The organism is Streptomyces sp. NPDC051740, from assembly GCF_044453165.1.
In the GTDB taxonomy this organism is placed as follows: Bacteria; Actinomycetota; Actinomycetes; order Streptomycetales; family Streptomycetaceae; genus Streptomyces; species Streptomyces atrovirens.
The window spans coordinates 1-55,016 of record NZ_JBITCL010000008.1 but is presented as its reverse complement, the minus strand read 5'-3'; the positions used below and the strand labels follow the sequence as shown (position 1 = coordinate 55,016).

The 55,016-nt window shown below is 71.1% G+C and carries 54 protein-coding genes (1 of these 54 running past the window's edge); 19 read left to right on the top strand and 35 right to left on the bottom strand.

Annotated elements, in window-relative coordinates; translation table 11 throughout:
* Positions 1–682: the 5' portion of a PHP domain-containing protein gene (locus ACIA6T_RS15500; RefSeq protein WP_399447019.1), read on the bottom strand. Its footprint begins 176 nt before the window's first position; the window shows 682 of its 858 coding nt (coding positions 1–682); it begins with the start codon at positions 680–682; the stop codon falls past the left edge of the window.
* A 232-nt stretch (positions 683–914) separates the two neighbouring features.
* A complete protein-coding gene (locus tag ACIA6T_RS15495) occupies positions 915–1,556 on the bottom strand; it encodes a DUF6758 family protein (protein WP_399447018.1) in 642 nt (213 codons plus the stop codon).
* Between the two features lie 163 nt (positions 1,557–1,719).
* Between ACIA6T_RS15495 and ACIA6T_RS15490 the strand changes: the two genes are divergently transcribed.
* Complete coding sequence (locus ACIA6T_RS15490; protein WP_399447017.1) at positions 1,720–2,997, top strand: MFS transporter; 1,278 nt, start codon at positions 1,720–1,722, stop codon at positions 2,995–2,997.
* Positions 2,998–3,027: 30 nt separating this feature from the next.
* On the opposite strand, the gene ACIA6T_RS15485 is transcribed toward ACIA6T_RS15490, so the two are convergent.
* Positions 3,028–3,612 (bottom strand): suppressor of fused domain protein, encoded by a 585-nt coding sequence (locus tag ACIA6T_RS15485; protein WP_399447016.1) that lies wholly within the window; start codon positions 3,610–3,612, stop codon positions 3,028–3,030.
* A 495-nt stretch (positions 3,613–4,107) separates the two neighbouring features.
* On the opposite strand from ACIA6T_RS15485, the gene ACIA6T_RS15480 reads away from it, so the two are divergent.
* The gene (locus tag ACIA6T_RS15480) at positions 4,108–5,229 is read left to right on the top strand and encodes a magnesium and cobalt transport protein CorA (RefSeq protein WP_399447015.1); all 1,122 of its coding nucleotides are present in this window, start codon (positions 4,108–4,110) and stop codon (positions 5,227–5,229) included.
* A gap of 32 nt (positions 5,230–5,261) precedes the next feature.
* On the top strand, positions 5,262–5,783 hold the full coding sequence (locus tag ACIA6T_RS15475; protein WP_399447014.1) for a hypothetical protein: 522 nt from the start codon (positions 5,262–5,264) through the stop codon (positions 5,781–5,783).
* Here ACIA6T_RS15475 and ACIA6T_RS15470 read toward each other — a convergent pair.
* Entirely contained in the window at positions 5,780–6,535 is a 756-nt protein-coding gene (locus ACIA6T_RS15470; RefSeq protein WP_399447013.1) for a hypothetical protein, read from the bottom strand. The two genes, ACIA6T_RS15475 and ACIA6T_RS15470, sit on opposite strands and share 4 nt — an antisense overlap.
* A gap of 215 nt (positions 6,536–6,750) precedes the next feature.
* Between ACIA6T_RS15470 and ACIA6T_RS15465 the strand changes: the two genes are divergently transcribed.
* From ACIA6T_RS15465 to ACIA6T_RS15455, 3 genes are read left to right on the top strand one after another with little or no spacing between them, the layout of a single operon-like run.
* On the top strand, positions 6,751–8,046 hold the full coding sequence (locus ACIA6T_RS15465; protein ID WP_399447012.1) for a magnesium transporter MgtE N-terminal domain-containing protein: 1,296 nt from the start codon (positions 6,751–6,753) through the stop codon (positions 8,044–8,046).
* Complete coding sequence (locus tag ACIA6T_RS15460; protein WP_073932326.1) at positions 8,036–8,644, top strand: DUF1003 domain-containing protein; 609 nt, start codon at positions 8,036–8,038, stop codon at positions 8,642–8,644. The genes ACIA6T_RS15465 and ACIA6T_RS15460 overlap by 11 nt, the downstream gene beginning before the upstream one ends.
* 43 nt (positions 8,645–8,687) lie before the next feature.
* A complete protein-coding gene (locus ACIA6T_RS15455) occupies positions 8,688–9,821 on the top strand; it encodes an Mrp/NBP35 family ATP-binding protein (protein WP_399447011.1) in 1,134 nt (377 codons plus the stop codon).
* Between the two features lie 62 nt (positions 9,822–9,883).
* Here ACIA6T_RS15455 and ACIA6T_RS15450 read toward each other — a convergent pair whose 3' ends face one another.
* The 5 genes from ACIA6T_RS15450 to sigE all read right to left on the bottom strand — a co-directional run bounded on the left by ACIA6T_RS15450 (position 9,884) and on the right by sigE (position 15,209).
* Positions 9,884–10,558, bottom strand: coding sequence for a hypothetical protein (locus ACIA6T_RS15450; protein ID WP_399447010.1), 675 nt, complete (start codon positions 10,556–10,558; stop codon positions 9,884–9,886).
* Between the two features lie 226 nt (positions 10,559–10,784).
* On the bottom strand, positions 10,785–11,222 hold the full coding sequence (locus ACIA6T_RS15445) for a sec-independent translocase (RefSeq protein ID WP_399447009.1): 438 nt from the start codon (positions 11,220–11,222) through the stop codon (positions 10,785–10,787).
* A 126-nt stretch (positions 11,223–11,348) separates the two neighbouring features.
* Positions 11,349–13,466, bottom strand: coding sequence for a trypsin-like peptidase domain-containing protein (locus ACIA6T_RS15440; protein ID WP_399447008.1), 2,118 nt, complete (start codon positions 13,464–13,466; stop codon positions 11,349–11,351).
* Between the two features lie 130 nt (positions 13,467–13,596).
* Positions 13,597–14,553, bottom strand: coding sequence for an anti-sigma factor family protein (locus ACIA6T_RS15435; protein ID WP_399447007.1), 957 nt, complete (start codon positions 14,551–14,553; stop codon positions 13,597–13,599).
* Positions 14,550–15,209: an RNA polymerase sigma factor SigE gene (gene sigE / locus ACIA6T_RS15430; protein ID WP_073932592.1), complete on the bottom strand. Its 660-nt coding sequence runs from the start codon at positions 15,207–15,209 to the stop codon at positions 14,550–14,552. Before sigE ends, ACIA6T_RS15435 begins: the two co-directional genes overlap by 4 nt.
* Before the next feature lie 277 nt (positions 15,210–15,486).
* On the opposite strand from sigE, the gene ACIA6T_RS15425 reads away from it, so the two are divergent.
* Entirely contained in the window at positions 15,487–16,185 is a 699-nt protein-coding gene (locus ACIA6T_RS15425; protein WP_399447230.1) for an O-methyltransferase, read from the top strand.
* Positions 16,186–16,287: 102 nt separating this feature from the next.
* Here the strand turns inward: ACIA6T_RS15425 and ACIA6T_RS15420 are convergent, their stop codons facing one another.
* Entirely contained in the window at positions 16,288–16,455 is a 168-nt protein-coding gene (locus ACIA6T_RS15420) for a DUF3117 domain-containing protein (RefSeq protein ID WP_003966491.1), read from the bottom strand.
* Positions 16,456–16,835: 380 nt separating this feature from the next.
* On the opposite strand from ACIA6T_RS15420, the gene ACIA6T_RS15415 reads away from it, so the two are divergent.
* Positions 16,836–17,639, top strand: coding sequence for an enoyl-CoA hydratase/isomerase family protein (locus tag ACIA6T_RS15415; protein WP_399447006.1), 804 nt, complete (start codon positions 16,836–16,838; stop codon positions 17,637–17,639).
* An 80-nt stretch (positions 17,640–17,719) separates the two neighbouring features.
* Here the strand turns inward: ACIA6T_RS15415 and ACIA6T_RS15410 are convergent, their stop codons facing one another.
* Both ACIA6T_RS15410 and ACIA6T_RS15405 read right to left on the bottom strand, forming a co-directional pair.
* Positions 17,720–18,319, bottom strand: coding sequence for a DNA-3-methyladenine glycosylase I (locus tag ACIA6T_RS15410; protein ID WP_399447005.1), 600 nt, complete (start codon positions 18,317–18,319; stop codon positions 17,720–17,722).
* Positions 18,316–18,678, bottom strand: a complete 363-nt coding sequence (locus tag ACIA6T_RS15405) for a DivIVA domain-containing protein (RefSeq protein ID WP_399447004.1) — start codon at positions 18,676–18,678, stop codon at positions 18,316–18,318. The genes ACIA6T_RS15410 and ACIA6T_RS15405 overlap by 4 nt, the downstream gene beginning before the upstream one ends.
* 137 nt (positions 18,679–18,815) lie before the next feature.
* Between ACIA6T_RS15405 and folP the strand changes: the two genes are divergently transcribed.
* Positions 18,816–19,676: a dihydropteroate synthase gene (gene folP / locus ACIA6T_RS15400; protein WP_399447003.1), complete on the top strand. Its 861-nt coding sequence runs from the start codon at positions 18,816–18,818 to the stop codon at positions 19,674–19,676.
* Between the two features lie 148 nt (positions 19,677–19,824).
* Here the strand turns inward: folP and ACIA6T_RS15395 are convergent, their stop codons facing one another.
* On the bottom strand, positions 19,825–20,583 hold the full coding sequence (locus ACIA6T_RS15395; RefSeq protein ID WP_399447002.1) for a TIGR00730 family Rossman fold protein: 759 nt from the start codon (positions 20,581–20,583) through the stop codon (positions 19,825–19,827).
* A 109-nt stretch (positions 20,584–20,692) separates the two neighbouring features.
* On the bottom strand, positions 20,693–21,772 hold the full coding sequence (gene dapE / locus ACIA6T_RS15390) for a succinyl-diaminopimelate desuccinylase (RefSeq protein ID WP_399447001.1): 1,080 nt from the start codon (positions 21,770–21,772) through the stop codon (positions 20,693–20,695).
* Positions 21,773–21,856: 84 nt separating this feature from the next.
* Here dapE and ACIA6T_RS15385 point away from each other — a divergent pair, with 84 nt between their 5' ends.
* Entirely contained in the window at positions 21,857–22,843 is a 987-nt protein-coding gene (locus ACIA6T_RS15385; RefSeq protein WP_399447000.1) for a heavy metal transporter, read from the top strand.
* 172 nt (positions 22,844–23,015) lie between these two features.
* Entirely contained in the window at positions 23,016–23,318 is a 303-nt protein-coding gene (locus ACIA6T_RS15380) for an ATP-binding protein (protein ID WP_399446999.1), read from the top strand.
* Positions 23,319–23,639: 321 nt separating this feature from the next.
* Here ACIA6T_RS15380 and ACIA6T_RS15375 read toward each other — a convergent pair whose 3' ends face one another.
* Both ACIA6T_RS15375 and fdxA read right to left on the bottom strand, forming a co-directional pair.
* Positions 23,640–24,737, bottom strand: coding sequence for a bifunctional succinyldiaminopimelate transaminase/glutamate-prephenate aminotransferase (locus ACIA6T_RS15375; protein ID WP_399446997.1), 1,098 nt, complete (start codon positions 24,735–24,737; stop codon positions 23,640–23,642).
* A gap of 117 nt (positions 24,738–24,854) precedes the next feature.
* Positions 24,855–25,172 carry a ferredoxin gene (fdxA, locus tag ACIA6T_RS15370; RefSeq protein WP_004926152.1) on the bottom strand — a complete coding sequence of 106 codons (318 nt, stop codon included), beginning with the start codon at positions 25,170–25,172 and terminating at the stop codon, positions 24,855–24,857.
* A gap of 140 nt (positions 25,173–25,312) precedes the next feature.
* Here fdxA and ACIA6T_RS15365 point away from each other — a divergent pair, with 140 nt between their 5' ends.
* Genes ACIA6T_RS15365 through ACIA6T_RS15355 form a run of 3 tightly spaced genes read left to right on the top strand, consistent with a single transcriptional unit; the run spans position 25,313 to position 27,376 of the window.
* Positions 25,313–26,335 carry a GNAT family N-acetyltransferase gene (locus tag ACIA6T_RS15365; protein ID WP_399446995.1) on the top strand — a complete coding sequence of 341 codons (1,023 nt, stop codon included), beginning with the start codon at positions 25,313–25,315 and terminating at the stop codon, positions 26,333–26,335.
* A gap of 17 nt (positions 26,336–26,352) precedes the next feature.
* Positions 26,353–27,204, top strand: coding sequence for a tetratricopeptide repeat protein (locus ACIA6T_RS15360; RefSeq protein WP_399446994.1), 852 nt, complete (start codon positions 26,353–26,355; stop codon positions 27,202–27,204).
* Between the two features lie 37 nt (positions 27,205–27,241).
* The gene (locus ACIA6T_RS15355; protein WP_399446993.1) at positions 27,242–27,376 is read left to right on the top strand and encodes a hypothetical protein; all 135 of its coding nucleotides are present in this window, start codon (positions 27,242–27,244) and stop codon (positions 27,374–27,376) included.
* Between the two features lie 30 nt (positions 27,377–27,406).
* Here the strand turns inward: ACIA6T_RS15355 and ACIA6T_RS15350 are convergent, their stop codons facing one another.
* The 4 genes from ACIA6T_RS15350 to ACIA6T_RS15335 form a co-directional block, all read right to left on the bottom strand.
* Entirely contained in the window at positions 27,407–29,656 is a 2,250-nt protein-coding gene (locus ACIA6T_RS15350; protein WP_399446992.1) for a hypothetical protein, read from the bottom strand.
* A 194-nt stretch (positions 29,657–29,850) separates the two neighbouring features.
* A complete protein-coding gene (locus ACIA6T_RS15345) occupies positions 29,851–30,264 on the bottom strand; it encodes a DUF6113 family protein (RefSeq protein WP_399446991.1) in 414 nt (137 codons plus the stop codon).
* Entirely contained in the window at positions 30,261–31,118 is an 858-nt protein-coding gene (gene mshB / locus ACIA6T_RS15340; RefSeq protein WP_399446990.1) for an N-acetyl-1-D-myo-inositol-2-amino-2-deoxy-alpha-D-glucopyranoside deacetylase, read from the bottom strand. Before mshB ends, ACIA6T_RS15345 begins: the two co-directional genes overlap by 4 nt.
* A 10-nt stretch (positions 31,119–31,128) precedes the next feature.
* Entirely contained in the window at positions 31,129–31,326 is a 198-nt protein-coding gene (locus tag ACIA6T_RS15335; RefSeq protein ID WP_399446989.1) for a hypothetical protein, read from the bottom strand.
* A 102-nt stretch (positions 31,327–31,428) separates the two neighbouring features.
* Between ACIA6T_RS15335 and ACIA6T_RS15330 the strand changes: the two genes are divergently transcribed.
* Positions 31,429–32,427 (top strand): intradiol ring-cleavage dioxygenase, encoded by a 999-nt coding sequence (locus tag ACIA6T_RS15330; protein ID WP_399446988.1) that lies wholly within the window; start codon positions 31,429–31,431, stop codon positions 32,425–32,427.
* 77 nt (positions 32,428–32,504) lie between these two features.
* On the opposite strand, the gene ACIA6T_RS15325 is transcribed toward ACIA6T_RS15330, so the two are convergent.
* From ACIA6T_RS15325 to ACIA6T_RS15315, 3 genes are all read right to left on the bottom strand, one after another.
* A complete protein-coding gene (locus tag ACIA6T_RS15325) occupies positions 32,505–33,137 on the bottom strand; it encodes a Uma2 family endonuclease (protein WP_399446987.1) in 633 nt (210 codons plus the stop codon).
* Between the two features lie 52 nt (positions 33,138–33,189).
* Positions 33,190–34,101: a helix-turn-helix domain-containing protein gene (locus ACIA6T_RS15320; protein WP_399446986.1), complete on the bottom strand. Its 912-nt coding sequence runs from the start codon at positions 34,099–34,101 to the stop codon at positions 33,190–33,192.
* Positions 34,102–34,328: 227 nt separating this feature from the next.
* Positions 34,329–34,811, bottom strand: a complete 483-nt coding sequence (locus ACIA6T_RS15315) for an ATP-binding protein (protein WP_399446985.1) — start codon at positions 34,809–34,811, stop codon at positions 34,329–34,331.
* A gap of 154 nt (positions 34,812–34,965) precedes the next feature.
* On the opposite strand from ACIA6T_RS15315, the gene ACIA6T_RS15310 reads away from it, so the two are divergent.
* Together ACIA6T_RS15310 and ACIA6T_RS15305 are read left to right on the top strand one after the other, a co-directional pair.
* Positions 34,966–35,850, top strand: a complete 885-nt coding sequence (locus ACIA6T_RS15310) for a helix-turn-helix domain-containing protein (RefSeq protein WP_399446984.1) — start codon at positions 34,966–34,968, stop codon at positions 35,848–35,850.
* Positions 35,847–36,116 carry a DUF397 domain-containing protein gene (locus ACIA6T_RS15305; RefSeq protein ID WP_399446982.1) on the top strand — a complete coding sequence of 90 codons (270 nt, stop codon included), beginning with the start codon at positions 35,847–35,849 and terminating at the stop codon, positions 36,114–36,116. Before ACIA6T_RS15310 ends, ACIA6T_RS15305 begins: the two co-directional genes overlap by 4 nt.
* A 272-nt stretch (positions 36,117–36,388) precedes the next feature.
* Here ACIA6T_RS15305 and ACIA6T_RS15300 read toward each other — a convergent pair whose 3' ends face one another.
* Positions 36,389–37,810, bottom strand: coding sequence for an amidase (locus tag ACIA6T_RS15300; RefSeq protein ID WP_399446981.1), 1,422 nt, complete (start codon positions 37,808–37,810; stop codon positions 36,389–36,391).
* Positions 37,811–37,889: 79 nt separating this feature from the next.
* Positions 37,890–38,084 carry a hypothetical protein gene (locus ACIA6T_RS15295; RefSeq protein ID WP_030145837.1) on the bottom strand — a complete coding sequence of 65 codons (195 nt, stop codon included), beginning with the start codon at positions 38,082–38,084 and terminating at the stop codon, positions 37,890–37,892.
* A 185-nt stretch (positions 38,085–38,269) separates the two neighbouring features.
* Between ACIA6T_RS15295 and ACIA6T_RS15290 the strand changes: the two genes are divergently transcribed.
* Positions 38,270–40,408: a prolyl oligopeptidase family serine peptidase gene (locus ACIA6T_RS15290; RefSeq protein WP_399446980.1), complete on the top strand. Its 2,139-nt coding sequence runs from the start codon at positions 38,270–38,272 to the stop codon at positions 40,406–40,408.
* A gap of 100 nt (positions 40,409–40,508) precedes the next feature.
* Here the strand turns inward: ACIA6T_RS15290 and ACIA6T_RS15285 are convergent, their stop codons facing one another.
* From ACIA6T_RS15285 to ACIA6T_RS15240, 10 genes are all read right to left on the bottom strand, one after another.
* Entirely contained in the window at positions 40,509–41,558 is a 1,050-nt protein-coding gene (locus ACIA6T_RS15285; RefSeq protein ID WP_399446979.1) for an ABC transporter ATP-binding protein, read from the bottom strand.
* Positions 41,551–42,525: an ABC transporter ATP-binding protein gene (locus ACIA6T_RS15280; RefSeq protein WP_399446978.1), complete on the bottom strand. Its 975-nt coding sequence runs from the start codon at positions 42,523–42,525 to the stop codon at positions 41,551–41,553. Before ACIA6T_RS15280 ends, ACIA6T_RS15285 begins: the two co-directional genes overlap by 8 nt.
* 6 nt (positions 42,526–42,531) lie before the next feature.
* Positions 42,532–43,512 (bottom strand): ABC transporter permease, encoded by a 981-nt coding sequence (locus ACIA6T_RS15275; protein WP_399446977.1) that lies wholly within the window; start codon positions 43,510–43,512, stop codon positions 42,532–42,534.
* On the bottom strand, positions 43,505–44,428 hold the full coding sequence (locus ACIA6T_RS15270) for an ABC transporter permease (protein ID WP_399446976.1): 924 nt from the start codon (positions 44,426–44,428) through the stop codon (positions 43,505–43,507). The genes ACIA6T_RS15275 and ACIA6T_RS15270 overlap by 8 nt, the downstream gene beginning before the upstream one ends.
* Positions 44,429–44,434: 6 nt before the next feature.
* Positions 44,435–46,060 carry an ABC transporter substrate-binding protein gene (locus ACIA6T_RS15265; RefSeq protein ID WP_399446975.1) on the bottom strand — a complete coding sequence of 542 codons (1,626 nt, stop codon included), beginning with the start codon at positions 46,058–46,060 and terminating at the stop codon, positions 44,435–44,437.
* A 207-nt stretch (positions 46,061–46,267) separates the two neighbouring features.
* A complete protein-coding gene (locus ACIA6T_RS15260; protein ID WP_399446974.1) occupies positions 46,268–47,398 on the bottom strand; it encodes an ABC transporter ATP-binding protein in 1,131 nt (376 codons plus the stop codon).
* Between the two features lie 27 nt (positions 47,399–47,425).
* On the bottom strand, positions 47,426–48,487 hold the full coding sequence (locus ACIA6T_RS15255; protein WP_399446973.1) for an ABC transporter ATP-binding protein: 1,062 nt from the start codon (positions 48,485–48,487) through the stop codon (positions 47,426–47,428).
* A gap of 10 nt (positions 48,488–48,497) precedes the next feature.
* Positions 48,498–49,475 (bottom strand): ABC transporter permease, encoded by a 978-nt coding sequence (locus ACIA6T_RS15250; protein WP_399446972.1) that lies wholly within the window; start codon positions 49,473–49,475, stop codon positions 48,498–48,500.
* 113 nt (positions 49,476–49,588) lie between these two features.
* Positions 49,589–51,388: an ABC transporter substrate-binding protein gene (locus ACIA6T_RS15245; protein WP_399446971.1), complete on the bottom strand. Its 1,800-nt coding sequence runs from the start codon at positions 51,386–51,388 to the stop codon at positions 49,589–49,591.
* 114 nt (positions 51,389–51,502) lie between these two features.
* Positions 51,503–52,543 carry an ABC transporter permease gene (locus ACIA6T_RS15240; protein WP_399446970.1) on the bottom strand — a complete coding sequence of 347 codons (1,041 nt, stop codon included), beginning with the start codon at positions 52,541–52,543 and terminating at the stop codon, positions 51,503–51,505.
* Positions 52,544–52,984: 441 nt separating this feature from the next.
* On the opposite strand from ACIA6T_RS15240, the gene typA reads away from it, so the two are divergent.
* Positions 52,985–54,892 (top strand): translational GTPase TypA, encoded by a 1,908-nt coding sequence (gene typA, locus ACIA6T_RS15235; protein WP_399446969.1) that lies wholly within the window; start codon positions 52,985–52,987, stop codon positions 54,890–54,892.
* The last annotated feature ends 124 nt before the right edge of the window (positions 54,893–55,016 follow it).

The window sequence follows — 55,016 nt, the reverse complement described above, 5'->3', positions numbered from 1 at the left end:
CCCGGGTCTCCGGGTCGTGGTCCATGTGGTCGACCTCGATGCCGTCGAGGCCTGCCTCGGCCAGCTCGGCGATCGCGGACTCCGGCACGGTCCTGCCCCGCTTGCTCGCGGCGGGGTGCGCGAAGACGGCGACCCCGCCCGCGTTCTTGACCAGCCGCAGGGCCTCGAAGGGGTCGGTCTCGTGCTTCTCCATGTGGGCCCGGCCGCCGTCGGCCAGCCACTCCTGGGTGAACGCGTCGCTCACGGTCGGCACGACACCCAGCTCGACGAGCGCGCTGGCCAGGTGCGGGCGGCCCACCGAGCCGTCGCCGGCGATCCGCGCCACCTGCTCCCAGGTGACCGGCACGCCCAGCGCGTTCAGCTTGGCGATCATGCCCTGGGCCCGCGGCACCCGGTCGTCCCGGACCAGCTCGCGCTCGGCGAGCAGTGCGGGCTCCTCGGGGTCGAAGAGGTAGGCCAGCATGTGCATGCTGACGCCGTCGAGCCGGCAGGAGAGTTCCGCTCCGGGGACCAGCGTGAGCCCCGCCGGGAGCACGGAGAGCGCCTCCGCGTGCCCGCGGGTGGTGTCGTGGTCGGTCAGCGCGATGACGTCGAGACCGGCGGCGGCCGCCTTGCGGACCAGCTCGGCCGGCGTGTCCGTACCGTCGGACGCGGTGGAGTGGGTGTGCAGATCGATACGCACGACGCATTACTCCAAGCGGTGGCGGACGGACGGGGACGCTCCAGGATAACCGGATTTTCGCACGCCCCTGTCACACCCGAACCCACTGTGCGCCCCCTACCGGCCCGCTGTGTGGCATCCATACCCCCAGGCATCCACGCCCCCCAGGCATCCACGCCTCCAGGCGTCCACACCCCCAGGCATCCACGCCTCCAGGCGTCCACACCTCCAGGCCATCCATGCCTCCAGGCGTCTACGCCTCCAGCAAGCGCGGCGACAGCGCACCGCAGGGCACCAGCTCCACCTCGGCTCCCGCGTCCCGCAGATCGGCGAGGACCAGTTCGTCGTACATCAGCAGCCCGGACTGCTCCGGCCACACCACCGCCCACAGCCACATCCCGAGCGCCTCGCCCGCGAAGACGGCGCGGTCGTCCGGTGTCTTGGCGACGTGCCAGAGCGGGGTCGGGCGGCCGGCGGCCAGCACCTTGGCCTGGGGCGGCTTCTCGACGTTCATGTACGGCCCCGGGTCCGGACCCTCGACGCCCGCGTACCGCGCGCCGAGGCCCACGCCGAGCTCCTCGGCGACCAGGATGAGCTCACCCATACCGCCGAGCGGCCCTGGACCGGTGCACGCGACGGCGGTCGCCCGGCCCCCGCCGCGGTCGTCGCCCGCGCTGGCCACGCCCGTGAACAGCCAGCCCACCGGCAGCGGCCACGGCATCCACACCGGCACCTTCGCGCGGCGCACGGCGACTTCGAGAGCCTCGACGCTCGGCGGTATCACGGGCTGCAGCGGGTGCACGGCACCGTGCACAGCGCACTGCCAGGCATCCGAGAAGAGGCCGGGAGCCCTGACCCGGCCACCGCACTTCGGGCAACTGGGTTCGCCCCTCATAGGGCCCCACGGTCCTACCCCGGCCGCGCCACGTCAAGGACGATCACCCGTCCGGGCGGAACCGGCCACGCGAGGAATTAGATGTACATTGCATTAATTAGCCTAGCTAATCTATCGTGTGGACAAGTCAGCCAACCGCCCCGTGTCCGGGATTGGAGCACCCATGGACGACCCCCACGACCCCTTCGACACGGGGTCGGGCGGCATCCTCCGCCAGCCGAAGTCCGTGTGGGCGACGGCCGGCGCGTCCGTCGTCGCCTTCATGGGGATCGGGCTCGTCGACCCGATCCTGCCCTCCATCGCCAAGGGCCTCGACGCCACCGCCGGGCAGGTCTCCCTGCTCTTCACCTCGTACTTCCTCATCACCGCGCTCGCGATGCTGGTGACCGGCTTCGTCTCCAGCCGCATCGGCGGGCGGAAGACCCTGCTGCTCGGACTCGCGCTCGTCGTGGTCTTCGCCGGACTGTCCGGCACCTCGGGATCGGTCGGCGAGTTGGTCGGCTTCCGGGCGGGCTGGGGCCTCGGCAACGCGCTGTTCGTCTCCACGGCCCTCGCGGTCATCGTCGGCGCGGCGGCCGGGGGCAGCGCGGCGGCCATCCTGCTGTACGAGTCCGCCCTCGGCCTCGGCATGGCCTGCGGGCCGCTGGCGGGCGCGCTGCTCGGCGACGCGAGCTGGCGCTACCCGTTCTTCGGTACGGCCGCCCTGATGGCGGTCGGCTTCCTGTGCATCGCGGTGTTCCTGAGGGAGCAGCCGAAGCCGGCCCGCAAGACCTCGCTGCTCGACCCGCTCAGGGCGCTCGGGCACGGCGGACTGGCGTCCGCGGCGGTCTCGGCGTTCTTCTACAATTACACGTTCTTCACCGTGCTGGCCTTCACGCCGTTCGTGCTGGACATGTCCCCGTACCGGTCGGGCGCGGTGTTCTTCGCCTGGGGCGTGCTGCTCGCCGTCTTCTCGGTGCTCGTGGCACCCCGGCTGCAGAAGCGGTTCGGCTCGCTGAAGGTGCTGGGCGGCTCGCTGGTGCTGCTCGCGGTGGACGTGCTCGTCCTCGGCTACGGCGACCACACCACGGCCGTCGTCTGCACCGTCCTGTCCGGCGCGCTCATCGGTGTGAACAACACGGTCTACACCGAGCTGGCGCTCGGGGTGTCGGACGCGCCCCGGCCGGTGGCGAGCGCCGGCTACAACTTCGTGCGCTGGTTCGCGGCGGCCGCCGCGCCCTTCTTCGCGCCGAAGATCGAGGAGTGGACCGACGTCCACGTCCCGTTCGTGGTCGCGGCGGTCACGGCGGCGCTGGGCGCGCTGGTGGTCGTCGTACGGCGCCGGGCGCTCAGCCTCCCCCACTCTCGGCTCCGCTCGAGCGGGGGGACCCCCACCGCCGGGGAACCGCGCCCGCGCCCGCGCCACGCCACCGAGGACGGCGTCACCGTCTTCGCCAACTGACCGGCTCCCGACGGCCGTCGGTGACCTCACTCACTCCAGCGGCACGGACCTGCGGGACGGATCCCGAAGGTCCGTGCCCTGGTTCAGCCAGCGCTCCTGGAGGGCCTGGGCGCCGTGCACCCGCTTCCAGGCGGCCTCGTTCGGGGTCATCGGCAGCAGCGGCAGGAACCGTACGGGGTCCAGGGGCCCGTCGAGCTCCAGGTCCTCCACCAGGCCGCCCGGCTCGGCGACCAGCACCGAGGTGAACGGGGCGCCGGGCCACAGCGGTTCCCCCACGTCCAGCGAGGCGCCGGGGGCCACGACCACACCCTCGACCTGCGGGGACGCGGCGAGCACGGCGAGCGGGCGGAGCACCTTGTCGGTGTCGGCGACACCGCCCCGGACGGACAGCACCAGCTCGACGCGCGGCCCCTTGACCGGGTCCGCGATCACCGCCGTGGGGTCGGTCATGGGCTGCGCGGACATGCCGAGGGTGGCGTAGCGCACGAGGTCGCCCTCGTGGAAGCGCAGCACCTCGATACGGTCCGTGCCCAGGAAGGTGACCGCCGCGCGGGCGTCCGGTTCGCCCAGCGTCGTACGCAACCGGGCCTCGACCAGAGGAAGAACATCAGCCATGCGGCGAGCATAGAACTCGTCAGTACCGGGCAAAGCAGAGCCTTGACATGGCAGTCGGCTGATACGCTTGGCCGGTGGTTCGGGCAGCACGCAGAAGCGTCCGATCGTCCCGAACGCCTTGACGCTCCCCATTCAGAGGGGGGAATCCCCCAAGGGGATCGTGGATCGTCCCTCACGGGGGACCGGCCGGAGGAGGTGGGGCTGGCATGGACCGAAGTCGACCGTGCAGTAGCACCCGCTCTTCCGCCCGCTGATGTAGCTGCTCCTGTCTGGCTCCCGCCTTTCGTCCGCGCGTCTTCACCGGAAGAGCACTTTGTTTCGTTCTGCCTGATCTGCCCCAGTAGCTGTATCAGCGACGAAGCCCGCCACCGCGACGGTGCGGTGCTCCCCGCTTTGTGGACGCGCCAAACATCCGCAGTCCAGGACGTCCTCATTCCGGGTTGTTCCACCCGTCGTTCCGGCGCCTCTCGTTGCCTGCCCGCGAAGGAGCCCGCCATGTCGATGATCCGCGACCTGCGCGCCGTGGTCCGTCCCTCCTCCCGCATCTCGCTGCGCAAGGAGAGCGGCCCGTACGACGCCACCCGTGACCCCGCGACGACCACCGCCGTCGTCGACTGCGCCGTCTACCGCGACGGCCGCCGCCTCACCACCGAGGGCGGCCCGCTCACCCCGCACGAGGCGATGCGGCTGGTGCGCCGCGACGGAGGCTTCGTGTGGATCGGCCTGCACGAGCCGAACGAGGCCGAATTCGCCGGGATCGCGCGGGAGTTCGGGCTGCACCCGCTGGCCGTGGAGGACGCCGTCCAGGCCCACCAGCGGCCCAAGCTGGAGCGCTACGACGACTCCCTGTTCACGGTCTTCAAGACCGTCCACTACATCGACCACGACGAGCTCTCCGCCAGCAGCGAGGTCGTCGAGACCGGCGAGGTGATGTGCTTCACCGGCCGGGACTTCTTCATCACCGTCCGGCACGGCGGGCAGGGCTCCCTGCGGGCCCTCAGGCACCGCCTCCAGGACGACCCCGAACTGCTGGCCAAGGGCCCCTCGGCGGTGCTGCACGCCATCGCCGACCACGTGGTGGACGGCTACATCGCGGTGGCCGACGCGGTGCAGGACGACATCGACGAGGTCGAGACGGAGGTGTTCTCGCCGGGCCGCAAGGGCACCCCGCGCGGCACCGACGCCGGGCGGATCTACCAACTCAAGCGTGAGGTACTGGAGTTCAAGCGGGCCGTGTCGCCGCTGCTGCGGCCGATGCAACTGCTGAGCGAGCGGCCGATGCGGCTGGTCGACCCGGACATCCAGAAGTACTTCCGGGACGTGGCCGACCACCTGGCCCGGGTGCAGGAGCAGGTCATCGGCTTCGACGAACTGCTGAACTCCATCCTCCAGGCCAACCTCGCCCAGGCGTCCGTGGCGCAGAACGAGGACATGCGGAAGATCACCTCGTGGGCCGCGATCGTCGCCGTACCGACGATGGTGTGCGGGGTGTACGGGATGAACTTCGACTACATGCCGGAGACCCACTGGAGGTACGGCTATCCGGCGGTCCTCAGTGTCACGGTGGCCATCTGTCTGGGCATCCACCGCACGCTGAAGCGCAACGGCTGGCTCTGAGCGCTCCGGGAGCGCCTGGATAGGCTGGCCCCATGAGAAGTGCGCTGCTCGACCGGGCCCTCATCGAGGAGGCCACGAAGAAGTCCGGCCTCGTCTGGGTCGAGGCGCCCGGCGCCGCGGCCCGCGCGCTGTGGCACGTGTGGCACGAGGGCGCCGCGTGCCTGGTCGGCGACGGGCCCGGGGAGCAGCCGCTGCCGGGACTGACCGACGGCGCCTCCGCCGAGGTGACGGTCCGCAGCAAGGACAAGGGCGGCCGGCTGGTCTCCTGGACGGCGACGGTCGTGGAACTGCCGTCGGGTTCCGAGGAGTGGGAGGCGGCGGTCGCCGAGCTCAAGGGCAAGCGGCTCAACGCGCCCGACGGCGAGGCGATGACCGGACGCTGGGCCCGCGAGTGCCGCGTCCTGCGCCTGGAGCCGACCGGGGCGACGGCCCCGCTCCCCGACGGCTCCCTGGCCGGGACCCCCCTGCCGACACCGGCGACGACCCGGCACCCCGTCCCGGCGGGACTCCCCCGGCTGCTGCTCAAGAACAAGAAGAAGAAGCGGCGGACCTAGGACGTCGGAAGCTGTTTGCCGTAGTCGAGGGTTTCGTCCTTGGCCGGTTTCCTCAGGTCGAAGTCGGTGCCCCAGGACGAGAAGGTGAGGGTGCCCGCCTTGCCGGCGCGTACCAGGCGCACCGGGTACGGCTTGCCCTCCAGTGAGACGTCCAGGGTGCCGCCGGAGCCCTCGTCGCCGGTGACGCGGATGGTGCGTACGCCCGACTGCTCGTGGTGGCCGTCCGTGGCCAGTTCGCCGTGCAGGGTCAGCAGACCGTCGAGGAGGACGTTCTTGTCCGTGAAGCCGATGAACTTCTTGTACGACGGATCGTCCTGCGGCACCTTCACATACTTCTCGGCGAGCTTGCCGGCCGCCGCCGCGTCCGCCTTGCCGTCGTCCTCCTCGCCGTCCTCGTGACCCCAGAACTCGGCACCGGCCTTCAGGTACAGCTCGTCGTCGACCCGCAGCAGGCGAAACGTCTCCCCCTCGGTGGTGACCGAGCCGACGCCGCCCTCCTCCTTCAGCCGCATGTCCAGCGTGTACGTGTGTCCGCTGGTGACCACGGTGCCGTGCAGCCGTACGGCGGTGACCGACTCGGCGGCCTTCTGGGATCTGCTCCGGATCTGGTCGGCGGAGAGTCTGCCGACACCGTTGGTGCCCTCGTTCGGATCCTCGGAGCATCCCGTGAGCGCCGTCCCCGTCACGAGCAGCGCGCACACGGCGCCGGCCAGCACGGCCCTGCGGGAACGGCCCCGGTAGATCGGAATCACAGGTGGGCTGCCTCTCTGACGGGGGACCTGAACGGCGTACCGCAGAGTACCGGGGCCGGACGGGCCGGACGGAGCCAGTCCGTCCGGACCGGTCGCCGGCGCACGGATGATCGGTACGGGCTAGCCTGAAGCCCGTCCGAGCGGGCAATCCGGATAACAGACGCAGCAGGCAGTACACGGCAACGAAAGACCCCGCACGGGAAGGAGTGGCGGCCATGGCAGGGGGCGCCCCCCGGTTCTTCGTCTCGCACGTCTCCGGTGTCGCCGTCTTCGATCCGGCCGGCGACCAGGTGGGACGCGTGCGCGATCTGGTCGTCATCCTGCGGCCCGGCCGGCGTCCGCCGAGACTGCTCGGCCTGGTGGTCGAACTCTCCACCCGCCGCCGCATCTTCCTGCCCATGAACCGGGTGACCGCCGTGCAGTCCGGCCAGGTCATCACGACCGGGGTGCTCAACGTGCGGCGCTTCGAGCAGCGGCCCACCGAGCGGCTCGTCTTCGGTGAGCTGCTCGACCGGCGGGTGACGCTCGTGGAGAGCGGCGAGGAGGTCACCGTCCTCGACCTGTCGGTGCACCAGCTCCCGGCCCGCCGCGAGTGGGAGATCGACCGGGTCTTCGTGCGCAAGGGGAAGAAGGGCGGCGCGTTCCGGCGCGGCAAGGGCGAGGCGCTGACCGTCGAGTGGTCGGCCGTCACCGGGTTCTCCCTGGAGGAGCAGGGGCAGGGCGCCGAGAACCTGCTCGCCACCTTCGAACAGCTCCGCCCCGCCGACCTCGCCAACGTCCTGCACCACCTCTCCCCCAAACGGCGCGCGGAGGTGGCCGCCGCCCTCGACGACGACCGGCTCGCCGACGTACTGGAGGAGCTGCCCGAGGACGACCAGATCGAGATCCTCGGCAAGCTGAAGGAGGAGCGCGCCGCCGACGTCCTGGAGGCCATGGACCCCGACGACGCGGCCGACCTGCTGGGCGAGCTGCCCGAGGCGGACAAGGAGCGGCTGCTGAGCCTGATGCAGCCCTCCGACGCGGCCGACATGCGGCGCCTGATGTCGTACGAGGAGCACACGGCGGGCGGTCTGATGACGACCGAGCCGATCGTGCTGCGGCCCGACGCGACCGTCGCGGACGCCCTCGCCCGCATCCGCGAGCCGGACCTCTCCCCCGCGCACGCCGCGCAGGTCTACGTCTGCCGCCCGCCCGAGGAGACGCCCACCGGCAAGTACCTGGGCACGGTCCACTTCCAGCGCCTGCTGCGCGACCCCCCGTACACGCTGGTCGGCTCGATCCTCGACGACGACCTCCAGCCCCTGGACCCGGACGCGGCGCTGCCCGTGGTCGCCGGGTTCTTCGCCACGTACGACATGGTGGCGGCGCCCGTGGTCGACGAGGCGGGGTCGCTGCTGGGCGCGGTGACGGTGGACGACGTACTGGACCACATGCTGCCCGACGACTGGCGGGAGACCGAGTTCCACCTCGACGAGGACGAGGACGAGGGGGTGGTGACCGATGGCTCCTGAGCGCGACGGCGTGCGCGAGCGCGTGCCGGCGGGCGCCACGGCCGCCGGACGGCCGCGCACGCCCCGTCTGGACCAGCCGCGCCCTCCCAGGCGCCGCATCCTGCCCGAGTGGGACCCGGAGGCCTTCGGGCGGCTCTCGGAGAGCGTCGCGCGGTTCCTGGGCACCGGGCGGTTCATCGTCTGGATGACGTTCGTCATCATCCTGTGGGTGGTGTGGAACGTGTCCGCGCCGAAGGAGCTGCGCTTCGACGAGTACCCGTTCATCTTCCTGACCCTGATGCTGTCGCTCCAGGCCTCCTACGCGGCTCCGCTGATCCTGCTCGCGCAGAACAGGCAGGACGACCGGGACCGCGTCAACCTGGAGCAGGACCGCAAGCAGAACGAGCGGTCGATCGCGGACACCGAGTACCTGACCCGGGAGATCGCCGCCCTGCGGATCGGGCTCGGGGAGGTGGCCACGCGGGACTGGATCCGCTCGGAGCTCCAGGACATGGTCAAGGAACTGGAGGGACGGCAGAACGGGCACAAGGACCATCAGGGTTCTTTCCCGGCGATGCGGGCGGAACACCCGCCCGGACGTGACGCAGACGACCACTGACGTACTTACCGGCGGGTGTACCCGGCGCCGTACCATCGTCCGTATGGCTACGGAAGACGCGGTGCGCGAGGCACTGGCGACGGTGAACGACCCCGAGATCAACCGGCCCATCACCGAACTCGGCATGGTCAAATCGGTGGAGATCGGCGCGGACGGGGCGGTCGCGGTCACCGTGTACCTGACGGTCTCCGGCTGCCCCATGCGGGACACGATCACGCAGCGCGTGACGGACGCGGTCTCCCGGGTCGAGGGCGTCACCCGGGTCGACGTGACGCTGGACGTCATGAGCGACGAGCAGCGCAAGGAGCTGGCGACCGCGCTGCGCGGCGGCCAGACCGAGCGCGAGGTGCCCTTCGCCAAGCCGGGCAGCCTGACCCGGGTCTACGCGGTCGCGTCCGGCAAGGGCGGCGTCGGCAAGTCGTCGGTGACGGTGAACCTGGCGGCGGCGATGGCGGCCGACGGGCTGAAGGTCGGTGTCGTGGACGCCGACATCTACGGCCACTCGGTGCCGCGCATGCTGGGTGCGGACGGGCGTCCCACCCAGGTCGAGAACATGATCATGCCGCCGTCGGCGAACGGCGTGAAGGTCATCTCCATCGGCATGTTCACCCCGGGCAACGCCCCGGTCGTGTGGCGCGGCCCGATGCTGCACCGCGCGCTCCAGCAGTTCCTGGCGGACGTGTACTGGGGCGACCTGGACGTGCTGCTCCTGGACCTGCCGCCCGGCACCGGTGACATCGCGATCTCCGTCGCCCAGCTGGTGCCGAACGCCGAGATCCTCGTCGTCACCACGCCCCAGCAGGCGGCGGCCGAGGTGGCCGAGCGGGCGGGCTCCATCGCCGTGCAGACGCACCAGAAGATCGTCGGCGTGGTCGAGAACATGTCCGGCCTGCCCTGCCCGCACTGCGGTGAGATGGTCGACGTGTTCGGCACGGGCGGCGGCCAGACGGTGGCCGACGGCCTGACCCGTACGACTGGTGCGAACGTGCCGGTGCTCGGCGCCATCCCGATCGACGTCCGGCTGCGCGAGGGCGGCGACGAGGGCAAGCCCGTGGTGCTGTCCGACCCGGACTCCCCGGCGGGCTCGGCGCTCCGCTCGATCGCCGGCAAGCTGGGCGGGCGGCAGCGGGGCCTGTCGGGCATGTCGCTGGGGATCACCCCGCGCAACAAGTTCTGAGGGTTCTCACGCGCAAGGGCGCCGTCCGGTACCGGACGGCGCCCTTGCGTACACCTGCCCGGTCAGGCGTCGTACGCGGTGATGTCCTTGACCACGGCGAAGCCGAGGCCGTACGCGCTCATGCCCCTGCCGTACGCCCCCACGTGCACGCCCGCCTGCGTGGAGCCCGCGAGCACCCAGCCGAACTCGGACTCCCGGTAGTGGAACGGCGTCGGCACCCCGTCCACGGGCAGGGACAGCGTCGACCAGTCCTCGCCCTCCAGGTCGTCCGCGAGGACCCAGGCGGTCTCCGTCTGCTGGTCCAGCCAGTCGTCGCGCAGGGAGTGGTCCATCTGGCCGGGCCAGGTGAAGGACAGCAGCCCCACCCCGGCGAGCCAGGCGGCGGAGGAGACCGAGGTGGCCTCCAGCAGACCGGTGCCGTCGGCGCTGCGGCGCACCGGGTTGGCGGCCACGGTCACCACGACCGCGAACTTCTCCTTGGTCTCCTGGTCGGTCCCGGCCGTGTACTCGCTGCGCACCGAGGGCTCGTCGCCGTGCCCGACCGATCCGTGCTCGACGGCCCCGTCGGCCGCCAGTCCGACCTGCATCAGCCAGCGCCGTCCCGTGAAGGCCTCGTCGAGGCCGTACCAGGGGAAGGGCGCACGCAGATAGCCGTCGACGGCACGCCGGGCGGAGGGAACGGGTTCTCCGTCCTCCGCGGCCGGCGCCTGCGCGACTGCCGAACTCGTCGTCTCCATGTGGCCGGACGCCTCCTCGCTCTCGTCGGACCGGGCGGCCCGCCCCCCTTCGGGCGTACTCGTCCGTTCCGCACAACAACTCGGCAGCATAGCCACCTTGACGCCACGGACCGGGAAACCGCCCGGCGCGTGGGCCGCGCGAACGCCCTGATCAGGCCGTGCGGGATCCGGGTGGAGTATGAGACACGTCACGTACGCGGAGGCGTACGGCCCGGCGCCGGACGGCTCAGGTGGCGTCCGCGTCGAAGGGCGGGCGGTCGTCGGCCGGCGGCGTCCCGGGCTTCTTGGTCATGTCCACACGGCCGCCGGACGAGGACGGGGCGGACGACGAGGAGTCGGTGTCGCGGCCGTGGACGGCGTCCGTGACCTCGGCCATCTCCTTCTTCAGGTCGAAGCCGTTACGGATCTCCTTGAGCCCCAGGTCGTCGTTGTCCAGCTGCTTGCGGATGAACGTCTTGGGGTTGAGGTCCTCGAACTCGAAGTCCTTGAACTCCGGTCCGAGTTCCTGCCGGATGTCCTGCTTGGCGCTCTCCGAGAAGTCCCGGATCTTCCGGATCGTGCGCGTCACGTCCTGGATGACCTTGGGGAGCTTGTCCGGACCGAAGACGAGCACGGCGAGGACGATGAGCGTCACCAGCTCGAGCGGTCCTATGTCATTGAACACCTGAAGCTCCTCGCGATGCCTTCGGTCCTCGGTCCCCGGGGCGGCCTGCGGTCTTCCGTGGTCCGGGCCGGGTCCACGGTACCCGTCCACCCCGTGCGTCCGGTACTGTCCCGGGGCTCATCCGCCTCAGCCGCCCTCCGAGGAACCGAGCGTCAGGGTGACCGTCCGCTCCTCGCCGTCCCGCTCCAGGGTGAGTTCGAGACGGTCGCCGGGGCGGTGGGCACGGGTCTTGACGATGAGTTCCTCGCCGGAGTGGACACTCCGGCCGTCGACCTCGGTGATGACGTCGCCGGCCTTGATCCCGGCCTTGGCACCGGGGCCGCCGGTGCTGACCGGGGGGCCGCCGTCGCCGCCCTTCTCCGCGACGCGGGCGCCGTCGCCGCCGTACTGCATGTCGAGGGTGATGCCGATCACCGGGTGGGTCGCCTTCCCCGTGTTGATCAGCTCCTCGGCGACGCGCTTGCCCTGGTTGATGGGTATGGCGAAGCCGAGTCCTATGGAGCCGGCCTGACCGGCGTCCGGGTCGGCGCCGCCGCCGGCGGAGCGGATGGCCGAGTTGATGCCGATCACCCGGGCCTGGGCGTCGAGCAGGGGGCCACCGGAGTTGCCGGGGTTGATCGGCGCGTCGGTCTGCAGGGCGTCCACGTACGACACGTCGCTGCCCTCGCCCTCCTCGCCGCCGGCGGTGATGGGCCGCTCCCTGGCGCTGATGATGCCGGAGGTGACGGTGCCGGCCAGGTCGAAGGGGGCGCCGATGGCGACGACGGGGTCGCCGACCCGCACGTTGTCGGAGTTGCCAAGGGGCAGGGGGGTGAGTCCGCCGACGCCCTTCACCTTCACGACGGCGAGGTCGTAGCCGCTGTCCCGGCCCACGACGGTGGCTTCGGCGGTGTCGCCGCTGTGGAAGGTGACGGTGATCTCGCCGTCGTCCCCGGCGGGTTCGACGACGTGGTCGTTGGTGAGGATGTGGCCGCGCCCGTCGAGCACGAAGCCGGTGCCGGTACCGGCCTCACCGGCACCGCTGACGTGCAGGGTGACGACGCCGGGCAGCGCCTGTGCGGCGATTCCGGCGACGCTGCCGGGGTCGCGCTCCGCCGCCTCCCTGCCGGCCTGCGGCAGCTCCACGGTGCCCACGCCGCCGTTGCGCTCCAGATACGTGCCGATGATCCCGCCGATGCCGCCGGACACGAGCGCGAGCAGCAGCGCGGCCCCGGTCAGTACCCGCCGGGCCCGCCGGCGCTTCTGCTTCTCACTGACCACGGTGGGCCCGGCCTGCTGCAACGGCGCGGCAGCGGCGGCAGCCGCCCAGGGGTCGTAACGCCCCCAGGGGTCGGCGGCCGGGGCGTCCTGGACCGGGGGCACCTGACTGTCCGGGTGCGCTTGCGCGGGGACGACGGGGACCATGGGGGTACCGTGCGGCGCCATGTCCGTCACGGTGGGGGCGGTGTGCGGTGCTGCGCCCGGGCCCGAGGGAGGCACCGGGAGTGCGCCCTGCGGCGCGGGACCGGTGTGGGGCGTCGTGTCCGGGGGCGCGGGAGGCGCCGCGAGCGCCATCCCGTGCGCGGGTGTCGTCGCCGGGTGCTGTACGGGCGGGGCGGGTGCCCAGGGGCCCGGTTCGCCGTACGGCGGGGTGCTGTAGGGGTCGGGGTCGTGCAGGGGCGTCTGCTGCCCGGGGGCGGAGGGCTCGAAAGCCACCGGCGACGGGTCGGAGACCGCGGGAGCCGGGACGGCCGGGGACACGCCCCCGGCGGAGGTGCCGGACGTGCCGGAGGCCGGGACGGACGGGGGCGGAGACCCGGCAGGGGTGTCGGTCTCCGCGAGGAAGGCAGCGGGAGCCGGGACGGCCGGGGACACGCCCCCGGCGGAGGTGCCGGACGTGCCGGAGGCCGGGACGGACGGGGGCGGAGACCCGACGGGGGTGTCGGTCTCCGCGAGGAAGGCAGCGGGAGCCGGGACGGACGAGGAGACGCCCCTGGCGGGCTCGTCGGGGGCGTCGGTCCCGGCGGTGGAGGCATCGGGGGCCGGGGGTGGTGTGTCCGAGGTCACAGGATCGGGGGCGGGTTCGACAGGCCGGCCCTCGGAGCCCTCGGTCCGCAGGGGGCGGTCCAGTTCGTAGTCGCCCTCGTGGTCGTCGCCGGCGGCGGCCGGCTCGCGGCGCGGGCGGGCCAGTTCGAAGTCGCCGTCGTGTCCCTCGGGACGCGTGGTCGGCTCCTCCCCCGGTGGGCCCGGCTTCCCCTCGTTCATGCTCTCCCCACGGCTGGACACGGCACCGCGCGACGGCGGTGGCCGCGAAACTACAGGCTCGGCACCCGGCTGGGCCTGGGCGCGCCCCCTGGATTCAACCAGGTTCGCGCGCCCCCGCGCACCGAACGGCTCAGCGGGACGTGGGCGTGGGAGCCGGTGTCGTGCCCGCGGTGAGAAGGCCGGGATCCTTGAGCCCGGCGGAGACGGCCCACGTGGTCAGGGTGAGCGGCGGGGTCGAGGTGAGCGGTCGTATCAGCGGGGACACGGCCGTCGCACCGCCCGTCATCGGCGTGCCCGGCGCGGGGTGGTGCTCCGTCGGCGCCGGGATGCCGGGCAGCAGCGGCGCGGAGACCGCGGTCGGGGCGACCGGGGTGTCCGCGGGCGCGCTCTGCCCCGTCGGCTGGCCCAGCAGCGGTCCCGCGCCGCGACGCCGCTGGGACTCGGGCACCGCCGCACCCGTGCCCTGCGTGCGCATCGGCGTGACATTGCTGCCCTTGCCCGCGCCGCGCGCCTCCGTGTCGGTGGGCGTGCCCGTGGCGGTGACCCCGCCGAGCGCGATCGCGGCCAGCGACACCGCCCCGGCGGCGACGAACGCGAACCGCAGCCGGGAGGACGGCCGGTCGCTCTCGTGGCGGCTGACGTCATGGACGGCGAAGCCCCGGCCGCCCGCGGCGTCCGGCAACGCGGACCCGTGCCACCGGACGGGCTCGTAGGCGAACTCGAAGCGCTCGCCCCGCCTGGTCCCGAAGACCCCGGAGCCCCCGCCGAACCGCCCCGGCGCGCCACCCGGCAGCCCTCCGCCGCCCGGCGGCGGGCCGCCGTCGCCGGGGTCGCCCCCAGCCGGCAGCCCTTGGAGACGAGCCAGGAAGCTCTCGGAGGGCGGCGGGGGTGCCGCCTGCGCGAACACGTTCTTCAGACGGCGCTGCGCGTCCACCTCCGCCTTGCACTTCGCGCAGGTGGCGACGTGCGCCAGTACGCGCTCACGCGCGTCATGACCGAGCTCTCCGTCCACCAGGGCGGAGAGTCGGTCTCCCAGGTGCTGCTCTGCGAGGTGTCCCTCGGAAGACTTCGGCCGTGAACCGCTCACGCGCTCGCGCCTCCTCCTCCCAGTGCGGGAACACGCGGCACGAAGGAGCGGCGCTCCGCGCGCGCCTTGGGCGAGCGGTGCGCGAGGGCCTTGCGCAGCTGGGAACGGCCGCGGTGGATCCGGGACCGGACGGTGCCGAGCTTGACGCCCAGGGTGGCCGCGATCTCCTCGTACGACAGTCCTTCGATGTCGCACAGGACGACGGCGGCGCGGAACTCGGGGGCGAGGGTGTCGAGGGCCTGCTGGACGTCCGCGTCGAAGTGGGCGTCGTTGAACACCTGCTGCGGCGTGGGCTCCTTGCTGGGCAGCCGCTCGGCCGCGTCGTCGCCCAGCGCGTCGAAGCGGATGCGCTGCTTGCGGCGGACCATGTCCAGGAACAGGTTGGTGGTGATGCGGTGCAGCCAGCCCTCGAAGGTGCCCGGCGTGTACGTCGACAGGGAGCGGAAGACGCGGACGAAGACCTCCTGGGTGAGGTCCTCGGCGTCGTGCTGGTTGCCGGTGAGGCGGTAGGCGAGCCGGTAGACCCGGCCGCTGTGCATGCTGACGATCTCCTCCCAGGTGGGCGGAGTCCACGCCTGCCCGTCCGCGTCGGTGGAGAAAGTCGCGGTCTGGGCCGGGTCGCCGGCGCGGTCGTGGTCAGCAGCGGTGTTGTTCACGGATTTCGGCCTGCCCGCCGACCCGAGGAAGCGCCACAGCACTCCTGCGCGATCCACAGGCGCAGCCGCACCTCCCCTATCGGCTCTGGTGGTGTCCAGTGGAGCCCCTACCATAGCCACCTCGCCCGTTAGCTCCGGATAAGCGGTTTTACGAGAATTTGATCTGGGCTGCCACGGCTCGTACGGCTGCGTCAGCACTTGCTCGGCGTCCTCGTCCACTCCCTGCCCCCCCGTCACAGCACACGCCACTTGCTCATCCCTTTAAACGACCGGTCCCATCTGCGGGTTCCCGACGCCAACGGATACAGTCACGCCGAGGCTTCCACGGGGACAGGAGAGGGTCATTACCGCCAACCGGCAGACGAGCTGGGCGTTCGCCGACGCCTATGTCGCCGAGGACGAAGCACTGCACTGGGCCCGTGACCGGGCCCGTGACGCCGGGCTGCGCTCGGTGTCGCCCGGCACGGGCGCGGCGCTGCGGTTGCTCGCCGCCAGCGTGGACGCCAAGGCGGTCGCGGAGATCGGCACCGGCTGCGGAGTCTCCGGGATCCACCTGCTGCACGGGATGCGGCCGGACGGGGTGCTGACCACGGTCGACCAGGAGCCGGAGCACCAGCAGTCCGCCCGCCAGGCGTTCCGCGACGCCGGTTTCGCCGGGAACAGGGCCCGCTTCATCCCGGGCCGCGCGCTGGACGTCCTGCCCCGTCTCGCGGACGCCGGTTACGACCTGGTCTTCTGCGACGGCGACCGGCAGGAGTACCAGGACTATCTCGCCGAATCGCTGCGTCTGCTGCGCCCGGGAGGCCTGGTCGCCTTCGAAGGGCTCTTCGCGAACGGACGCACGGTGGACTCCGGACCGCAGCCCACGGAGGTGCTGCGCCTGCGGGAGCTGGTGCGGACCGTACGCGAGAGCACGGAACTGGTGTCCTCGCTGCTGCCGGTGGGGGACGGGCTGCTCTGCGTCGTCAAGCGGTGACCGGCGGAGCCGGCCCGCGCGTCCTTTCGCCCGTACGCGAAACAGCCGCCCCGGCACCGCGTGCGGCGCCGGGGCGGCTGGAAGGGTATGGTCGCTTGCGCGTCAGCCGACGACCTTCTTGAGGGCGTCGCCGAGCGCGTCGGCCTCGTCCGGGGTCAGCTCGACGACGAGCCGACCGCCGCCTTCGAGCGGAACGCGCATGACGATGCCCCGCCCCTCCTTGGTCACCTCGAGCGGGCCATCACCCGTCCGCGGCTTCATGGCCGCCATGCTCGTTCCCCTTCCTGAAACCCGGCTAAACCGTCTGAGCCGACGGCCCACTGAAGGGCACCTGCGGTCCTTGAAGCAGGACACACGCCACCGGCATCGAACACATTGCTTCCAGGCCATTATCCCGCATGGCGGGACCCGATGACCAACATCGGTCGGCATCGCTTGGGCAACGCGCGCGAGCAAAACCACTCAATTCGGCGATGTGACTGTGATACTGCGCCACCGCGCGCACGTCTGGTGATCGGAAACGGACCGGATTCGTTTGACGCAGGTCACACGTCGGCCGCCCGCCACGGCCGGTGATCTCCGTCATGCTGTCCTGCAGACGGGGACGTACCGGCCGGTAGGTCCCGAGCCGCCACACGGAGGGATACGCCATGGCCGACACCGTGCTCTACGAGGTGAGCGACGGACTCGCGACGATCACGCTCAACCGCCCGCAGGCGATGAACGCGCTGAACGTCGCGGCGAAGGTCGCCCTCCGGGACGCGGTCCGGTCCGCCGCGGACGACGACGCCGTACGGGCCGTGCTGCTGACCGCGGCCGGGGACCGGGCGTTCTGCGTCGGACAGGACCTCAAGGAGCACATCGGGCTGCTGATCGAGGACCGGGAGACCGGTTCGGGACAGACCATGAGCACGGTGCGCGAGCACTACAACCCGATCGTGAAGGCGATCGCCGGGGCCGCGAAGCCGGTGGTCGCGGCGGTGAACGGGGTCGCGGCGGGCGCCGGCTTCGGCTTCGCGCTGGCCGCGGACTACCGGATCGTCGCGGACACGGCGGCGTTCAACACCTCGTTCGCCGGGGTCGCGCTGACCGCGGACTCCGGGATCTCCTGGACGCTGCCGCGCGTGATCGGCCCCGGACGCGCCACCGACCTGCTGCTCTTCCCGCGCAGTATCTCCGCGCAGGAGGCGTACGAGCTGGGCATCGCCAACCGGCTGGTCCCGGCGGCGGAGCTGCGCGCGGAGGCGGAGAAGGTGGCGCGGGCGCTGGCCGAGGGACCGACGGTGGCGTACGCGGCGCTGAAGGAGTCCGTGGCGTACGGGCTGAGCCACTCGTTGGAGGAGGCCCTGGAGAAGGAGGACGAGCTCCAGACCCGGGCGGGCTCCTCGGAGGACCACGCGATCGCGGTGCGGGCGTTCGTGAACAAGGAGAAGCCGAAGTATTCGGGGCGGTGAGCCCTCGCCCCTGTGCGGGGCGGGCCTCTACCGGGGACTCCGCCACCCGGACCCCCGTGTCGGCCTGAAGGGCCTCGTCCTCAATCGCCGGACGGGCTTTTTCTTGCCACGCACGTCTCCAAGTGGTCGTTCACCAGGCCGCAGGCCTGCATCAGGGCGTACGCCGTGGTCGGGCCGACGAAGCGCAGGCCCCGTCTCTTCAGGGCCTTGGACAGGGCCGTCGACTCCGGGGTCACCGCGGGGACGTCGGCCAGGGTCTTCGGTGCCGGGCGGCCGGCCGGGTCGGGGGCGTGGGACCAGATCAGGGCGTCCAGGTCACCGGGCGCCCACCCGGCCAGCTCGCGCGCGTTGGCGAGGGTCGCGTCGATCTTGGCGCGGTTGCGGATGATGCCCACGTCGGCCAGCAGGCGCTCGCGGTCGGTGTCGGTGAACTCCGCGACCTTGGTGATCTCGAATTCGGCGAAGGCGGCGCGGAAGCCGGGGCGGCGCCGCAGGATGGTGATCCAGGACAGGCCCGACTGGAACGCCTCCAGGCTGAGGCGTTCGAAGAGGGCGTCGTCGCCGTGGACCGGGCGGCCCCACTCCTCGTCGTGGTACGTCACGTAGTCCGGGGTGGACAGTGCCCAGGGGCAGCGCGGGAGGCCGTCCGAGCCCGTGGGAGCGGCTGCTTCGTCGTTCACGGCTGCTCGTCCTCGCGGTGCGGGGCCGGCTTGTCCATGGAGGTGCGGGCCGCGGCGGCGCGGGCGCCGGCCAGCGCGGACTCCAGATCGGCGATCCGGTCGTCGCGCTCGGCGAGTTCCGCGCCGAGGCGGCCGAGGGCGTCGTCCACGTCGGCCATGCGGTAGCCGCGGGCGGCGAGCGGGAAGCGCAGGCCGTCCACGTCCGCGCGGTTGACCGGCCGGTCGGGCGGCAGGGCGTCCCGCAGGCGCTCGGGGTCCGCCTCGGGCAGCGGGGCGTTGTCGCCGCCGCCCACCACGGCGAGGGTCACCGCGGCGACCACCACGGCGAGCGCGACGACCAGGAACAGGAACATAACCATCGCCGGGGCCCCCACGGTCGGACGAGTCGGAGTCGGATGTGTGGCTCCGATCGTGCCATGCGAGTCTGGCAGTCGGGGCCGCCGGGCGTTCGAAAGGCGGCCCGGAACTGGATCGTACGAGGAAGAGGTCACAGGGGATGCTCAGGCTGGGCAGGCGGGAATTCGCACCGCACGAGCGGGTCATCATGGCGATCGTGAACCGGACCCCGGACTCCTTCTACGACCAGGGCGCCACGTTCCGCGACGAGCCGGCGCTCGTGCGGGTGGAGCAGGCGGTGGCGGAGGGCGCCGCGATCATCGACATCGGCGGGGTGAAGGCCGGGCCGGGTGAGGAGGTCACGGCCGAGGAGGAGGCGCGGCGGACGGTCGGCTTCGTCGCCGAGGTGCGGCGGCGCTTCCCGGACGTCGTGATCAGCGTGGACACCTGGCGGCACGAGGTCGGCGAGGCCGTGTGCGAGGCGGGCGCGGACGTGCTGAACGACGCGTGGGGCGGGGTCGATCCGCGGCTCGCGGAGGTCGCCGCGCGGTACGGGGCGGGGCTGGTGTGCACCCACGCGGGCGGCGCCCGGCCGCGGACCCGGCCGCACCGGGTGACGTACGACGACGTCATGGCCGACATTCTCGACGTGACCGTGGGACTGGCGGAGCGGGCGGTGTCGCTGGGGGTGCCCCGGGAGTCGGTGATGATCGATCCGGGGCACGACTTCGGGAAGAACACGCGGCACAGTCTGGAGGCGACCCGGCGGTTGGGGGAGATGGTCTCCACCGGGTGGCCGGTGCTGGTTTCCCTGTCCAACAAGGACTTCGTGGGGGAGACGCTGGACCGGCCGGTGAAGGAGCGGGTGGTGGGGACGTTGGCCACTACGGCGGTGTCCGCGTGGCTGGGGGCGCAGGTGTACCGGGTGCATGAGGTGGCCGAGACCCGGCAGGTGTTGGACATGGTGTCGGCGATCGCCGGGGAGCGGGAGCCGGCTGTCGCCCGGAGGGGGTTGGCGTAGGGGGTTGGCGTAGGGGGTTGGCGTAGGGGGTTTTCGCCCCCGCCGCCCCTTCCCTCCCCGTCCCCGGGGGCTCCGCCCCCGGGCCCCCGGCCTTTGCCCACCCGGCCACCCGACTCGGCACGTCGAAAAGGCGCCCCTCAAAAGACCTCTAGCGGCCCGCCTCCTTCGAGACCAGGGCCACCGCCTCCTCCACGTCGTCCGTGACGTGGAACAGCAGCAGGTCCTTCTCCGCCGCCTTGCCCTGGGCGATGACCGTGCCGCGGAGCCAGTCGACCAGACCGCCCCAGTACTCCGTGCCGAACAGCACGATGGGGAACTGGGTGACCTTCTGGGTCTGGACGAGGGTCAGGGCCTCGAAGAGTTCGTCCAGGGTGCCGAGGCCGCCGGGCAGGACCACGAAGCCCTGGGCGTACTTGACGAACATCATCTTGCGGACGAAGAAGTACCGGAAGTTCAGACCGATGTCGACGTAGGGGTTCAGCCCCTGCTCGAAGGGCAGTTCGATGCCCAGGCCGACCGACATCCCCTCCGCCTCGAGCGCGCCCTTGTTGGCCGCCTCCATGGCCCCCGGGCCGCCGCCGGTGATCACCGCGAAGCCCGCCTCGACCAGGCCCCGGCCCAGCCGGACACCGGCCTCGTACTCCCACGAGTCCACCGGTGTGCGCGCCGAACCGAAGACGCTGATGGCGGGCGGCAGTTCGGCGAGCGTGCCGAAGCCCTCGACGAACTCCGACTGGATGCGCAGCACCCGCCAGGGGTCGGTGTGCACCCACTCCGCGGGCGCGCGCTCGTCCAGCAGCCGCTGGTCGGTGGTGCTCGTCTGCACCTGGCCCCGCCGGCGGAGGACCGGCCCCAGGCGCTTCTCGTCCGGCGGCTGCTGCTTCCCCTCGGGGTTGCCGGTAGCCATGTGCGCTCCCTCCGTCGTGCCAGTCGTTCCACCTCAGCGTAGATCCACAGGGGTTACGTACGAGGGACCTGAGCATGTCCGGAACACAGCGGCGCAAACCCGGTCCGCGTCACGCCGTCAGCCAGGACCGCAGCCGCTCCTCCCCCGCGAGGATCTTCGCGGTGTCCACGCGCTCGTCCCGCTTGTGCGCCAAGTGGGGGTTGCCGGGACCGTAGTTGACCGCCGGGATGCCCAGCGACGAGAAGCGGGAGACGTCCGTCCAGCCGTACTTGGGCTGCGGGGTGCCGCCCACCGCCTCGATGAAGGCAGCCGCGGCCGGGTGGGACAGGCCGGGCAGCGCCGCGCCGCTGTGGTCGTCGACGACGAAGTCCGTCACCCCGCAGTCCGCGAAGACCTCACGGACATGGGCGAGGGCCTCCTCCTCGCTGCGGTCGGGGGCGTAGCGGAAGTTCACGCTGACGACGCATTCGTCGGGGATGACGTTGCCGGCCACTCCCCCGGAGACGCCGACCGCGTTCAGGCCCTCGCGGTACTCCAGCCCGTCGATCACCGGGTAGCGGGGTTCGTAGGCGGCCAGGCGGGCGAGGATCGGGGCGGCGGCGTGGATCGCGTTGGAGCCCATCCAGCTCCGCGCGGAGTGGGCGCGCTCACCGGTGGTCCTCAGCAGCACCCGCAGCGTGCCCTGGCAGCCGCCCTCCACCTGTCCGTCGGAGGGTTCGAGGAGCACCGCGAAGTCGCCCTCCAGCCACTCGGGGTGCGCCTCGGCCACGTGCTTCAGGCCGTTGAGGTCGGCGGCGACCTCCTCGTTGTCGTAGAAGACGAAGGTCAGGTCGCGGTTGGGCGCGGGAACCGTGGCCGCGATGCGCAGCTGGACGGCCACGCCGGACTTCATGTCGCAGGTGCCGCAGCCCCACAGCACGCCGTCGCCGTCGAGCCGGGAGGGGACGTTGTCCGCGATCGGGACCGTGTCGATGTGGCCGGCGAGGATCACCCGCTCCGGGCGCCCCAGCCGCGTACGGGCCACGACGTTGTTGCCGTGGCGGTCGACCGTGAGGTGCGGCAGGGCGCGCAGCGCGTTCTCGATCGCGTCCGCGAGCGGCTTCTCGGTGCCGCTGACGGAGGGGAAGTCGACGAGCTGCGCGGTCAGGCGCGCGGCGTCCAACGTGAGGTCAAGCGGGGTGTCGGCCATGCCGTCGACCCTAGCGCGCCGGGCGTCCGGACCACTGTCCGCACCTGGCTCACATGGAACCGTACTCTCCAGTACCTTGTACGCGTGTCAGAGCCGTCACTTCCTTCAAAGCGCACACGTCGCGGCCGATTTCTCCGCTGGAGCGGGGGCCTCGTGGTGCTGTCCGCGGTCGCCGGATACGTCGTGGTGCAGTACGACACCGGCCGCACCGGCGCTCCGGGCTGCAAGGTCGTATCGGGCAAGGGCGACGGGGCGACGTACGAGTTCACGCCCGAGCAGGCGGTGAACGCGGCGACGATCACCGCCGTGGGCACCGCGCGCGAGCTGCCCGAGCGGGCGGTGACGATCGCGCTGGCGACCGCGCTGCAGGAGTCGGCGCTGCGCAACATCGGGCACGGCGACCGTGACTCGCTGGGCCTGTTCCAGCAGCGTCCCTCGCAGGGCTGGGGCACGCCGAAGGAGATCATGGACCCGACGTACGCGGCGGAGAAGTTCTACGAGCACCTGGAGGAGGTGCCGGGCTACACCCGGCTGCCGCTCACCGTCGCAGCGCAGCGGGTACAGCGCAGCGGCTTCCCGCAGGCGTACGCCAAGCACGAGCCGGACGCCGCGCTGCTGGCCGCCGCCCTCACCGGGCGCTCGGCGGCGACGCTGACCTGCGAGGGCCGTCCGGCGGCGACGCGGGCGGCGGGTGCGGACGCGGTGCGGGCGGCGCTGGCGCGGGACTTCGGGCGGGACGCGCTGGAGCCGGCCGGTGCGGAGGTGGGGGCTGCGCCCTCGTCCTCACCCTCGCCCTCGGTGAGCGCTGCTCCGGTGGAATCCGACGGGGGGACCGTGCGGCTTCCGGTCACCGTCGAGGAGGGCGCCGACGCCGGGGCGCGTGGCTGGCAGCTGGCCCACTGGGCCGTGGCCAACGCCTCCGAGCTGCGCATAAAGCGGGTGTCGTACGCGGGGCGGGAGTGGACGGCCGGGCACACCGACAGCCAGTGGCGGCCGATGGACGGCAAGAACGCGGAGGGCTCGGGGTCCACGGACGGTGCGGGGGTCGTGACCATCACGACGATGCCGTAGCGCGACCGCGCGCGGGAGTACGACCGTGCAGGCGTGCGGGGAGTCACCCGCAGGCGTCATATACGGCCGATAATGCGACGCATTGCCAACTCTTTGCGTTGCCCCGCCGCAACCTTCCCGGCGGTCGGACGGTAGTCACGGCGTCAGCGTTCTCTCCCGTCGAAGGAGCACCATGTCCCTCCCCCTGACCCGTCGGATCGCCCGTGCCGCGCTGCTCGTTGCTGCGGGAGCGGCCGCCGGGGTCGGCGCGGCCGGTTCCGCCAGCGCGGCTCCGGAGCTGCCGGCCGCGCCGAACCTCGGCGGGCTGACCGCTGTGGACGGGGCCACCGGCAACACCGTGGACGACGTGACGAAGAACGTCACGAAGACCACGGGTGGTGCCGACAAGGTGGCGCCGGGCGCCGGTAAGACCGTGAAGAAGGCCGCCGGGTCCCTCACCAAGGGTGCGCCCGTGAAGGGGCTGCCGGTCGGCTGAGGACTGGCCTGCGGCCGGCCTGTTACGACGACGGGGTCTGGGGGTTCCCAGGCCCCGTCGTCCACGTCGGTGCAGTGGCCGTGTGTTGACCGGTGCCCGGCGTTGGTGGCTGTGCCCACCCGTTCCGCCCTGCGGAACGACTGCCCACAGCCGGGCCGGGACGGGTGGGCTGCCCACAGCCGGGCCGGGCGGGGCGGGACAACAGCCGGGCCGGGCGGGTCCACAGCCGGTCGGGGCGGGCAGGTCCGCAGCCGGGGCGGCGGACCACAGCCGGGGTGGGTCCGCAGCCGGGGCGGCGGGACCACAGCCGGGGTGGGCGTCTCAGGTTGTCAGGCGTTGTACTGCCGCCTGGACGCGTTCGTCCGTCGCGGTGAGGGCCACGCGGACGAAGTTCTCGCCCGCCGGGCCGTAGAAGTCGCCGGGGGCGACCAGGATGCCCCGGTCGGCGAGGTGGGCGACCGTGGTCCAGCAGGATTCGTCGCGGGTCGCCCACAGGTAGAGGCTGGCCTCGCTGTGCTCGATGCGGAAGCCGTGTCCCAGCAGGGCCTCGCGCAGGGCGGTGCGGCGGGCCGCGTAGCGCTCCCGCTGGACGCGGACGTGCTCGTCGTCGCCCAGGGCCGCGACCACGGCCGCCTGGGTCGGCGCGGAGGTCATCATCCCGCCGTGCTTGCGGATCTGCAGCAGCGGACCGAGGACCGCCGGGTCACCGGCCAGGAACGCGGCGCGGTAACCGGCGAGGTTGGACCGCTTGGACAGGGAGTGGACCGAGACGATGCCGTCATACGACCCGCCGTTGACGTCGGGGTGCAGCACCGAGACCGGGTCGGCCTCCCAGCCCAGCTCGATGTAGCACTCGTCGGAGAAGACGAGGACGCCGTGCTCGCGGGCCCAGGCGACGATCCGGGTCAGCTCCTCCTTGGACAGCACCCGGCCCGTCGGGTTGGACGGGGAGTTCAGCCAGAGCAGCTTCAGGCCGGTCGGGTCCAGCTCGGTCGGATCGTCGTACGCCACGTGCTCCGCGCGGGCGAGACGGGCGCCGACCTCGTACGTCGGGTAGGCCAGGCGCGGGAAGGCGACCTTGTCGCCGGGGCCGAGTCCGAGCTGGGTGGGGAGCCAGGCGACCAGTTCCTTGGAGCCGACGATCGGCAGGACGTGGTGGTGGGTGACCCCGCGGGCACCCAGCCGGCGCTCCGTCCAGCGGGTGAGCGCGTCACGCAGCTCCGGGGTGCCCCAGACCGTGGGATAGCCCGGTGAGTCCGCCGCGGCGATCAGGGCCTTCTGGATCGGCTCGGGCACCGGGTCGACGGGCGTGCCGACCGAGAGGTCGACGATGCCGTCGGGGTGCGCGGCGGCCGTCTTCTTGTACGGCTCCAGCTTGTCCCAGGGAAAGGCGGGCAGCCGGTCGGAGACTGCGGACACGGGTACGGGCTCACTTTCTGGTCCGGCGAACGCCTCGGCCCCGTACGGCGATCGGGAGGATCGGGCCGTACGGGACCGGAGCGGCACGTCGATGCGGGGCCGCTTCTGGCGGGACGGCTACGCCTGCGGCGGCAGCGCGGCGATGAACGGGTGGTCCCGCTCGATCAGACCCAGCTTGCTGGCGCCGCCGGGCGAGCCGAGCTCGTCGAAGAACTCGACGTTCGCCTTGTAGTAGTCCTTCCACTCCTCCGGAGTGTCGTCCTCGTAGAAGATCGCCTCGACCGGGCAGACCGGCTCACAGGCACCACAGTCGACGCATTCGTCCGGGTGGATGTACAAGGACCGCTGGCCCTCGTAGATGCAGTCGACCGGGCACTCCTCGATGCACGCCTTGTCCTTCACGTCGACACAAGGCTGCGCGATGACGTAGGTCACGCTGTCGTTCCTCCTCGATAGGGCGCTGGCGGGCCTCCTCAGGCTCCGCCGCCTGGCGCGCGGGAGCGCGGCGTCGTCGATGCCCGCCCCTAGTATCTCCGTTCCTGGGCATGATCCGAACAGGAGGGGTGAACTGACCTGTGGAAATCTCTGCCGCCGGGCGCCTCGAGGTCCGTATCACCACTGCTGACGTGGGAAAACGGGTCTCCGTACGGAGCTTGATCGAACATGGTCCCTCGGGTGAGAAGTTCACCGACACGGTCGGTGTTCTCACATCATGGGACAACGGTGTGCTGCGGATCACAAAGAAGAGCGGGGAGAGTGTCCGCATCGCGGAGTCCGCGCTGGTAGCGGGCAAGATCGTGCCGTCCGCACCGGCGCGTCGGCGCGGCCCCGCGGCCTCGTACGAGGAGCTGGCGCGGGTCTCCGCGCGGGCGTGGCGGCCCGTGGAGAGCGAGCGTCTGGGCGAGTGGGAATTGCGCGCCGCCGAAGGGTTCACGCGGCGGGCCAACTCCGTCCTGCCGCTCGGTGACCCGGGCGTGCCGCTCGACGACGCGCTGACGGCCGTACGCCGCTGGTACGCGGCTCGCGGGCTGCCCGCGTACGTGCAGACCGCGACCGGCGCCGAGGGGGCGCAGGAGCCGCTGTGCGCGGAGCTGGAGCGGCGGGGCTGGGTGCGGGAGGTGACCGCCGAGCTGTGGACGGGTCCGCTGGCACCGGTCGCCGACCTGGGCGGGGAGCCGTCCGGGGTCGTGCTGTCGCGGGAGGCCGACGAGGCGTGGCTGGCCCGGTACCGGCGCAAGGGGGTGGGTGAGGTGGCCCTGCGGGTACTGGGGAGCGGGCCTTCCGTCTGGTTCGCGACCGTGCCCGGCGACGACGCGCCGGCCGCCATCGGGCGGTGTGTCGTGGACGGGCGGTGGGCCGGGTTCGCGGCGGTCGAGGTGGACCCGGCGCGGCGGCGGCGGGGGCTGGCGACGGCCGTGATGGCGGCGCTGGCCCGGCGGGCGCTGGACGAGGGCGCCTCGGCGGCCTGGCTCCAGGTCGAGGACGACAACGCGGGGGCGCGGGCGCTGTACGGCCGTATGGGTTTCGCCGTGCACCACGCGTACCACCACCACCGCGCGCCGGAATCGTCGGCTCCGGCAGGTGAGGGAGCGCCGTGAGCGGGCACGAACCGGGTATGCGCGCTCCGCATCCCCCCTCCCCCGAGCGCTCCGCCGAACTGCGCCGGCGGTTCGCCGAGGAGGCCCGCTGCGAGCGGCCGGACCTGTCCACGCTGTGCCTGCTGGTCGGCGCGGAGGCGGACGGCGCGCTGGACGAGGCGGGCATGGACACCGTGGAGGTGGAGCTGGACCGGCTGGCCGGTGAGCTGCCCTACCGGCCCGGCTCGCCGCACGCGTGGGCGCGGGCGCTGCGGGAGCTGCTCGGCGAGCGGTACGGCTTCCACGGCGTTCCGGACGACTACCAGCGGCTGGAGTCGTCGCTGCTGCACGAGGTGCTGCGGCGGCGGCGCGGGCTGCCGATCCTGCTGTCGGTGGTGTGGATGGAGGTGGCCCGGCGGGCGGGGGCGCCGGTGTACGGGGTGGCGCTCCCCGGGCACTTCGTCGTCGGCTTCGGGGAGGCGGAGGGGCAGGTGCTCGCCGACCCCTTCGACGGGGGCCGGGTGCTGACCGGCGCCGACGCGGAGCTGCTGGTCACCGGGGCGACGGGGGCGCCGCTGGACGCGTCGATGCTGACGCCGGCGGGAACGCTGGACGTCGTCCTGCGGATCCTGAACAACATCCGGGCGTGGTCGGCGGCACGTCCCGAGCACTCGGGTGTGGGGCTGTGGGCGGTGGACCTGTCCCTGCTCCTCCCCTCGCACCCGGCGCGGCTGCGGTACGAGCGGGCGCAGCTGCTGGTGCAGCGCGGTGACTTCCAGGACGGCGCGCGGGAGCTGGAGGCGTACGCGGAGACGGTGGCGGCGGTGGACGGACCGGCGGCGGAACGGATCCGGGGCCAGGCGCAGGCGGCGCGGGCGCTGCTCAACTAGAAACGCGGGCGCTGCTCAACCGGAAAGCGGGCGCCGGATGATCCATCCACCGGGCGCCCGCCTCCGGGCGTCGCGTCAGCTCGGGTTCGTCTCGATGACGACGGCGGAACGGATCCGGGGCCAGGCGCAGGCCGCGCGGGCGCTGCTCAACCAGGAGGCGGGCGCCCGGTGATCCACCGCGCGCCCGCCTCCGGGCGTCACGTCAGCTGGGGTTCGTCTCGATGACGGCGACGCGGTCGGTCTTGCTGGTCAGCGCCAGGCGGAGGGCGCCGTAGACGTCCTGTGGGGTGACCGGCGTCTTCTTGCCGTTGCCCCGGGTGATGAGGACGTCGTCGAACGCCTGGCCGTACAGCTCCTCCAGGGCCTTCAGGTCGGGCTTCTCCGCCAGCTTGCCGTTGACTGCCTGGACACCGAGGAACTTCCACAGCGAGTTCTCGGGGCTCATCGGGACCGAGTGCGCCGCGTCGGTCTGCACGATCACGTTGGCCGACATCGCCGGCTCGGCGAACTCCTTCATCATCCGGTCGACCTCGGCCTTGGTGACCTTCGGCTGCTGGGCGGCCGTCGGGACGTTCACCGTGGCGGACTTCCCGGTCTCGACCTGGGTGCGGTACGCCTCCGTCACCACGTCGGTCGCCTTGGCGACGTCGATGCCCTGGCCGCCCTTGGGGTACACCGGGACGGCCTTGCCGGACTCGAACTCGATCGAGCCCTCGGTCACCGAGCCGGAGCCGCCGGCGGCGTCCTCCAGGGCGGCGTGCAGCTTCTCCTCGTCGACGGGCATGACCGGCTCGACGACGCGCTCGTTGCCGATGAGGGAGCCGATGACGTTGACCGGGTTGTAGTCACTGCCGGCGGCCCCGCCGACGGTGGCGTCGGTGTCGAACTGCAGGCCCGCGTTGTCCGGCTCCAGTTCGACGGTCTTGCCGTCGACCGACAGCTTCAGTGGCTGGTTCAGCCGGTCGTCGAGTGCCGCGTCGAGCTTCTTGACGGCCTCGTCGCGGGTGCCGCCGCCGATGTCGACGCCGAGCACGGTGGTGCCCTTCGGGACGTCGGAGCGGTTCATCAGCAGTCCGGCGCCGTAGGCGACACCGCCGAGGAAGACCACGCAGCCGCAGAGCAGGACGAGCTTGTTGCGCCCCTTCTTCTTCGCCGGCTTCGAGGAGCTCGCCGGGGGCGTGGAGACCGGCTCGGGCAGCTTCGGGGGCGTGTGCGTCCGCGGTCCGCCGGCCGGGGCGCCGGTGGCGTTGAAGTCCGCGTCCGGCGGGACGACCGGGATGCCGCTGGTGACGGTGTGCCCGGAGACGTTGTCGTGGCGGGGGCCGTAGCCCGGGGTGCCGGGCTGGGCGGGCCGCTGCGGGGTGAGGATCGCGGTGTCGTCGCTCAGACCGCCGCCGGGGGTGCCGGGGCCGCCGCCCTGGTCGGCGAAGCCGGCAGGGGCGCCTTGGGACCCCTGGGCACCGGGGCGCGCGGGGGCGCCCTGACCCGCCTGACCCGACTGGGCACCGGGGCGGACCGGGAGGGCGGGGAGGCCCGGACCACCGGGGGCGGCGGGAGCGCCGGAGCCCTTGCCCGCCTGGCGGGCGACCGGACTCGAGCCGGTCGCCGGCCCGGTGGTCGGGCCCGCGGGCCCCTGCGGGCCGCGCTGACCGGGCCCGCCGGACCGGGGCGCCTCGTCCGTGAAGAACGGCAGGTCGTCGTGGCGCGGCTCATCACCGTGCCCCGTACCCGGGCGCGTGCCGGGGCCCGCCGGCCCGGCGGCCAGCGCCTCGGTCACGTCGAAGGAGCCGGTGCCGCCGCCGTGCCCGGGGGCCACGGGTCCGCCGGTCGCACCGGTCGCGCCGGTGGGTCCGGAACCCTGTGTGCCGCCGGAACGGGGACCGCCCGGCGCGCCCATGGAGCCGACGACGCCACCCGGCCGCGCGCCACCGGGCGCGGAAGGGGCCTTCGGGGCGCCGCCCGCGGCGGGGCCCGAACCGCTCGGAGCACCGGCCCCGTTGGCGGAGCCGCCGGCCGGACCGCCCTTGCCCCCGCCCGACTTGCGCGGCACGAACCAGTCGCTGGCCGGCTTCTCCTCGGCCGACGGCCGGTCGGACCGGTCGGACCGGTCGGACTGTGCGGGCTGGGCGGGCTGGGCGGGAGACTCGGCCGTGTCGGCGGCCGGGGCCGGCGCCACCGCCTCGGCGTCGGTGGTACCGCCCTTGCCCTCCTCGTCCGCGACGGGCTTGCGCACGACGACCGGCGGAATGGGCCGCGATCCGGGGATGTTGATGCGGACCCGCGTCGTCAGCGTGGTCTCGGTCTTGCGTTCCTCCGGCCGCGCGGCCGAACGGCCCGCGCCCGTACCCTCGTCCGGAATCGCCGGAATCCCGTAGGGCGGCGTGCCCGACGGGTAGGCGGCTCCACCGCGCCCGTTGGGCCCGGAGGACGGAGTGTCAGTTTCACGACTCAAGGCAGGTTCTCCCGGTTGGCTCCGCCGCCCGTCACGACCTCACGGTGGGAGTCCTCCCAGCTCGGGCGAAGCCGAGGGTTCGAGGGAGGCTCGGCGGCGCGCACCACCTTACTGGCCATGTCCGGCCCGTATCCCAGTACCGTCGGGGAAACCCGCACCGGACCCGCACGCCCGTGACACGGCGAAGTGGTACGTCACTTGCCAAGTCGGGCGGGAGGGCCGTCCGGTTGCCGCCCGGAGACGAGGGTGGCGCAGATCACAGCCACGGCGATGCCACCGAGGAGGAAGAGATAGGAGCCGCCGCCCGCGGCGAACAGGAAGTCGCCTTCCGGGCGGCTGGTGGTGAGCAGGATGACGACGAGCATCCAGCCGCCGGCGGCCCAGGCGCCCCCCGCCCGGCCGCGGAGGGCGCGGGTGGCCCCCAGGACCAGTCCGGCCTCGCCGGCGAGGGCGAGCAGCAGCCCGCCGGGGAACCACGCGGGCTGCACCAGCGCCCCGGCCGCACCGACCACGGCGCCGAGCAGGAACAGTCCCAGACAGGCGACGACCCGCCCGGCGGAGGGCGGCCGCAGCGGCTGGGCGAGCACGGAGGGCGACCGGTCGCTCACGACGCCTCCCCGATCCCGGCGAACAGGTCGCTCTCCCGCTTCTCGGGACGTTCGCCGCGTACCAACTCGTAGTACTCGGTGGTGAAGAGCGGCTGGGCGAGTTCGTTGGAGAGCACGAAGTACGGTTCGGCCACCGTGATCTGGGTGACGTGGGCGCGCATCGCGGCGGCCTTGGCGGCGGCGTACGCGGTGCCGTCGACGGCGGTGGTGACCTGCTCGTCGTCGACGACGCCGGGTACGTCGCCGAGGGCGCCCGCCTTGTCGAAGGGCAGGCCGGGCAGGTCGCCGTCGAGGCGGGCGAAGGACTCCTCGGCGACGGACCGGGGCACCCGGTTCCAGTAGACCTTGGGGACGTCCCAGCCCTGCTCGGCGGCGAGCTCGACGGCGCGCATGGCGACGCGGTGGGCCTGGATGTGGTCGGGGTGCCCGTAGCCGCCGTCGTCGTCGTAGGTGACGAGGACCTGGGGGCGGATCTCGAGGATCACCTCGGCGAGCAGCCCCGCCGCCTGGTCGACGTCGGCCTGCCAGAAGCAGCCGGGGTCGTCGTTGTCGGGCAGCCCCGTCATCCCGGAGTCGCAGTACCGCCCGGCCCCGCCGAGCAGCCGGAAGTCCTCGACCCCGAGCGCCCGCATCGCGTCCTTCAGCTCCCCGAGCCGGTGCCCGCCGAGGGCGGCCCCGCTCAGATGCCCCAGCTCGGGCGGGATGACCTCGCCCCGCTCACCGAGCGTGCAGGTGACCAGCGTCACATGGGCACCCTCGGCGGCGTATCGGGCCATGGTCGCGCCGTTGTTGATCGACTCGTCGTCCGGGTGTGCGTGCACCAGCAGCAGCCGCCGGTCGGGCAGTTCCGTCATGGGGTCCACCCTATGAGGCCGCGTGCTCGTCCCCGTAGCGCGGAAGACCGTCCACGGGGTGGGTGTCGTCGAACACGGCGCCGACGCCGGGTCCGGCACCGGCCGGAAGGCCGACGCGGCTCCCCGGCACCCGCCCCGTGACCTCACCGAGCGCGGTCGCCGGCCGGCCCTTCCCGGCCGGCTCACAGGCGGCACCGAGCGGGGTCATGGACTCCGGTGCCAGGCTGCCCCTCGGATCGGCGACGGCGCCCCGCCCACGGGGCCCGACGCGGACCTCACGGACCTGTCACCCTCCGACGGAAGGCGCCCCATGCGCAAGCCAAAAGCCCATCAGACGCCCGACGGCCCCGCCTACCAGGGGCGCCTGCTTCCGAACCCCGAGGAAGAGGTCGTCGACCAGGGACTCGGCTTCGACCTGGGCACCCTCTCCCGCAGGCGGGCCCTGTCCTTCCTCGGAGGGGTCGGTGGCATGGCCGCGCTGGCGGCGTGCGGCTCGGGCTCCAGCGGCACGGGCGAGGCCGCCGCCTCCGCGTCATCGTCGTCCGGCCTCACCGAGATCCCCGACGAGACCAACGGCCCCTACCCCGCGGACGGCACCAACGGGGTCAGCGTCCTGGACAAGGACGGAATCGTCCGCCAGGACATCCGCTCGAGCTTCGGCGACTCGACGACGACCGCTCCGGGCATCCCCCTCACTTTCGAGTTCACGGTGCTGGACATCGTCAACGACGGCAAACCGCTCGCCGGCGCGGCCGTCTACGCCTGGCAGTGCGACCGGGACGGCAACTACTCCCTGTACTCCAGCGGGATCGAGGACGAGAACTACCTGCGCGGCGTGCAAATCGCCGACAGTGACGGCCGGGTCACGTTCGTCAGCGTCTTCCCCGCCTGCTACCCGGGCCGCTGGCCGCACGTGCACTTCGAGGTCTATCCCGACCTCGGCTCCGTCACCGACTACGACAAGCGTCTGTCGACGTCCCAGATGGCCCTCCCGAAGAACATCTGCGACACCGTCTTCGCCACCGACGGATACGAGTCCTCCGTCGAGAACCTCTCGCAGCTGACCCTCAAGACCGACAACGTCTTCGGCGACGACGGCGGGGTCCACCAGCTCGCCACCGTGAGCGGGTCGGTGAAGGCCGGCTACACGGCGAAGCTGACCGTCCCCATCGACACCGGCACCGAGCCCACCGGCGGCAACGCACCCGGCGGCGGAGGCGGTCAGCCGCCCAGCGGAGCACCGACCGACGGCCCCCCGCCCGGCTCCACTCCTTCGGGCAGCCCGGAATCACCGGCATCCGGCAACTGACCGGGAACGACCGGTGGGGCGGGCCAGGCCGTGCGATGCGGGCGGAGGCGACCGAAACAGTCGCCTCCGTTTCCGGATCACGCCCCTGCCGACTCGGCCTCGCCCGCGCCGTCGCCGTGGTGGAGCGGGAGGCCGCTCGTGGAGATGGTCCACTCACCGATGGTGACGTCCTCGCCGTAGACGAAGTCCTTGCGCACCGCGTAGCGGGGACCCTCCGGGGTGGAGTGGATGTCGGTGAGGACGGCGCCGCTGCCGGTACGGGGATCGAAGATCGCGTAGACCGGCACGCCCATCAGCGGATAGTCGCCCATCTTGCCCACCCAGTCGTTCTCCGGGCTGGACCTGGAGACGACCTCGATGGCGGCGATGAGTGTCCGGGGATCGAAGCTGCCCGGCACCTCCATGTCCGTCCACGCGATCACCATCACATCAGGGCGTCGCACGATGCCCTCGCACTCGTCTTCGACGTCGGGCACCCCCGTATGAGCGACGACCTCCTCCGGCATCACCTTCTCAAGGCGTTTACGCAGGTGCAGGGTGGTCAGCTCGTGCGGACCGATGGGCGCCGTCATGTCGTGGACGATCCCCTTCTTGGTGATCTCGAACTTGCCCGGGATTGTGTCGGTGTCGTCCAAGGACTGAACGACGTCCCGCATGGTCCGGTAAACGTGGGAGCCGCCCCGCCGCGCGTCGTGGGGTGCGATGGTCATGGCGCTCGCTCCTCGTCGTCTGTGCCCAGGGGCAAGGATCGTCACGTTCATGCTAGGCGGCCTCCTGGAGGTCGGTCCGGCAGGCGCGGCAGCGGCCGGGGTGGGGTGCGCGGAAGGCGTGGTCGCAGCCGTCGCAGTTCTGCAGGGGGTGCCGTACGGGAGGCGGGGCGGCGGCCGGCGCGCGGAACGGGGGCAGGGGCGGGAGTTGGTCGGCGAGGCGGTGGGCCAGGAAGGCGGCGGGCCGTCGTACGCCCTCGGGCGGCAGGTCGGCGGTCAGCGCGCGGCGTACGGCGGCGGGGGTGACGTCCCGCTCCAGCCAGGCGGCGACGCCGGGGGTCAGGTGGGCCGTGTCGCAGGCGGAGAGGAGCAGCTGGGATTCATGGCGGTGGAGGCCCGCGAGGAGGTCGGCGGCGGCCTGGAGGAGCGCGGGGGCGGGGTGGGCAGGGCTCGGCACGGCGGGGAGGGGCTTGCGGGGCGCTCGCTTCTCGCGCGTCCTGTGCGGCGCGCTCTCCTCGCACGTCTCCTGCCTCTGCGGCTCCGCTGCCGTGCGGGAGGGAACCGCGACGAAGTGCCGGGCCGCCATCGGCTGGTTGCACGAGGTCGTGCGGGTCACGATGCGGCCGGTGGAGGTGCGGACGCGTTCGCGGCGCAGATAGCCGTGAGTCTCCAGTTCGCGCAGGGCGGCGGCGATACGAGCAGCTCCCTCGGGGAACCGTGCGGCGAGGCTCTTGATGTCGGCCGGGGCGCCCTCGGGCAGCGACTGGAGGTGCGTGCCGAGCCCGATGGCGAGGAGCGAGAGCTGCTGGTGCTGGGCGAGGTGGTTGCCGATCACCGTGAAGCGGGTGGTGTGGCGGGAGTTGTCGTGCCGGAGCCCGCCGGTGGTGTGGTGGGCCCGGTTCGGGTGCTTGTCGCCCGCAAGGCGGGCCTGGGCGCGCGGGGGCACGCTAGGGTTCTGGGTACCCATTCAGGAAGGTCCTGTCTTCCTCGGTGGTCAGGCCCTCGCAGTGGGATTGCACTCCCGGCGGGGGCCGTCTCATGTCTGTGGTTGCGGTGGTGCGTTGCGCTGAGCGTCGGGCCTGGGCGGCCCGGAAATCCAGCCGAACCGGGGATGTTCACCCGCCCGAGTGAGCGCGACCACGGGCGGGAGGGGTGGGGTTTGGCGGGGTGCTTTCCCCAGGAGTTCTTTGTCTTTCAGTCGTCGACGGCACCGGAGCACGAAGATGCGGGTTCCGGTGGTGTGAAGCTCAGTTCGGCCCAGACGGTCTTGCGCGGAAATCGCCCCTCGGCCACACCCCAACGGTCGGCCAGCACCTCGACGAGCAGCAGGCCCCGGCCCGACTCGGCTTCCGGGTACGGCACTTGCGGCTCGGGCATCCGCTCACCGCGCGTGTCCGTGACCTCGATACGGAGCGTGGCGCCGACCACGTAGAGCGTGAGCCGGAAGCTGCGGCCGGGGAGACGACCGTGGGTGGCCGCGTTGGCCGCCAGTTCCGCGATGACGTGGCTCGCCCGTTCGTGCGGAAGTCCCCAGCTCCGGAGCGTGTCCACCGCGAGCAGGCGGGCGAGACGCGCACCGCGCGGTGTGGACGACAGCAGCACGGTGAAGTTGCGGACGCTGAGGTCGGGTTCGGGTCGTGACCCGTGCTCGGCGATTCCCTGAGTTTGCTGATTCACATCACCGAGCGTGGCCGACCGGACGTACCGTGACGTGTGATTGCCCTGTTACGTAGAGCCACGGTCCAGCGCTTGTCCAGCGCTGTCGGGACTGTCGAAGCAGTTCCTGCGAGCAGGGCGGAACAGTACGTCGCAGCACTACGGAGGGGCACACATGTCGGTGAACGGTGAGGCGGTGCGGGTCGGGACCGGGACGGACCAGACGGACGAGCCGGGCTGGGAGGTGGACCCGGACGACGACTGGGCGCTCGCCGTGGTCGCCACGGTGGGAAGGCAGTTGAGGCTCCGCCGGGAAGCGACCGGTATGCGGGTCTGTGACTTCGCTGTGGCGGTCGGGTACGGCGAGGATCTCGTCTACAAGATCGAGACGGGCAAGCGGATCCCGAGACCCGAGTACTTGGACACGGCGGACGAGGTGTTGGGCGCCGGTGGGCTCATCGCGGCGATGAAGGAGGACGTGAAGAAGGTCCGATACCCGAAGAAGGTGCGGGACCTTGCCCAGATGGAGGGGCGGGCTGTGGAGATCGGTCTCTACGTCTGCCACAGCATCAGCGGGCTCCTCCAGACGGCCGACCATGCCAGGGCGGCTTTCGAATCACGGCAACCCTCCTACTCCCAGGACGAGATCGAGCGGATGGTGGCCGCCCGCATGGACCGGCAATCCATCTTCCAGAAGGACCCGGCGCCCACGCTCAGTTTCGTTCTGGAGGAAGCCCCACTACGGCGTCCACTCGGAGGCACAATGGTGTGGCGCGCACAGCTCGAACATCTGCTTGAGGTGGGCAGGCTGCGTTGCGTAACACTTCAAGTGATGCCGACGCACTGTGAGGTTCATCCCGGCCTGGACGGGAAGATCGAGTTGCTGAAGTTCGAGGACGGTTCAGCAGTGGCACGCTGCGAGGGGGCGTTCAACGGCCGCCCGGTCTCGGACGCCCGGCAACTCCGCATCGCCGAACTACGGTATGGCACTATCCGCGCGCAGGCTCTCCCACCTCGGGAGTCGCTGGCCTTCATCGAGGAACTGCTAGGGGAAAAATGATCCGCAAGGTCACCGGCCACCACGCTTCGGACCTCGCGTGGTTCAAGAGCAGCTACAGCGACGGCAACGAAGGCGACTCGTGCGTCGAAGTGGCAGGAACGTGGTTCAAGAGCAGCTACAGCAGCGGCGAGGGCGACTCCTGCGTCGAGATCGCCACCGAGCCAGGCACGGTCCACGTCCGCGACTCGAAGGACATCGGCGGCCCTCAACTGGCCTTCGCCCCCGCCGCGTGGATCGGGTTCGTGCCGTACGCGGTCGAGGGCTGATCCAGCGGGCCGCTTACGGAGCTTGGCCGGGGAGGCGGAACAAGCCGAAGGTCCCCGGCCGACGTCGTCCCGGCCGCGCACCCTCCGGAAACCGTGAACACCGACCCTTTCCCCACCTCACCTCGCCGTGGCACCCCGCCGTCGGAGAAGCCTCACTTCGCCGAAAACGTGAGCAACGGGCAGAGCAATGTCATCAAGACGCTCAAACGAGCAGGCTGAAGACAGTGAGGGCTGAGATGCTCACGGTTTTCGTCAGCACCTCCCCGCCCCCCTCAGACGTCCCGGAGCCGCCGGAACGGCCGGTCGGCCTCCAGTTCGAACGCCAGCTCCAACAGTGTGCGTTCCGCGCCCGGCCGGGCGGAGAACATGACGCCGACGGGCAGCCCGTCCGGTGTCGCACTCGCGGAGGGCACCGAGATCGACGGGGTGCCGACGACGTTGTCGACCGGGGTGAACGCCACATAGTCCAGGAGCCGTTCGATCAGCGTGGCGTACGGGACGGTCGGGCTGAGGTGGCCGATCCTCGGCGTGGTGTGGGCCAGGACCGGGGAGAGGAGCACGTCGAGGCCGCGGAACCCGGCCGCGTACGCCTCGCGCGTGCGCTTCAGCCGGCGCAGTACGCCCGGCGTGGTCCGCCAGTCCCTCACGTACGACTCGCGCAGGCCCCGGCTCAGCCCGTCCATGCGGCGGCGGTCGAAGTCCGTGCCCAGCGTCCTGCCGGTGACGCCGATCAGGAACGACAGCATGCCCCAGTAGGTGAGGAAGTCGTCGGTGAAGTGCGGGTCGATGGAGAGTTCCACCGGTTCCACGGTGTGACCGAGCCGCTCCAGGCGCTGGGCCGTCTCCGTCACCGCCGCGCGGGTGTCGTCGTCGGAGCGGACGCCGTTCGGGGAGTCCACCAGGAGCCCGATGCGCAGGCGTCGCCCCGAGGGGCCCTCGACCAGGCCGACGGGCGGCAGCCTCGGGTTGCGCCAGTGCTGTTCCGCCGCGGCGAGGAACGCCGCGCTGTCGCGTACCGAGCGGCTGACCACGCCGTCGACGACGAGGTCGATCGGCAGTTGGCGGCCCTGCGCGTTCGCCACCATCCGGCCGCGGGTCGGCTTCAGTCCGACGAGGCCGCAGCAGGCGGCGGGGATCCGGATCGAACCGCCGCCGTCGTTGGCGTGCGCGATCGGGACCGCGCCGGCGGCGACGAGCGCCGCGCTGCCGCCGGACGAGCCGCCCGCCGAGTGGTCCGTGTGCCACGGGTTGCGGACGGGTTCGGCGCCCTCGTACTCCGTGGTGGGGCTGAACCCGAACTCGGGCAGCCGGGTCTTGCCGAGCACCGTGACGCCGGTGCTCAGGAACTGGCGGGTGAACGGGGCGTGCCGACGGGCGGCGCGGGGTGCGAACGCGGCGCTGCCGTGGCCCGTGGGCAGCCCCTGGTAGTCGGTGTTGTCCTTGACGAAGGTCGGCACACCGCCCAACGCGCCGTCCACGCCGTGCGCCGGCACGTCGAGGTGCGTCTGGACCGCGTTGAGCCGGGACTCGACGGCCCTGACCCGGACCGCCGCGTCCCGGGCGGCCTCGGCGGCACCGACCTCGCGCCGGCGGATCGCGCGGGCGAGGCCGACCGCGTCGTGGTCGCCCAGGGCGTCGTCCCGGAAGACGTGCACCCTGGTGCGCGCCTCGCTCTGTTCTTCGGAAGTCGTCACCGTCGGCTCCGCCCCTGAACGCGTGGATGATCGCCCGCCATCATTCCCTACCGGCGGGTAACACGCGAGGGGGCGGCGCTCAGAAGTTGATGCTGCCGATCATCCCCGCGATGTTCGTCGTCAGCTCGCTGATGGTCGGGGCGATCGTCGACGAGGCGAGGTAGAAGCCGAGCAGCATGCACACCACGGCGTGCCCTGCTTTCAGGCCCGACTTCTTGACCAGCAGGAAGACGATGATCGCCAGCAGCACCACCGCCGAAATCGAGAGTGCCACGGCGGTTCACCTCCAAAGGTCCCAGGGCGCGGGGGTAAGGGGACGTAGGAACATGGGGGCAGGTAAAGCGACACAGCAGCCAGCAGGTTCATACCCACTATGCGCTAACGATCATAACTATCCGTACGTGCGCATCGGTCGGCGCACAGCCGCACAAGGGGGCGCATGGCCAATATGGTCAGGGCATGACGACCGAGACCGACTCCTTCCCCCGACGGCACGCCCGTACCCTGCGCTTCACGCTCGGCGCGCCGCGTTCGTTCAGCGTGGCTCCCGACGGCTCGCGTGTCGTGTTCCTGCGCTCCGGTTCCGGTACGGACCGGGCCAATTCACTCTGGGTCCTCGATACGGAAGGGGGCGGGGAGCGCGTGGCGGCCGACCCGCGCGCCCTCCTGGGCGGGGCCTCGGAGAACCTCTCCGCCGAGGAGCGCGCACGGCGCGAACGGAGCCGTGAGGGCGGCGCCGGCATCGTCGGCTACGCCACCGACGCCGCCGTCGAGTTGGCGTCTTTCGCCTTGTCAGGGCGGCTTTTCACGGCCGAACTACGGGCCGGGACGGCACGTGAACTGCGCGTGCCGGGGCCGGTGATCGACCCGCGTCCGTCGCCCGACGGGCGGTACGTCGCCTACGTCTCCCGGGGCGCGCTGCGCGTCGTGGGGGCCGAGGGGGCGGACGAACGGGCCCTCGTCCGCCCGGAGTCGGAGGGCGTCACCTACGGCCTGGCCGAGTTCGTGGCGGCCGAGGAGATGGGCCGCTCGCGGGGCTTCTGGTGGGCTCCGGAGTCGGACCGGCTGCTGGTGGCGCGCGTGGACGACACGCCGGTACGGCGCTGGTGGATCTCCGACCCGGCACATCCGGAGCGGGAGCCGCAGCGGGTGGCGTACCCGGCGGCGGGCACCCCGAACGCGGACGTCCGGCTGTTCGTGATCGGCCTCGACGGAACGCGCACGGAGGTCTCCTGGGACCGGGCGCGCTACCCGTATCTGGCACATGTGCACTGGTCAGCGGCGGGTGCCCCGCTGCTCCTCGTCCAGGCGCGCGACCAGCGCGCCGCGCTGATCCTGGCCGTGGACCCGGACTCCGGGGCGACCCGGATGGTGCACGCCGACGAAGATCGAATTTGGCTGGAACTTTTCCCCGGGGTGCCGTGCTGGAGTCCTTCCGGGCAGTTGGTCCGGATCGCGGACGAGGGGGGTGCGCGACGACTCGCCGTCGGTGAACGACCGCTCACCGGAGCGCAGTTGCACATCCGCGCCGTACTGGACGTCTCCGACGACGACGTGCTGGTCTCGGCGTCGGCGGGCGAGGAGGCCGCCGACCCCGGGATCGGCGAGGTGCACGTCTACCGGGTGAACGAACTCGGCGTGGAGCGCGTCTCGCAGGAGCCCGGTGTGCACTCGGCGGTACGCGCCGGGGGCGTGACCGTACTCGTCTCGGCGGCCTTGGACCGGCCAGGTTCACGGGTCCAGGTGCTGCGTGACGGGAAACCGACGGCGACTGTCCCCTCGCACGCCGAAGACCCCGGTATGTCCCCCCGCGTGACGCTGACACAGGGGGGCGCACGCCGAATTCCGTGCGCCGTGCTTATGCCCCGGGACTACGCCGGGGACACCCCCCTGCCAGTGCTCATGGACCCCTATGGCGGTCCGCACGGGCAGCGGGTGCTCGCCGCCCACAACCCGCATCTGACCTCGCAGTGGTTCGCCGACCAGGGGTTCGCGGTGATCGTCGCGGACGGGCGCGGGACGCCGGGCCGCTCGCCCGCCTGGGAGAAGTCCGTCCGGGACGACATCGCCGACATCGTCGTCCAGGACCAGGTGGACGCGCTCCAGGCGCTCGCCGCCGACTTCCCGCTCGACCTGGACCGGGTCGCCGTCCGGGGCTGGTCCTTCGGCGGGTACCTGGCGGCCCTCGCCGCCCTGCGCCGGCCCGACGTCTTCCACGCGGCCGTGGTGGGCGCCCCGGTCACCGACCTGCGCCTGTACGACACCCACTACCAGGAGCGCTACGTCGGCCACCCGGACGAGCAGCCGGAGGTCTACCGCCGCAACTCGGTGATCGACGACGCGGGCCTGGTCGACGCCGCCGCACCGCACCGCCCGATGATGATCATCCACGGCCTCGCGGACGACAACGTGGTGGTCGCCCACTCCCTGCGGCTCTCCTCCGCGCTGCTGGCGGCCGGCCGGCCGCACGAGGTGCTGCCCCTGTCCGGCGTCACCCACATGACCCCGCAGGAGGAGGTCGCCGAGAACCTGCTCCGGCTCCAGCTCGGCTTCCTCAAGCGCTCGCTGGGCATCGCAAACGGGGACGAACCGCGTTAACACGCACGCAACTTCACGGAAGCGGTACCGATATACGGACACGGCACGCTGATCAGCGTACGGCCGTGCGGGTGCCGTAAGCGGGCCGGGGTGCGCCATGTCACCCCGGCCCGTTGCCGTGTCCTTCCACGGGCACCAGGACTTTCTCCTCCGCGAAGTGGCAGGCCGAGTCGTGCGCCACCGGCCCCCCGGCCGTACGGAACCACTCGGGCACCGCGAGCGCCGGCACCTCCAGCGCACAGCGCTCCCGCGCCTTCCAGCAGCGGGTGCGGAAGCGGCAGCCGGACGGGATGTCCGTCGGCGACGGCACGTCACCGCTGAGGATGATCCGCTCGCGGTGTTCCCTGGCCTCCGGATCCGGTACGGGCACGGCGGAGAGCAGGGCCTGGGTGTACGGGTGCGTGGGGTGCTCGTAGATCTCGGTGTCCGTGCCGGTCTCCACGATCCGCCCCAGGTACATCACCCCGACCCGGTCGGAGATGTGCCGGACGATCGACAGGTCGTGCGCGATGAACACGTACGCCAGACCGAACTCGGACTGCAGCCGGTCCATCAGGTTGACGACCTGGGCCTGCACCGACACGTCCAGCGCGGAGACCGGTTCGTCGGCGACGATCACCTCGGGGCGCAGTGCCAGGCCCCGTGCGATGCCGATGCGCTGGCGCTGGCCGCCGGAGAACTGGTGCGGATAGCGGTTGACGTACTCCGGGTCGAGGCCTACGACGTCCAGCAGGTCCTGGACCCTCCGCCGCCGGTCGCCCTTCGGGGCCGCCTCGGGATGGATGTCGTACGGCTCCCCGATGATGTCGCCCACCGTCATACGGGGGTTGAGGGAGGTGTACGGGTCCTGGAACACCATCTGGATGTTGCGGCGTACGGCCTTCAGCGCACGGCCCGACAGCCTGGTGATGTCCTCGCCCTTGTAGCGGATCGAACCGGCCGTCGGGCGTTCGAGGTTGACCAGCATCTTCGCGACCGTGGACTTGCCGCAGCCGGACTCGCCGACGATGCCCAGTGTCTCGCCCCGGCCGAGCGCGAAGTCCACGCCGTCGACCGCCCGTACGGCGCCGACCTGCTCGCGGAGGACGACACCCCGCGTCAGCGGGTAGTGCTTGACCAGACCGCTGACCTCCAGGACCGGCTCAGCCATCCAGGCACTCCCTCCAGAAGTGGCAGGCACTCCCCCGCGTCGGCGAGACCTCGTACGGCGGTGGCTCGTCGGTGCGGCAGACGTCGCGGGCCAGTGGGCAGCGGGGGTGGAAGGCGCAGCCCGGCGGGATGTGCGTGAGGTTGGGCGGCAGGCCCTTGATGGCGCAGAGCTCCCGGCCCTTGAGGTCCAGGCGCGGGATCGAGTCCAGCAGGCCCCGGGTGTACGGGTGTGCCGGAGCCTTGTAGATGTCGTGCACGGGAGCCGATTCGACGATCCGGCCCGCGTACATCACGGCGATGCGGTCGGCGACGTCGGCGACCACGCCCAGGTCGTGGGTGATGAGGATCAGACCCATGCGCAGCTCGCGCCGGAGTTCCGCGAGCAGCTCCATGACCTGGGCCTGGACGGTGACGTCGAGGGCGGTGGTGGGTTCGTCGGCGATGATCAGGGCGGGTTCCAGGGCCAGCGCCATCGCGATCATGACGCGCTGGCGCATGCCGCCGGAGAACTGGTGCGGGTACTGCCTCACCCGCTCCCGGGCGGCGGGGATGCGCACCCGGTCCATCAGCTCGACGGCCCTGGCCCGCGCGTCCTTGCGGGACATGCCCCGGTGCACGGTGAACATCTCGGCGAGCTGGTCGCCGACGGTGAGCACGGGGTTGAGCGACGACAGCGCGTCCTGGAAGATCATGGCCATCTCGGCGCCCCGGACCCTGCGGCGTTCGTCCTCCTTCAGCTTCAGCAGGTCCCGGCCCTGGAACAGCACCTCGCCGCCGGTGATCCGGCCGGGTGGCGTGTCGAGGATGCCCATGACGGCCTGCGCGGTCACGGACTTGCCGGAGCCGGACTCGCCGAGCACGGCCAGGGTCTCGCCCGCGTCCACGCCGTAGCTGACGCCGTCGACGGCCTTCGCGACCCCGTCACGGGTGTGGAACTCCACGTGCAGGTCCCGCACTTCGAGCAGCACGGTGGCTCACCTCAGCTTCGGGTCGAGGGCGTCGCGCACCGCGTCGCCGAGCATGATGAACGCCAGGACGGTGATCGCGAGGGCCCCGGAGGGCCACAGCAGCGCGTGCGGGGCGTTGCGGACGTACGGGGAGGCGGCGGAGATGTCGATGCCCCAGGAGACGCTGGGCGGCTTCAGACCGACGCCGAGGTAGGACAGGGTGGCCTCCAGGGCGATGTAGGTGCCGAGCGCGATGGTCGCGACGACGATGACCGGGGCGACGGCGTTGGGCGCGATGTGCCGGAGCATCAGGCGGGAGGGGGAGGCGCCGAGCGCCCGCGCGGCCTGGACGTAGTCGTTCTGTTTGACGGTGATGACGGAGCCGCGGGCGATGCGGAAGATCTGCGGCCAGCCCAGCAGCACGATGAAGCCGATGACGGGCCAGACGGTGTTGCTGGTGATGACGGAGAGCAGCACCAGTCCGCCGAGGACGACCGGGATGGCGAAGAAGACGTCGGTGACGCGGGAGAGGACGGAGTCCCAGACGCCCCCGAAGAAGCCCGCCAGGACGCCCAGGACGCTGCCCAGGACGGCGACGCCCAGGGTGGCCAGGACGCCGACCGTGACGGACGTACGGGCGCCGTGGACGGTGCGGGTGTAGACGTCGCAGCCCTGGCCGTCGAAACCGAAGGGGTGGCCCGGCTGGGAGCCCTCCTGGGCCCTGGCCAGGTCGCACTTGAGGGGGCTGCCTGAGGCGATCAGCGAGGGCCACAGGGAGATGAGGACGAGGAAGAGGATGACCAGCCCGGAGACGAGGAAGACGGGGTTGCGGCGCAGGTCGCGCCAGGCGTCGGACCACAGGGAGCGGGGTTTGTCCCGCGGTCCGGGGCCGCCTCGGCCCTTCGGCCGCCGCTCCGGCGTCCCGGCCTCCTCGACGCCCACGTCCACGGTGCCGCCGATGACGGCCCCCGCGACGGCGGGCTCGGGCTCGTAGTGCTGCTCAGGCATAGCGGATCCTCGGGTCCAGTACGGCGTAGAGGAGGTCGACGACGAGGTTGGCGACCAGGAAGACCAGCACGAGCACGGTGACGAAGCCGACGACGGTCTGGGTGCTCTGCCGCAGGATGCCCTGGTAGAGCTGGTAGCCGACGCCGTGGATGTTGAAGATCCGCTCGGTGACGATCGCGCCGCCCATGAGGAAGCCGATGTCGGCGCCGATGAAGGTGACCACGGGGATGAGGGAGTTGCGCAGCAGGTGCCTCACGACCACCCGGTGGTGGGGCAGGCCCTTGGCGACGGCGGTGCGGACGTAGTCGGAGCGCAGGTTCTCGGCGATGGAGGTGCGGGTCAGCCGGGTGACGTAGGCGAGGGAGACGGAGGCCAGGACCAGGCCGGGCAGGAGCAGTTCGCCGAAGGGTGCCTCGGTGGAGACCGAGGGCCGGATCCAGTCCCATTTCACGCCGAGCAGCAGTTGGAGCAGCAGGCCGGTGACGAAGGTGGGGACGGAGATGACGACGAGGGTGAACAGCAGGACGCCGGTGTCGACGGGGCGGCCCCGGCGCAGTCCGGTGACCACGCCGAGGGTGACGCCGACGACGATCTCGAAGACGATCGCGATCAGGGTGAGGCGGATGGTGACGGGGAACGCCGTCGACATCAGCTCGGTGACCTCCTGGCCGTTGAAGGCCGTGCCGAAGTCACCGGTGAAGACGTTCCCCATGTAGGTCAGGTACTGCTGCCAGACCGGCCGGTCGAGGCCGAACTCCTGCCGCAGCCGCCCCGCGGTCGCCTGGTCGCACTGGCGTTCGCCGCAGAGGCCCGCGATGGGGTCGCCCATCACGTTGACCATCAGGAAGATCAGCAGCGTGGCCCCGACGAAGACCGGGATCATCTGGAGCAGCCGCTGGACGACGTAGCGTCCCATGGCGGTTCAGCTCACCTTGATCTGGTCGTAGACGGGGACGCTGAAGGGGTTGAGCTCGACGTCGGAGAGCCGTTCGGACCAGCCGGCGCTGCCGTTCTGGTACCAGAGGGGGATGGCGGCCATGTGGTCGCGGACGACCTCCTCGGCCTGCTGGAACAGGCCGACGGCCTTGGCGGGGTCGGTCTCCCGGTTGGCCCGGTCGACGAGGTCGTCGAACCGCTCGTCGGACCACTTGCCGTCGTTGGAGGAGGCGCCCGTGTAGTAGAGCGGCTGGAGGAAGTTCTGGATGAGCGGGTAGTCCATCTGCCAGCCGGCGCGGAACGGGCCGCTCATCTTGCGGGCGGTGATCCGGTTGCGGTAGTCGGCGAAGGTGCCGACCGGCGCGGCGACACAGGCGCGCTCGTCGTCCAGCGCGTTGTTGATGGAGTTGCAGACGGCGTCGACCCAGGCGCGGTGGGAGCCGGTGTCCGCGTTGTAGGTGATGGTCACCTTGCCGCCGGGCAGCCCGCCGCCCTCCTGGACGAGCTTCCTGGCGTCGTCCGGCTTGTACGCGCAGTACTCCCCGCACAGGCCGGCCCGGTAGCCGCCGTCCTCGCCGAGGACCGGGGAGGTCCAGTCGGTGGCGGGGGTGCGGGTCCCGTGGAAGAGCGTGTCGGTGATCTGCTCGCGGTCGATGGCCATGGACAGGCCCTTGCGGACCTTCTCCGCGCCGGGTCTGTTCCAGGCGTCGTCGTAGTAGGGGAAGGCGAGGGTCTGGAGGATGCCGGCGGGGGTGTTGAGGTAGCGGTCGCCGAGGTCACTCCTCACGTTCTTGAGCTGGGCGGCGGGGACGTCGTCGACCAGGTCGAGGTTGCCGGCCATCAGGTCGGTGTAGGCGGTGTTGCTGTCGGTGTAGACCTTGAGGTCGACGCCGCCGTTGCGGGCCTTGTCGGGGCCGGGGTAGTCGGACCGGGTGCGCAGGGACATCTGCGAGCCGCGGGTGTACGAGTCGACCAGGTACGGGCCGTTGCCGACGGGCTTCTTCACCCAGGCGTCGTGGTCGTCGAAGAAGGCGCGGGGCAGCGGGGCGAAGGCGTTGTAGCCGAGGGTGTCGGGGAAGCTCGAGAACTTCTGGGTGAGCGCGACGGTGAAGGTGCGGTCGTCGACGACCTTCAGCCCGGAGAGGGTGTCGGCGGTCTGCTTGCCGCCGTCCTCGGGGTGGACCTCGTCGTAGCCCTCGATGTAGCCGAAGAAGTACGCGTTGCGCTGGTTGTTCCTCAGGCTCGCGCCGTAGTTCCAGGCGTCGACGAAGGACCGGGCGGTGACCTTCTCGCCGTTGCCGAAGGTCCAGCCGTCCTTGACGGTGATGGTGAAGTTCTGCGAGTCGGAGGTCTCGATCCTCTCGGCGAGCATGTCCTTCGCCTCGCCGGTGACCGGGTCGTACCGCTTCAGGCCCCGGAAGATCATGTCGAGGACCTTGCCGCCCTGGACCTCGTTGGTGTTGGCCGGCTCCAGCGGGTTCTGCGGGTCGCCCCAGGAGGCGCTCAGTACGGCACCGGCGTCGTCGGCGCTGCTCTCGCCTCCGCAGGCGGTCGCGGCGAGGGCGACCGCCACCGCACAGACGGCCCATCGGGCGTGCGTGGCTCCGCGCATCGGGTGCCTCCTCGTACGTGGGCTGGGTGCGTACGCCGATCCTTCACGTCAATATCGACGCAAAGGGTGCATGGCGCACATGTACGGCGCCTGTACGAGGGTGACTCCAGCCGTATGTACGTATGAGACGCCCGAAAAGGGCAGCCGAAAGGGCACGGGTGCGGGAGTCCTGCGCTCCCGCGCCCGTGCCCCTTCAGAGGGTCGACGTCAGGCCTTGGCCACGTCGTTCTTCTCCAGCGCCTTCAGCCCCGGGTCCATCACCACGTCCTCGGCGCGGGCCTCGGTCGTGGGCTCCTCCGGGAAGTGGCAGGCCGTCAGGTGCCCCGGCTTGCTGCCCTCGATCCGGAGCAGCGGCGGCTCCTCGGTCGCGCACTTGTCCTGCGCCTTCCAGCAGCGGGTGCGGAAGCGGCAGCCGGACGGCGGGGAGATCGGCGAGGGCACGTCGCCCTCGAGACGGATGCGCTCCCGCTTCTCCGCGTCGATGTCGGCGTCCGGGACGGCGGACAGCAACGCGTGCGTGTACGGGTGGCGGGGGCCGTTGTAGATCGAGTCGCGGTCCGCGATCTCCACGATCTTGCCGAGGTACATCACCGCGACACGCTGCGAGAAGTGCCGCACGATCGCCAGGTCGTGGGCGATGAAGACGAAGGCGATGCCCATCTCCCGCTGCACCTCCTGCAGCAGGTTCACCACCTGGGCCTGGATCGACACGTCGAGGGCCGAGACCGGCTCGTCGGCGACGATCAGCTTCGGCTCCAGCGCGATGGCACGCGCGACACCGATGCGCTGGCGCTGGCCGCCGGAGAACTCGTGCGGGAAGCGGTTGTAGTGCTCCGGGTTGAGACCGACGATCTCCAGGAGCTCCCGGACCCGCTTCTCACGGCCGCCCGGCGGGTTGATCCCGTTGATCTCCATCGGGCCCGAGATGATCGTGCCCACGGTCTGCCGCGGGTTCAGCGCCGTGTACGGGTCCTGGAAGATCATCTGGATCTCGGACCTGATCGGCGCCAGCTCCCTGCGGCCGGCCCGGCTGATGTCCTGACCCTTGTACTCGATGCTGCCCGTGGTCGGCTCGTACAGCCGGGTCAGCAGCCGGCCGGTCGTCGACTTGCCGCAGCCGGACTCGCCGACGAGGCCGAGGCTCTCCCCCGGGAAGACCTCGAAGTCGAGGCCGTCGACGGCCTTGACCGCGCCGACGGTGCGCTTGATCGGGAAGCCGCCCTTGATCGGGAAGTGCTTCGTCAGACCACTGACCTTCAGCAGCGGTGCGCTGTCACCGTCCCGCTGCTGCGGGACCGTGTCGGCGACCGCCGTGGTCGTCTTGCTGTTGTCGCTCATGGTGATGCCCCAGTCGCCGGTTTCCGCTCAGCCCAGCCGGGGCTGAATCGTCTCGATGAACACCTGCTGCCGCTGCTCCGCCGTCAGGTGACAGGCGGCGGCACGCCCCTGGGCGAGCGGCGGGCGCTCGCCCGAACAACGGTCCCCCGAGACCTTGTCGGTGAAGCCGCACCGCGGGTGGAACGGGCAGCCCGAGGGCGGGTTGAGCAGGGAGGGCGGCGATCCCGGGATCGGCATCAGCGGCTCGTCGACGGAGGCGGAGAGCCTCGGCATCGAGCCCAGCAGGCCCCAGGTGTACGGGTGCTGAGGCGCCTTGAGCACCTCGCGCACCGAGCCGCGCTCCACGGCACGGCCGGCGTACATCACCAGGATGTCGTCGGCCATGTTGGCGACCACACCGAGGTCGTGGGTGATCATGATGATCGCGGAGCCGAACTCCTGCTGCAGGTCCTTGAGCAGGTCGAGGATCTGCGCCTGCACCGTCACGTCGAGCGCCGTGGTCGGCTCGTCGGCGATGAGCAGGTCCGGGTCGCAGGAGAGCGCCATGGCGATCATGGCGCGCTGGCGCATACCGCCGGAGAACTGGTGCGGGTAGTCGTCGACCCGCTGCTGCGGGTGCGGGATGCCGACCTTCTGGAGCAGGTCGATGGCGCGCACCCGGGCGTCCCTCTTGGAGGCGCCGGTGTGCTTCATGAACGGCTCACCGATCTGCCGGCCGACCGTGTAGTACGGCGACAGCGCGGTCAGCGCGTCCTGGAAGATCATCGCCATCTTCTTGCCGCGCAGCGTCTCCAGCTGCTTCTCGCCGGCCGTGATCAGCTCCTGGCCGTCCAGCGTGATCGACCCGTCGACGGCGGTCTTCTTGCGGTTGTGCAGGCCGAGGACGGCCAGGTTGGTCACCGACTTGCCGGAGCCGGACTCGCCCACGATGCCGAGGGTCTTGCCGCGCTCCAGGTCGAAGGAGAGCCCGTCCACCGCCTTGACGATGCCGTCGTCGGTGGAGAAGTGGACCTTGAGGTCGCGCACCGAGAGGAAGGCTTCCCCCGCGGCGGCGGCCGCGGCCTCTTCGGGCTTGGTCTGAGTGGTCACGGTGATTCTCCTAGGACAGACGCACGCGCGGGTCGATGACGGCGTACAGGGCGTCCACGATCAGGTTGAAGAAGATGATGAGCGCGGCGCTGACCAGCATGACGCCCATCAGCATCGGCAGGTCCTTGTCGATGACGGAGTCCAGCGCGAGCCGGCCGAGTCCGGCCAGACCGAACGTCAGCTCCGTCACCATGCCGCCCGACAGCAGCGAGGACAGGTCGATGCCGAGGATGGTGATGATGGGGATGAGGGAGCCGCGCCAGGCGTAGCGGAAGAAGACGAAGTTGCCCGACATGCCCTTGGCGCGGGCCGCCTTCACGTGCTCTTCCTGGAGCTGCTCGATCATCGAGGAACGGCTCATACGAGTGTAGTTGGCGGTGAAGATGGTCGCCATGACGACCCAGGGGATCAGCAGACCCATGAACCAGCCGCCGAGGTCCTCGGAGAAGGGCACGTACTTCGGCTTGTCGAGCCATCCGGTGCTGTAGACCAGGCCGAGCAGCACCAGCGGGCCGAGGAAGTAGATCTGCATGGAGCTGATGACCAGCGAGCCGGAGCTGAAGGTCTTGTCCACCCAGGTGCCGCGGTACTTCGCGGCGAGCATGCCGGCGCCGAGGCCGACGATCAGGAAGACCAGCAGGCTGCCGAGGGTCAGCGAGAGCGTCAGCGGGAAGCGGTCGACGATGGTGTCCCAGACGTTCTGGTTGTTGGCGAAGGAGACACCGAAGCAGGGGGCGTCGCAGTGGCCGACGGCGAAGTCACGGCCGGCGAAGACGCCGATCAGGAAGTTCCAGTACTGGACGGTGACCGGCTGGTCGAGACCGAGGTTCTTGTGGATGATCTCCAGCGCGTCCGGAGTGCAGTTCTTGCCACAGGCCAGCAGCGCCGGGTCCTGCGGGATCGCGAAGAACATGAAGAAGGTGAACGCACTGATCAACACCAGGATCAGCGCCGCGCCGAATGTCCGGCGAATGAGGAAGGGAAGCATGGCAGGAAGCTGCTCTCAGGACGGCGGCAATTCGGAGGGTGAGTCTGGAGACGTCCGGGGCCCGGTGGTGGGCGCTCCGCCGCGCGCCCACCACCGGGATCCCGGGCCGGCGGTTACTTCTTCAGGAAGACCCGGGTGACGTCCACGTAGCTCGAGTCGGAGCTGTAGCGGATGCCGCCGACGTTCGAACCGAAGATCTGGAAGACCTTGGTGTAGTAGATCGGGGCGGCCGGGTTGACCTCCTTGGCGATGTACTCGCTCAGCTCGGTCCACGCCTTGGTGGCCTCGGCGGTGTCGGTGATCTTCAGGATGCGCTGGATCTCCGAGTTGACGTGGTCGTCGTTGATGTGCGAGTAGTTCGACGAACCGTCCTGGATCTGCGTGCCGTCGTAGAGCGGCGGGACGACCGTGGAGGCGGACGGCCAGTCCTGGCCCCAGCCGGTCATGTACAGGTCGTAGCTGTTCTTGACCTTACCGACCTGCTCGTACCAGGTGGCGCCGTCGATCTCCTTCTTCTGGATGTCGAGACCGATCTTCTCCAGGGCGTCGGTGATCAGCACGGCCTGCTGCTGGCGGACCGGCGTGTTGGCGTAGGCGTAGACGAGGCTCTTGCCCTCGAAGCCGCCTTCCTTGATCAGCTTCTTGGCGGCCTCGATGTCGCCGTTGGGCTTCTTCGAGCGGTTGAACGGGTCGAAGGCCTCGTTGTAACCCGGAGTCGTCGGCGAGGTCAGGGAGTTGGCGACCTCACCGCCGTAGGCACCGCCGTCGGCCTTGAAGACCGAGGCGGAGGGCAGGGCGAGGGTGATGGCGTCACGGAGCTTCTTGTCCTTGACGCGGTCCATGTTGAAGTTCAGCTGCCACACGTAGGGCGCGTAGCCCTGGATCGTGCGCTTCATGGCCTCCTTGTCGCTCACCACCTTCTGGAGCTGGGTGGTGGCGACCTGGCCCGTGAACATCATCGCGTTCTTGGCCTCGCCCTGGTCGGCCAGGAGCGTCTTGGTCTGGTCCTCGTCGTCGTGGTTCATCGAGATGTCGAAACCGTCGACGTACTGGTGACGCACGGAGTCGGACTTCGCGTCCCACGCGGTGTTCTTGACCAGCTTCATGGACTTGCCGGGCTTGAACTCGGCGATCTTGTACGGACCCGTGGCGACCGGGTCGGAGTCGTACTTCTCCTTGGTGTCCGTCTCCTCCGGGACGACGCTGTAACCGGGCATGGTCAGCATCTGCGGGAGGTCGGGCTGCGCGTCCTTGAAGTGGAAGACGACCGTCTTGTCGTCCGGCGTCTCCAGGACGTCGTTCGGCAGGTGCTTGCCCTTGAACGGACCCTCGTACGCCTTGCGGTAGGTGGTGCCGGCGCCGGACAGCCACTGCTGCAGGTAGGTCGGACCGTCGGTGATGAACGTGGCGTACAGCCGCTCGATCGTGTGGCGGATGTCCGCCGAGTTGATCGGGTTGCCGTTCTCGTCCTTCAGGTCGTCCTTGAGGGTGTAGGTCCAGGTCTTGCCGCCGTCCGAGACCTTGCCCGCGTCGGTGGCGAGGTCGCCCACGACGGTCAGGTTGCCCTGGTCGTCCTCGGAGTACTGGGTGAGACCGCGGTAGATGAGGCGGCTGAGCAGCTTGCCGTCCGAGACGTAGATCTGCCCCGGGTCCAGGTGGGAGAAGTCGTCCTCCTGGTAGACGGCCATGGTGCCGCCCGGCTGGGCGCCCGGGATCTCGGCGGCCGGACCGGTCGACGCCTTCACGTCACCGATCTGCACCGGCTTCGACTGCGACTTGGCGTCGTCCTTCTGCTTGCTGTTGTCCTTGGCCGGACTGTCGCTGCCGCCGCCACCGCAGGCGGTGAGGGTCAGGGCGCCGGCGGCGACCGCGACGATCGCGGCCGTGGCGGCACGGTTACGGAAGATGCTCATGGGGACGGATCCACCTGCCTGTAGTAGTGAGCACTGCTGGTACATGGCCGGAACCGGGCCGTAGGGCACCGGGGACCGGCCGGGCGAGAGTGTGGGGGGATTTCCCCTGTGGGCTCAGCGCCCCGTCTTGGGATCGAAGGCGTCTCGCACCGAGTCACCGAGGAGGTTGAAGGCCACGACGAAGATCACCATGGCCACTCCGGGGAAGAGCATGTAGTACGGGTCCTGCTCCACGGTGTTGGCACCGATGGCGAACATCCGACCCCAGTCCGGCGTGGGCTCGACGTACCCGACGCCCACGAAGGAGAGGAACGCGATACTGAGGATGGTGGCGGGCAGCATGAGCGTCGCCTGCACCAGCGTCGGCGTGACGATGTTGGGCAGCAGCTCCTTGCGGATGATGCGCCAGGGCGAGGCCCCGGAGATCCGCGCCGCCTCGATGAACTCCCGGTCCCGCAGGGAGAGCGCGGCACCACGGACGATCCGCGCCATGCTCATCCAGCCCAGGAAGGACAGCACGATGATGATCGCGGAGGTGCGCACGTAGGTGGGCGTCTCCTTGTCCGGGGCGACGAACACCGTGGTGATGACCGGCATCGCGGCGACGAAGAACAGCTGGCTGGGCAGGGCCATGAAGAAGTCGGTCATCCGGCCGAGCCAGTAGTCGATCTTCCCGCCGAAGTAGCCGCCGGCGAGACCGATCAGCACGCCGATCACCGTCATCAGGAGCGTCGCGACCAGCGCCGTGGCGAGCGAGGTCCGGATGCCGTACAGCAGCTGCGTGAACACGTCACGGCCCAGGCCGGGCTCGACGCCGAACCAGTACTCCCCGTCGATGCCGCCGAAGGCCTTCGCCGGCATGGTGAACATGTCGAGAAGTTCCGGGTCCTCCTGCCCGTAGAGGGTGTACGGGTCCTTGCCGTACACCTTCGAGATGAGCGGGGCGCACGCGGCGACCAGGAAGAAGAAAATCACCACACACGCGGAGACGACTCCGGTACGGTCGCGCTTGAAGCGCTGCCACATCAACTGGCCGGGGGAACGACCCTCGGGCTGCTTTTCACCCTTGGCGACCGTTTTTTCGGTGGTCGCCGCGAGCTCAGGGTCCAAGACAGCCGCGGACCCGGAGTCCTCGGCCTTGATTGGACTGGTCATCGTGTTCGTCCCCCGGGGGGTTGGAGAGTTGAGCGCAGCACAGATACCGGCAGGTTCTGTGGTTTGGGGGAACTTTCGCCAAGACAGTCAACGCGCGTCAAGGGCGGAAGGCATAGGGATCTCCCTACCGTTCATATTTTGAGCGAAAATTGCAAAGATTGACACCTACGCGCGCTTGACACCCTTGGAGAGAAACCGGCAATTCGGACAATTAGGTGCAGCTTTTTGTTTACATGTCCGAAACGTGTTCGCGCGCACACCGATATCCGAACGCGTCCTCCCGGCTCCCATGAGTAACAGAGGGCCCACGGGCTCGCGAAGGCGGACCCTCCGGCGGCCCCGTACCATGGGGTGAGGCCGAGGCGTGTTCAGCCCGGCAGGGCCCGCACACCACAGACGCCCGTGCGGGGCATTCCTCAGCACTCCGGGAGTACGCCTTTTATGGCCACGCGCCACGACATCCGCAACGTCGCCATCGTCGCCCACGTCGACCACGGCAAGACCACCATCGTGGACGGCATGCTCAAGCAGGCCGGCGCCTTCGCCGCGCACCAGCTCGACTCGGTCGACGACCGCATGATGGACTCGAACGACCTGGAGCGTGAGAAGGGCATCACGATCCTCGCCAAGAACACGGCGGTGAAGTACCACCCCAAGGACGGCGGGGAGCCCATCACCATCAACATCATCGACACCCCCGGCCACGCCGACTTCGGCGGCGAGGTCGAGCGCGGTCTGTCGATGGTCGACGGTGTGGTGCTGCTGGTGGACGCCTCCGAGGGCCCGCTGCCGCAGACCCGCTTCGTGCTGCGCAAGGCGCTCCAGCAGCGGCTGCCGATCATCCTCTGCATCAACAAGACGGACCGTCCGGACGCCCGCATCGACGAGGTGGTCAACGAGACCTACGACCTCTTCCTCGACCTGGACGCCGACGAGGAGCAGATCGAGTTCCCGATCGTCTACGCCTGCGGCCGGGACGGTGTGGCCTCCCTCACCAAGCCCGAGGACGGCACGGTCCCGGGCGACTCCGACTCGCTGGAGCCGTTCTTCTCCACGATCCTGGAGCACATCCCGGCCCCGACCTTCGACGAGGACGCCCCGCTCCAGGCCCACGTCACCAACCTCGACGCCGACAACTTCCTCGGCCGTATCGCCCTGCTCCGCGTCCACCAGGGCGAGCTGAAGAAGGGGCAGACGGTCGCCTGGATGAAGCGCGACGGGTCCGTCTCCAACGTGCGCATCTCCGAGCTGATGATGACCGAGGCGCTCACCCGCAAGCCCGCCGAGAAGGCCGGCCCCGGTGACATCTGCGCCGTCGCCGGTATCCCGGACATCATGATCGGCGAGACCCTCGCGGACACCGAGAACCCCGTCCCGCTGCCGCTGATCACGGTGGACGAGCCGGCGATCTCCATGACCATCGGCACCAACACCTCGCCGCTGGTCGGCCGCGGCGCCACCGGCAAGGGCGCGGACAACAAGGCGGTCGTCAAGGACCGCAAGGTCACCGCCCGCCAGGTCAAGGACCGCCTGGACCGCGAGCTGATCGGCAACGTCTCGCTGCGCGTCCTGGACACCGAGCGTCCGGACGCCTGGGAGGTGCAGGGCCGCGGTGAGCTGGCGCTGGCCATCCTGGTGGAGCAGATGCGCCGCGAGGGCTTCGAGCTGACCATCGGCAAGCCGCAGGTCGTCACCAAGGAGGTCGACGGCAAGGTCCACGAGCCGGTCGAGCGCATGACGATCGACGTGCCCGAGGAGCACATGGGCGCGGTCACGCAGCTCATGGGCGTGCGCAAGGGCCGGATGGACAACATGTCCAACCACGGCTCGGGCTGGGTCCGCATGGAGTTCGTGGTTCCTTCCCGCGGCCTGATCGGTTTCCGGACGGAGTTCCTGACCCAGACCCGCGGCACCGGTATCGCCCACTCCATCCACGAGGGCCACGAGCCCTGGTTCGGCACCCTGACGACCCGCAACAACGGCTCGCTGGTCGCCGACCGCTCCGGTGCCGTCACCGCGTTCGCGATGACCAACCTCCAGGAGCGCGGCGTGCTCTTCACGGACCCGGGCACCGAGGTGTACGAGGGCATGATCGTCGGCGAGAACTCCCGTGCCGACGACATGGACGTCAACATCACCAAGGAGAAGAAGCTCACCAACATGCGGTCGTCCTCGGCCGACTCGTTCGAGGCGATCGTGCCGCCGCGCAAGCTGTCGCTGGAGCAGTCCCTGGAGTTCTGCCGCGACGACGAGTGCGTGGAGGTCACCCCGGAGGCGGTCCGCATCCGCAAGGTGAACCTGGACGCCCGCGAGCGCGCCCGTGCCGCGAGCCGCGCCAAGCACGGCTGAGCCCGACGCACACGAGAAGCGGGGGGGGGGGGGGGGGGGGGGGGGGGGGGGGGGGGGGGGGGGGGGGGGGGGGGGGGGGCCGCCGGCCGGGGCGGGGCCGCCCCCCCCCCCCCCCCCGCGCGGG

Coding starts and splice junctions, on each gene's coding strand:
- ACIA6T_RS15250 (WP_399446972.1), bottom strand. CDS start 49,475: ATGCTTCCCTTCCTCATTCGCCGGACATTCGGCGCGGCGCTGATCCTG.
- ACIA6T_RS15245 (WP_399446971.1), bottom strand. CDS start 51,388: ATGAGCATCTTCCGTAACCGTGCCGCCACGGCCGCGATCGTCGCGGTC.
- ACIA6T_RS15465 (WP_399447012.1), top strand. CDS start 6,751: ATGGCAGGGGGCGCCCCCCGGTTCTTCGTCTCGCACGTCTCCGGTGTC.
- ACIA6T_RS15290 (WP_399446980.1), top strand. CDS start 38,270: ATGACGACCGAGACCGACTCCTTCCCCCGACGGCACGCCCGTACCCTG.
- ACIA6T_RS15330 (WP_399446988.1), top strand. CDS start 31,429: ATGCGCAAGCCAAAAGCCCATCAGACGCCCGACGGCCCCGCCTACCAG.
- ACIA6T_RS15450 (WP_399447010.1), bottom strand. CDS start 10,558: ATGGAGACGACGAGTTCGGCAGTCGCGCAGGCGCCGGCCGCGGAGGAC.
- ACIA6T_RS15480 (WP_399447015.1), top strand. CDS start 4,108: ATGTCGATGATCCGCGACCTGCGCGCCGTGGTCCGTCCCTCCTCCCGC.
- ACIA6T_RS15415 (WP_399447006.1), top strand. CDS start 16,836: ATGGCCGACACCGTGCTCTACGAGGTGAGCGACGGACTCGCGACGATC.
- ACIA6T_RS15325 (WP_399446987.1), bottom strand. CDS start 33,137: ATGACCATCGCACCCCACGACGCGCGGCGGGGCGGCTCCCACGTTTAC.
- ACIA6T_RS15270 (WP_399446976.1), bottom strand. CDS start 44,428: ATGGGACGCTACGTCGTCCAGCGGCTGCTCCAGATGATCCCGGTCTTC.
- ACIA6T_RS15490 (WP_399447017.1), top strand. CDS start 1,720: ATGGACGACCCCCACGACCCCTTCGACACGGGGTCGGGCGGCATCCTC.
- mshB (WP_399446990.1), bottom strand. CDS start 31,118: ATGACGGAACTGCCCGACCGGCGGCTGCTGCTGGTGCACGCACACCCG.
- ACIA6T_RS15320 (WP_399446986.1), bottom strand. CDS start 34,101: ATGGGTACCCAGAACCCTAGCGTGCCCCCGCGCGCCCAGGCCCGCCTT.
- ACIA6T_RS15475 (WP_399447014.1), top strand. CDS start 5,262: ATGAGAAGTGCGCTGCTCGACCGGGCCCTCATCGAGGAGGCCACGAAG.
- ACIA6T_RS15495 (WP_399447018.1), bottom strand. CDS start 1,556: ATGAGGGGCGAACCCAGTTGCCCGAAGTGCGGTGGCCGGGTCAGGGCT.
- ACIA6T_RS15305 (WP_399446982.1), top strand. CDS start 35,847: ATGATCCGCAAGGTCACCGGCCACCACGCTTCGGACCTCGCGTGGTTC.
- ACIA6T_RS15355 (WP_399446993.1), top strand. CDS start 27,242: ATGATCCATCCACCGGGCGCCCGCCTCCGGGCGTCGCGTCAGCTCGGG.
- ACIA6T_RS15460 (WP_073932326.1), top strand. CDS start 8,036: ATGGCTCCTGAGCGCGACGGCGTGCGCGAGCGCGTGCCGGCGGGCGCC.
- ACIA6T_RS15405 (WP_399447004.1), bottom strand. CDS start 18,678: ATGGTTATGTTCCTGTTCCTGGTCGTCGCGCTCGCCGTGGTGGTCGCC.
- ACIA6T_RS15380 (WP_399446999.1), top strand. CDS start 23,016: ATGTCCCTCCCCCTGACCCGTCGGATCGCCCGTGCCGCGCTGCTCGTT.
- ACIA6T_RS15310 (WP_399446984.1), top strand. CDS start 34,966: ATGTCGGTGAACGGTGAGGCGGTGCGGGTCGGGACCGGGACGGACCAG.
- ACIA6T_RS15360 (WP_399446994.1), top strand. CDS start 26,353: ATGCGCGCTCCGCATCCCCCCTCCCCCGAGCGCTCCGCCGAACTGCGC.
- folP (WP_399447003.1), top strand. CDS start 18,816: ATGCTCAGGCTGGGCAGGCGGGAATTCGCACCGCACGAGCGGGTCATC.
- ACIA6T_RS15240 (WP_399446970.1), bottom strand. CDS start 52,543: ATGACCAGTCCAATCAAGGCCGAGGACTCCGGGTCCGCGGCTGTCTTG.
- ACIA6T_RS15420 (WP_003966491.1), bottom strand. CDS start 16,455: ATGGCGGCCATGAAGCCGCGGACGGGTGATGGCCCGCTCGAGGTGACC.
- ACIA6T_RS15260 (WP_399446974.1), bottom strand. CDS start 47,398: ATGAGCGACAACAGCAAGACGACCACGGCGGTCGCCGACACGGTCCCG.
- ACIA6T_RS15265 (WP_399446975.1), bottom strand. CDS start 46,060: ATGCGCGGAGCCACGCACGCCCGATGGGCCGTCTGTGCGGTGGCGGTC.
- ACIA6T_RS15455 (WP_399447011.1), top strand. CDS start 8,688: ATGGCTACGGAAGACGCGGTGCGCGAGGCACTGGCGACGGTGAACGAC.
- dapE (WP_399447001.1), bottom strand. CDS start 21,772: ATGGCCGACACCCCGCTTGACCTCACGTTGGACGCCGCGCGCCTGACC.
- typA (WP_399446969.1), top strand. CDS start 52,985: ATGGCCACGCGCCACGACATCCGCAACGTCGCCATCGTCGCCCACGTC.
- ACIA6T_RS15395 (WP_399447002.1), bottom strand. CDS start 20,583: ATGGCTACCGGCAACCCCGAGGGGAAGCAGCAGCCGCCGGACGAGAAG.
- ACIA6T_RS15440 (WP_399447008.1), bottom strand. CDS start 13,466: ATGAACGAGGGGAAGCCGGGCCCACCGGGGGAGGAGCCGACCACGCGT.
- ACIA6T_RS15485 (WP_399447016.1), bottom strand. CDS start 3,612: ATGGCTGATGTTCTTCCTCTGGTCGAGGCCCGGTTGCGTACGACGCTG.
- ACIA6T_RS15275 (WP_399446977.1), bottom strand. CDS start 43,512: ATGCCTGAGCAGCACTACGAGCCCGAGCCCGCCGTCGCGGGGGCCGTC.
- ACIA6T_RS15285 (WP_399446979.1), bottom strand. CDS start 41,558: ATGGCTGAGCCGGTCCTGGAGGTCAGCGGTCTGGTCAAGCACTACCCG.
- ACIA6T_RS15335 (WP_399446989.1), bottom strand. CDS start 31,326: ATGACCCCGCTCGGTGCCGCCTGTGAGCCGGCCGGGAAGGGCCGGCCG.